This is a genomic window from Sporosarcina highlanderae, from assembly GCF_030433715.1.
GTDB classification, from domain to species: domain Bacteria; phylum Bacillota; class Bacilli; order Bacillales_A; family Planococcaceae; genus Sporosarcina; species Sporosarcina highlanderae.
In genome coordinates this window covers 57,672-115,342 of record NZ_JAROCC010000008.1, presented here as the reverse complement: position 1 = coordinate 115,342, position 57,671 = coordinate 57,672, and the positions used below count along the sequence as shown (strand labels likewise).

Sequence of the window (57,671 nt, the reverse complement as noted above, 5' to 3'; positions counted from 1 at the left end):
TATAAAATTAGATTCTAATAATTTAGAACGCCAGCTTTACCAAGAAATTTGAAGTACAAAACACTATATAGAAGTACTTTTCATTCCACCTTATTAGAAGAAGAAAAGCCGGATATATAGGCATTTCTTCTTTTCTTTTTGATAAAATAATAGAAGACATAGATTTTAACAACGAGGTGATTGCATGTTGCGTATTGGATCGGGTGCTGGATTTTCCGGTGACCGTATAGAGCCGGCAATTGAACTTGCTGAAAAAGGTAAGCTTGATTACTTGGTTTTGGAGTGTTTGGCGGAACGGACGATTGCGCTTGCACAAAAACGAAAAAAAGCGGATGTGATGTTGGGGTATGACCCGTTGCTTGAAAAGCGTATTCGTTCTTTATTGCCGGCTTTATTGAAAAACAATGTGCGGCTTGTGACGAATATGGGGGCAGCTAACCCGATAGGCGGAGCACAAAAAATAATTGAAATAGCGGAAGAGTTAGGGTTGAAGGTGAAAGTGGCAGCTGTAACAGGGGATGATGTGCTGCCTTATGTTTTTGAGAACGCTGATTCGCTTTTATTTAATCCTGAACTCTTTGAAACCGCTTCCATACTCTCTGCAAATGCCTATATGGGTGTGTCGGAAATTGTTCCGGCACTAGAAACGGGCGCGGATGTGATCATTACGGGAAGAGTTGCTGATCCTTCTTTGTTTTTGGCACCGATGATCCATCATTTCGGGTGGTCTGTGGATGATTATGATTTGATGGCGAAAGGGACAGTGATCGGTCATTTACTTGAATGTGCCGGTCAATTGACTGGAGGCTATTTTGCCGATCCTAAGAAGAAAGATGTCAATGGACTTGCTTACCTTGGTTTTCCATTAGCTGAGGTCCAATCCGATGGTTCTGCTTTATTGACAAAAGTTCCGGGAACTGGTGGGACGCTTACGCTGCGCACAGTGAAAGAACAGCTTTTGTATGAAGTGATGGATCCGTCTTCTTATATAACTCCTGATGTTGTTGCGGATTTTACAACTGTTTCCTTGAGAGAGGATAGAGAGGATCGTATTTTATTAACCGGTGGAAGAGGGAAGGAAAGACCAGCGCAGTTGAAAGTAAGTGTTGGTTATGATGCGGGTTTTATAGGTGAAGGAGAGATCACTTATGCTGGGGAAAATGCGTACGGTCGTGCTGAGCTTGCCGGTGCTATCGTAAAAGAACGTATTTCAAGAAACTATGATGAGTTTAAAGTAGATTACATAGGGGCTATTTCAGGACATCGTGGTTCATTTGGACATCAAGTGAATCCATATGAAGTTCGTCTTCGTGTTGCTGGAAAAACGTTTGAGGAAGATAAAGCGCAACGGATTGGTGAAGAAGTTGAAGCTCTTTATACAAATGGGCCTGCTGGGGGTGGTGGAGCACGTAAGTTTGTGAATGAAGTAATCGGAATCGTCTCTACCATGGTGCCAAGAACAGTGATAAATGCTGCTATCAAGGTCATGGAGGTGGGGCAAAATGGCAAGGAAACTGTATGAACTGGCACACAGTCGGGCAGGGGATAAAGGTGATGTTCTAATGCTGTCACTTATTCCTTACGAGGAAGAGATGTATGAAAAGTTACGGGAACAGGTGACGGCAGACAGGGTGAAAAGCCATTTGAATCACATTGTGAAAGGGGATGTGATTCGTTACGAGATGCCGAATATTTCTGCTTTGCAGTTTGTGTGTCAAGGTGCGCTTCTTGGTGGCGTAACGACTTCGCTTGGGATGGACACACATGGAAAGACATTGAGTTATGCATTATTGGAAATGGAAGTAGATTTGTAGGTCAAACTTAAGGGGGATAATGTATGTTGGCATTATTAGGTTTTTTAACGATTTTCGTATTCTTGGCATTGATTTTGACGAAACGGGTGTCGGTCATTGTTTCGCTAATCGTAGTTCCTATTGTGTTTGCTTTGATCGGAGGATTTGGAGCACAAATGGGCGAATTCATGTTAGATGGGGTGAAAGGTGTTGCCCCGACAGGAATCATGCTTGGTTTTGCGATTCTTTATTTTGGAGTAATGAATAATGCGGGACTGTTCGATCCGGTTATATCTCGTGTGTTGCGTGTTGTAAAAGGAGATCCACAAAAGATTGTCGTCGGTACCGCGATTATTGCAATGCTTGCCCATCTTGATGGATCTGGGGCGTCAACATTCCTAATCGCAATTCCTGCTTTGCTACCCCTATATGATAAATTGGGTATGAGTCGAATTGTATTGGCTGGGGTAGTTGCACTTGGTGCCGGAGTCATGAATCTTCTTCCATGGGGTGGACCGACAGCACGTGCTGCAACTGCACTTAAAGTCGATACGAGCGAAATTTTCAATCCGGTCATTCCTGCAATGATTGCAGGAATCGTTTGGGTGCTTTTAGTATCGTTTTGGATTGGAAGGAAGGAAAAGAAACGAATCGGCGTGGCAGATGTCGAGTATGACCTCCAAACGGAATTGTCCGATGAAGAAAGAGCAATGCGAAGACCGAAATTGTTCTGGTTCAATTTACTGTTAACGATTCTGACCATAGTCGCACTCGTTAAAGTTTGGCTGCCACTTCCAATCATCTTCATGATTGCATTTGCGGTTGCGGTTATCGTCAATTATCCGAGACCTGATGATCAGATGGAACAAGTGAAAAGCCAGGCGGTTGGTATGATTACAGTCGTTTCAATTATTTTTGCTGCAGGAGTTTTCACAGGGATTCTTTCAGGTACAGGAATGATTACCGAAATGGCGAATTCCCTTGTTAACGTGATTCCAGATGGGGCTGGCGGCATGATGGGAATTATCGTAGCTGTGACAGGGATGCCGTTAAGTTTGCTCTTTACGCCAGATGCGTACTACTTTGGAGTATTGCCGATTATTAGTGAGACGGCAGCTGCCTATGGAGTGCTTCCGACGCATGTTGGTAGTGCGGCGATTTTAGGACAGATGACAACGGGCTTCCCGTTAAGTCCATTGACGGCATCGACGTTTTTATTGATCGGGCTTGCGGGTGTTGAATTAGCCGATCATCAGAAATTTGTATTTAAGTGGGCATTTGGTACAACGATTGTGATGACGATTGTGGCGATTATTACTGGCGTGATTATTTAGGTACCTGTGCACGAAACAATTCAGATTATGCACTACAATTGCATAAAAATAATTAGGAAGCCAATCAAATTAATACTTGACTGGCTTCCTTTTGTATATTTATTGTGTTCATTGAATTGTCAGTGCATCATGCACAGGTACCTTCAAAGAGGTGCCTTCAAAAAGTGTGGAGGTACATTTGTCATGCTTGCGATAGAGCAATATATGTATTTATTTCTTTTTGTGAAGGGGAATAGGAATCAGTGGTAGGTTGTGAAAACAGTAGTAAGGAATGAATAATTCAAATAGTTAGAACTCTTTATTGATAGTATATGGTCATTTCATTACAATAGAGGAAGAAGATGGTTTTATATAGAAAACCATTCAACACCTCAGAAATTATTCACCCTCCACAGAAGTCGGTCCAGATGATTTACATTTAACTACTCTGGATATGCACATATCATTCCACTCAATAGTTTTTCCCAAACAATTTTCAACGACGATAAACAATAGAAATCATTATAAACAATGATGAGAGAGAGGTTGTCGTTCTATGAATGTGATACTTGTCGATGATCACCCGTTAATAAGGAAGGGGCTTTTTTCAGTTCTTGTTAGCGAAGAGGGCTTGAATATTGTGGGAGAGGCTTCGAATCGTCAGGAAGCTTTGGCCATCATTCGTTCAATGAATCCTGATATTGCCATCGTGGATTTATATTTAGGGGGCGAATGTGGGTTGGACTTGGTAGCCGAGGCGAAATCCTTAGGATTGTCTTGCAAATTTATTGTATTGTCCTCCTCGCCAAGTGAAGAAAATTTCATGTCGGCCAAGAGACTTGGGGTTTCTGGCTTCTTATTGAAAGAGTCTGTGCTTGAAGAATTGGTACATGCCCTGCGAATGATTTGTAACGGCAGAAACTACTATGATCAAAGGATTCTTGAGGTTATTTTGAAATCTCCTAAGTCTTATATAACAAACGGGGAATTCGAGACGCTAACTCCCAAGGAGACTGAAGTGTTGATAGAACTTGGTAAAGGTCTCTCCAATAAAGAAATTTCCCAGGTGTTATGCGTAACTGAGTATACCGTAAAAAAACATGTCAGCCAAGTATTAGCGAAGTTAAATCTAATGGATAGAACCCAAGCAGCTTTATATGCAAATGCAAAAGGGTTAGTTCGATACATTGTGAATTAACAAGAAGTTCCCCTGAAATGTTAGGTCCTGCTTTTAAAGGACCTAACATTTTTTTTTTTGACAAATGCATTCCACTTTTGTCTACCATTGGAAACGAAAGTGGTAGGTCGGATTACAACATTGGATAACAAGATGAGTCTAAAGAATAGTAAAAAAAGTAGACAGAAGAGGGGCGAGAAGAAACAATGGCACTTTTATACTTGTGAATAGATGGAAAAGTGCATCTTTTCTAAACGCATCGAGCGAAGACATTCAAAGTTGGTGTATCGAACGACGTTCAGCTGAAATGAGGAATGCTTCTTGGAAAATAGTAGGGGGTAGGTGATCGTGAGAAAGATAGATATTGCATTTGTAACGTGCTGTCTCCTTTTAGTAAGCACTTCAATTTATGCCCAATCCACAAAAGGTACGTCACTCACGGACTGGTACAGGCATCAAGTCCATTTATTATCCAATCAGATTAGCGAACAACTGATAGGCATGCTTACAACAATGCAGATTTCCGTAGATGCCCAAAGAGGACAGATGCTCAAAGTTATGGAAAGTCAACTTGTAGGCTACGTTCTTAACGCCTCCAATGATGTAAACCGCGATATCAAGAAGTATAAAAACGATTACCTGCAGCGATTGGATGAAACAACAGAGTCGCTACAAGAAGAGGATCTTATTGATTTTGTTCAAGACCTAAAAAAAAGGCAGATGGAGATCGATCGTCGTACATTTGAAATTTTATCGGAACTTCTTTCCAATCATGGTTTCGATGGAACGACTGATGAAGTGAGCCCGGAAAATAATAACAACAATACTGAGGAGGACAATTAAACATGAAGATGACATTTAAGAAGAAAATCGTTGCAGGAACAATATCGGCTGGATTGTTATCTGGAGTGGGTCTTGCGTTTGCGAACACGGATGCCGGGGGAGCGTTGAAATCTTGGTATAGCGGCGTGTTTACTGGTGCGGAAGCCTCCGTTGCTCAGGAAGCAGATCAATATTCTGCAGATGAGTTTTCAAGTTTGGATGAGATGTTCGAAGGTATGCGAGTTGGTGCTGAATTTGATGTTGATTTTACAAAGGATCGTGAACTTGGCAGGGCTACCGCGGCTATCCAGAACGCTAAAAATTCCCATATAAGCTCGTTAGGTGAGGCGCAAACTGAAATCTTAGCAGGGATGGATCTTGCGTTTAATAATGTTTACCAGGAAGGCTGGCTGCAAATCCAGGCCGCCGGGAATGAGGCGACTCAAATTGCATCTGCTGACATGACTGTATTCGCAGGCGATACGGGAGCGGCTGCTGTCGAAGAGTTGACAACAGAATTGAATGCCGTAAAAGCTGAGGCACTAACGGGGCTTGAAGAAGCAATTGAGACAGCTAAAGCCACAATTATGGCAGAAGTGGAAAGTGAAAAGATAATTACTGTCAATAATTTGAAAACGGCAATCGATTTCAAAGTCAACGAAGTATTTGATAGGGTTTCAGTGATTTTGGATGAACTTGTGGCGGCACAGGAAGCCTTGATCGAAGCAAAAGCGTTAGAGCTTGAAAATGAAGCGAAGGCTGCAATGGATGCACTACTATCAGGCATGAATGACTAAATGATAGTTTGTTAGGGCCCGCCCAAAGTGGGTCCTACTATTTCATCTGGAGGGGTGTGCTGTGGATAAAGAACGAAGGAAGTCAAGTCACTCGGAAATCGTTAAATTCCTAATTGGAGCTGTTCTTTTAATCGGAATAATCGGAGGCAGTGTATCAGTCACGTTTGCACATCAAGATATCCAATCATTGTTGATGAACTGGTTTGATACACAAAGGGGGCACGCGCTTGTGGAAATTAAGGAAGCGATTGATTCAGAACAAGAAATTCAAACGGGACGTTTAAAAGAAGAGCTGCATTCGGAAATTCAAGTTGCTAACGAAAGACTTCAGGCTTTCACCTTAATCGAAAAGGAAAAGCGAACAAGCGAATTGCGACGTTATGTTGACGAATTAATATCCACCATCAATATCGATAACTCACAAAAAGAGAACAGTTTAAGAGATGAATTGGAAAGCATCTTCCAAGCAGCGGTCAATGAAATGAACCGAGTGATGAATGATGGAAATCACAGCCAAGCACCAGAACAGGAGCCTGATCTTAGCGATGGGGAGGATCCGGAGGAAGAGCCGGATTCTGAATCGGAGTTAGGTCCAGAACCAAAACAAGAGCTAAAATTAGAACCCAACCCAAATATAGACCCGGATCATGAATTTGGTGAAAAGGAAAGTGATGCCCCATGAATGTAAATGAAATAGCCGCAAATCCAACAAAAGAAGCAACGAATCAGGCAACGAATCAAGCAACGAATCAAGCAACGACTAATCAGAGGAAATCACAGGATAGTGTCCTTAGTTGGGTGAAGTTTATTTTGCTTATCCTTGGACTTTTTCTTTTTTTTCGATATGCAATCGGCATTACCGTCATTAGCGGGAACTCCATGGCTCCAACACTCCACAATAAGGATGTCATTGTGACGAATAATTTATTTTTTACCCCTGAAATAAATGATATTGTTCAGTTTCGAGATGTGCACGGGTTCGATGTCATCAAGAGGATTATCGCCTTGCCGAATGACACTGTTAAAATCGCTAATGGTGTCGTTTATGTAAATGGCGACAAGGTGCATGAAGTATATTCCACCGGCTTTCCGACAGATATGGAATTGGTCAAGGTGGCAGAGAACTCCTATTTTGTAATGGGGGACAACCGGACTCCCGGTGAAAGCTTAGATAGTAGGAACAGTGAATTCGGTTTCCTGCCGAAAGAGCGTATTAAAGGGGAGCTCCTATTCTCGCTTTATCCGTGAGGGTTTAAATAAATCCTGGACTTGTATGGTGAATGAAACAACATGATAGAGCAAAGTTACGCCATTACTACCTCAGAGCTTTGAAAGGAGGGATAAGGTTACACCTTTTACTCGTAAAGAAATGGGTTCTTTATAAAAAAAGGAGGAATGAAATTGAGGAAGAAACGAAGTCGGACTAAAATTTTTAGTATTGTAACGGCGCTCCTTATGGTGTTTTCCATTATCGCGCCGGGCATAGCGACGGCGGAGCAACAGAATAGGCTACATCAATCGTTCAAAGATTCTGCTGTTAATTCCAAAGCAAAGGTCAGTAATTCATTACTGGAAAACTTCAAAGATGAAGAAACGATTACATTCTTAGTTAAATTCAAAGAAAAAGCAGATACAACGAAAGTTGCTCAACAGGCTAGACAGGATGCAAAAAAAGCAAGCCTTTCCGCATCGACAACAGAGTTGATGGTAAGGTCTGCAGTTGTTTCCGAGCTGAAAGCAACTTCACTGGAAGCGCAAGCAGATGTTAAAGAATTCTTGGAAGGTTTACTTGAAACAGGGGAAGTAAAAGACATTACTCCTTACTATATCGTAAATGGTATGGCTGTTACGGCAACGAAGGAAATTGCCGAGAAGATTGCCGGTTTCCCTGAAGTTGAAAAGATTCTTCCGAACGAAACGCGCCAACTCTATACAGCAACGAAGACAGAAAATGCGGGTGCACCATCTTCTAATCTTGCAAACGTAGAGTGGAACGTTGAGCGTGTGAATGCACCACAAGTGTGGGCGATGGGGATCGATGGTTCCGGAACAGTTGTTGCAAGTCTTGACACAGGTGTTCAATGGGATCACCCGGCTTTGAAAGAAAAATATCGTGGTTATGACGCGACGACTGGCCAAGTAAGTCATACTTATAACTTCTTCGATGCTACTCGTGCAGCTCGCGAAGCTTCTTATGATGACCACGGACATGGAACGCATGTCACTGGAACAATGGTCGGTAGCGAGCCGAACGGTTCCAACCAAATCGGTGTTGCTCCAGGTGCGAAGTGGATTGCGGTTAAAGTATTCGATGGGGCTGGCAATACGACAGACGCTATTTTACTTGCTGCGGCACAATGGATTTTAGCACCGCATGATCGAAATGGAAACGTCCGCGTCGATCTTGCTCCTGACGTTGTAAATAACTCATGGGGCGGTGGACGAGGTCTTGACGAGTGGTACCGTGATGTCGTCATTAACTGGCGTAACGCGGAAATTTTCCCTGAGTTCTCTGCAGGAAATACAACATTAACGAATCCGGGTGGACCTGGATCAATTGCAGTACCAGCAAACTATCCTGAATCGTTTGCGACTGGTGCAACAGATGTCAACAACAAAGTAGCGAGCTTCTCATTACGCGGCCCTTCACCATATGGAGAAGTTAAGCCTGATATCATTGCTCCAGGTGTAAACATTCGCTCCTCGGTACCGGGAAGCGGATATGAAGGCGGATGGAATGGAACTTCGATGTCTGGTCCTGCTGTCGCGGCAGTGGCGGCATTACTTCGTCAAGTGAATGCGACAATCACTGTCGATGAAATGGAGCAGATTTTGATTAACACAGCGGTTCCGTTAACAGATAGTCAATATCCAACAGTACCTAACAATGGGTATGGACACGGACTTGTTGACGCATATGCAGCTGTATCGGCAATTGCAAGCGGACTTGGAACACTTAATGGCCAGGTTACACAAGATGGCGAAGACGATGAAGCTCCGGTGTATGAGCACTCCGCACCTGCAGAGACGTACGCAGGGATGGAACTTGATTTAACAATCCAAGTGAGCGACAACATCAGTGTTTCTTCTGTTAACTTCCAATACCTTGATGCGGATGGGGCTTGGCAAACGATGGAAGCTACACGTAAATCCGGAGACTATAAGTCCGGTGTGTACGGTGTAACAGTTTCTGGCGATGTGATAGTTGGGAATGAATTCACTTACAAATTCACAATAAATGACTTCGGTAACAATGAAGTGACTACTGAGGAATATTCAGTGCAAGTAAAACCGGGCATCACAGTTGGTTATTTCGAGAACTTCGAACAAACACCAATCGGTTGGTCATCGTTCGGTGCTAATAATACGTGGGAGTGGGGTGTACCTACATCAGGACCAGGAAATGCCGTTTCTGGTGAAAAGGTATACGCTACTAACCTATTAGGCGATTATAAGAGCAGCATGAACGCAACTCTTGTCATGCCTCCGATAGATTTACCTGAAGGGAATTCGTATTTACAGTTTAAGCAATGGCATAACTTTGAGCAATCCACTTCGACTGGAAGAGCTTGGGATTATGGTCATATTGTGATTTCCACAGACGGTGTAGCATGGACACAACTTCAACAAATCGTAGGAATTTCAAATGGTTGGATTGATGGACAGGTCGACCTATCTGCATATAGCGGGCAACGCGTCTATATCGGATTTAATGCATTTTCCGACGGAAGTGTCGTTAGACCTGGTTGGTATATCGATGATGTGGCGTTGACGGACGTTGCACAAATAGCCAGCATGTCGATCGGCATGACGAAGCCAGCGAAATTGTCAGATGCTGAGCTCGAAATGGAAAAGGAAAAAGATGCAACTGAAACTCCAATGGATCCAAAAGATCTTGTGATTGATTTGACGAAAGAGGAAGTTGCAGCTCCTTCTGTGGAGATGAATAACAACAACCTTTCAGCATTGCCATTGGGTGCGAAAGTGACGGTTCTTGAAAACAACCGTACAGTCAATACAAATCCGGCAGACGGTTCCTATTCAATGACACTTGGCGCAGGAACATACACTGTTAAAGCTGAAGCGTATGGTTTCCAATCGGCAACACAAACAGTCACAGTCCGTGATAATGAAGCAACAACTGCCAACTTCACATTACAGGAAAATCCACAAGGGACAGTAAGTGGTAAAATTACTGACGCTTCAGGGATTCCGGTTGAAGGTGCAGTCGTAATGCTACTTGAAGACGCGAATATCACTCCTGTCGAATCGGCCGCTGACGGCAGCTATTCAATTACAGCGTATTCCGGTGAGTATACAATGAAAATTATCGCAAGAGGATTCCATAGTAAAGAAGAGTCTATTACTATCGGCTCCAACGGAATCGTCAAAAATATTATTATTGATCCGTTCTTCACATATCCTGGCGGAGTAATCGGATATGACGATGGTACCGCAGAGAATGCACGTGCATTCTACGATGCTGGAAACGGTTGGGCTGTCAAGATGTCACTTCCGGAAGGTAAGAATTCCGGTATCGTAACCGAAGGTATTTTCCGTTTCTGGACTGCTGAATGGCCAATTCCAGGCGGAACGAAATTTGCAGTTGAAGTTTGGGATGCAAAAGGTGCGAATGGAGCTCCGGGCAAGAAACTTGCAGGCCCAATCGATGCGAATGCTAAACGGGATGGCAGCTGGACTGTCGTCGACTTGGCAGAACACAACATTGCGGTTGATGGTGACTTCTACATGGTTTACATTCAAACTCAAGTAAACACGGCATCACCTGGATTGGCTACGGATGAGGACAGTCAAAATGCTAAGAGGAGTTATCAGTATGTTAGCGGTGCTTGGTCTCCTTCACCTGAAGCAGAAGGAAACTATATGATCCGTGCACGTGTAAACTATGAAGTCGATGGGCCACAAATCACGACATCAGGAAAAGTAACAAACAATGCAAATGTTGTAGTTGAAGGTAAGGCGTCTCCAACAACAACAATTACATTGAAGAACAATGGCAATGACGTTGAAACTGTCACTATCGGCGAAGATGGCAAATTCTCCTTCCCGATTGTACTTGCTGAAGGGGAAAACGTCTTCACTGCCGTCTCTTCTCTAAATGGTAGAGTGACAGGTGAATCCGCGCCGGTTACGTTTGTATTGGACACAAAGAAACCAGTATTATCCATTACAAGCCCGAAATCCGGTTCGAAAACAAAAGCTGAAACAGTAACTGTTACGGGTAAAGTTTCCGATACGAATCTAAGCACGGTAACTGTCAATGGACAGAAAGCAGCTGTTGCTGACAACGGAACGTATTCGAAACGCATCCTTCTTGACGAAGGCGAAAATCTCATAACTGTAGTAGCAACAGATGCTGCAGGAAATGAAGAGACGAAAACAGCAACGATTTCTGCTAAATTTACAGAACTTGAGATTCGCAACCTGACACCAACACAGGATCTTCATGTGACAGTTGGGCAAACAGTGAAAATCGAGTTCGAAAGCGAAGCAGGATTAGCTGCAACATTCGCCATCCACATGCCGCTTACAAGCCTTGGCGTTAACATGTCCAACGCGATTGAACTTCCAATCAGGGAAGTACGCCCTGGTTTCTATGTAGGCTACTGGACTGTACCATTCGGCGTAATCGCTGACGGTGCAAGAATCGAAGTCAAAGTGAAAGACATTTTTGGCAACGAAACAAGAAAACTTGCAGATGGCAAGTTGTTTATTAGGATTCCTTGAGGAGTTTTTTAGGTACCTGTGCACGAAACAATTCAGATTATGCACTACAATTGTATAAAAATTAAAGAGGAAGCCAACCGCGTCAATGCATGGTTGGCTTCATTTTGTATTTTTATCATTCTTTTTGAATTGTCATAAATGTGTGGTGCACAGGTACCTTTACAATCAGTTCGCAGCGGATTTCAGCTCGCTGAAGATGAAATCCTGTCCGTCTTTAAAGCTGAATACGGTTTTGATTAGACCGACTCCGGGTGCGTAATAATTGATCGTTTTCCCTTCTTTATCACCGGGAATGACGCTTGTAATTTCAATTACTTTATTATATTTTCCTGCTGGAACTTCCATTGTCAAGTTAGTGGCGGTCATCATGCCGACCGATTTGTTAGAGTCGTTCTTGTCCCATTTCGGTTTGTTCGCAAGTTCTACAACTGCTGTTTCAGTATTACCTAACGAATTAATGATGTAGATGAGCTTAACTTCTTCTTTGCTGACGATGTATTCCTGAATGGACTTGGTAGACTCACCGTCTTTTTCCTGGATGTATACTGTTTCCTTTCCTTCCGAATCAGTAGCTAAGTTGATAGTTTCAGTTGTTTCAACTGTTTGTCCTTCCGTGTCGTAGTAGATATACTCTCGAGTCATGCCAACTGGTGGAAAGTATTCGGATACGTCGATTGCTTCGGCCGTTTTAGTGTCTACCGTTTTATTATCCGAGCAGCCACTGAGGACAAGCACGAAAGTAAACAGGGCAGCCATGAACATTAGATGCTTTTTCAAATCAAATCCCCCTTTTTCTATCTTTCATTTTAACATCGTAGCACATGGAAGAACATACTTTTCGGACTAATAGTACAATTGAGTATAAAGGCTGGGAAGTCTATCCATTTGAGAATTCCAGTGGACCCCTGACCCCAACTATATACTGTTTTGATGTAAAAAATTAGTTCTTTTTATAATTTATTCAGTTAATCCGTATATTTGGGGGATTATTCGACATCGTTAGACAATTATAAAACCCCCATTGAAACGATGTGGAATCTGAATTATTATACTGTTTATATAATCATCTATTATGTCTTAATCAATAGTTTTTCTCGTAGTGACTTAGAAATCACATAGGCTAACTACTATTGTTATTCCATAAAACTTAGTAGAAAAATAACATTTATAGGAGGGGCTGAAACCATTTTTCATAACTTTAACACAGGAAACTTCATATCGATATTTTAAGAAATGGGAGGGCATTTAATGAATAGGATTATTTTTAAGCCATTCTTTGCATCTATGTTAGCACTGCTTATGGTGTTCGCGTTTTCCATTAATCCATTGGCGGGTTTTACCTATCCGAAAGCGTTTGCTGAACTAAATGATAATGTGATAGACATGAACTCTTTTGGTAAGAGCAACAATTCCTTTACGGATAAACATGTTATTACACTACTAACAGGGGATGTCGTAACGGTTACGAAGATTGACGGAGGTAAAGGCATAATCAGTGTGGAACCTGCGAAAGATTCCAGTGGCGGAGTGCAAATCGTGACTCTTGGAGACGACACATTTGTGTTTCCGAATGAGGCGATGAGCTACTTATCGGCCGATTTATTGGATAGGGACCTGTTCAATATTACAAAGCTGATTTCAAGTGGTTACGATGATGATAGCCAATCCACTTTACCTGTAATTGTTCAATACGAGCAGAAAAACGAACGGTTGGATGTAAAGTCTATCACTGCTCTATCGGGTTCTGAACAGACAAATGTGTTAGAAAGTATTAGCAGTGTCGCATTGTCTACACATAAGAAGCAAGCTGCTTCATTCTGGGAAGACCTAACTGAATCTACTAGTATTAAAAAAGTCTGGTTGGATGGTCGTGTAGAAGCTCATCTTGCCGATAGTGTTCCTATGATAGGCGCAACTGAAGTTTGGGAAGGTGGTTTAGACGGAACTGGTGTGACAGTGGCTGTTCTTGACACAGGTATAGACGCGGGTCATCCGGATTTAGTTGATCAAATTATTGAAGCCAAATCTTTTGTTCCTGATGAAAACACACTTGACTATGGTGGTCATGGTACGCATGTAGCCTCAACTGTTTTAGGGACAGGAGCTGCATCAGGAGGTAAAAATATAGGTGTCGCACCTAAGGCAAAGTTACTTGTAGGAAAGGTGCTTGCGAATGACGGTTACGGACAGGAATCCTGGGTTATTGAAGGTATGGAATGGGCAGCGGAAAATGCGAAGATTGTAAATATGAGCTTAGGGAGTCCAGTTCCAAGTGATGGAAAAGATCCATTGTCGCAAGCGGTAAATGAACTAAGCAAAAAAACCGGAACTTTATTCGTTATTTCAGCGGGGAATACAGGAGCAGAAGGGATTGGTTCCCCAGGAGCTGCTGATGCTGCGCTCACTGTCGGTTCAGTCGATAAATCGGACAAGCTTTCCTGGTTTTCAAGTAAAGGTCCCCGCTTTATGAACGACGGTTTGAAACCGGATCTTGTTGCACCAGGCTCAAACATTTCGGCCGCACGGTCCCAGTATTCAAATCAAGGCGCTGGGTCTTACATTTCGCTGAATGGGACGTCAATGGCAGCTCCACATGTTGCAGGTGCAGCAGCAATTCTTTTACAGAAAAATCCGGAATGGACTGGAGAACAACTTAAGGCTGCTCTAATGAGTTCGACGAAAAAAATTAATAATATCCTACCTTATGAAGGAGGATCTGGCCGACTTGATGTAGTTGCAGCAACTACACTTCAAGTATATATGAGTGGGTCATTGGACTTCGGTTTCTTCGATTGGCCACATGATGGAGATGGTATCGTTGAAAAAACGGTTACATTGACGAATGTTGGTGAAGAAGAGATAGTGGTGGATCTCCAAACAACATTTACAGATAGTGATGGAAAAGAAGCCCCCGAAGGTTTATTGAACGTCTCAACAAATCAAGTGACAATACCAGCTAATGGTCAAACGGAGATTACGGTAACAGTTGACCCTGAGCTCGCTGAAACGGCACAACGTTATCAAGGTCATCTAAGTGCATTTCTTGATGGTGAAAAAATTGCCCACTCCGCAATGGCAGTAGGTAAAGAAGATGAAAAGTACTCTCTGATCATCAATGCTACCGATCGGGAAGGCAACCCCGCAGAGGCAGTGGTCACTCTTGTCGGACCGGAATATTATCCAGAAGTCTTTACAGTGAATGGAACTATGGAATTACGACTTCCAAAGGGAATGTATTCTGTAATGGCGACGATGGAAGTGGACATGAATACGGACCAAGCTGGAATTGCCGTTTTAGGGAATCCAGAAGTCAACTTAGATGGAACGAAAATCGTTGAACTTGATGCACGTTCAGCGAATGAAATTACTGTAGATATACCGGAAAAATACGAAACCACTTTTAAGAAGATTGAATACTTCAGGAGTTTCGGCGGAAACATGAAGGTGATATCTTCACAAGTCATTCCACCAACAGTAACAAAGACTTACGCACAGGCAACAACTGCTGTTACAAGTGGCGAATTCCAAATGAATACACGTTGGCGCTTAGTCAAGCCGTTTTTGGAAATGACAGTGAATGGTGAACAAGTTGATAACATTGTATTAGGTGGAAGTACATTTTTAAATGGTGAGTACGAATTGCCGGTCGTTTATGCTGGTAATGGAACGGCAAAAGATTACGAGAATCTCGATGTGAAGGGTAAAGCTGTACTCGTTAATCGCACAGATGTGATTACTGGTTCCGAACGTGCAGGTGCGGCACTTGCAGCAGGGGCCAAACTCTTAATCATCGTAAATGATGAGCCGACACTTTTCACTGAATGGGTAGGAACAGAGGATTATAGTGAAAACAATCCGATTGCTGTAACAGCTGTTAGCGGTACAGCAGGGGAAAAGCTTATTAAAGCGGCTCTTAATGGCGACATCCTAGTGAATGTCGAGGGGACAGAAGATTCACCGTATGTATTTGATTTATTTGATAACTACAATAATGAAATACCTGAGAATCTAACCTATGCCCCTGCTAAGGAAGAGTTAGTGAAAATCAATGCAAGGTATTTTTCTGATGAACCTACACCGGGTGGAGAATTCCGTTGGGATATTCCAACTTACGCTGATTACGGAGTCGGAAATCTCTATCAACTATCGGTTCCAACTGCACGAACAGAGTGGGTAACAGCTTCTGACTATACAAGATGGTTCCATAGCGCGGTACTATTAGATGATGAATGGGAAATCCGTCAAGCATCCTTCATTTATAAACCGGGTGAGCGTTTGAATGAAACTTGGTTTGGCCCTGTTGCCCGTCCGAGTTTTGGAGAAGGTTATTGGCCGCCTGAACGACAATGGAATGACCTTGTCATAAATGTACCGAACTGGTCAGATGGAGGTAATGGCAATACTGGGGTATTATTCACAGATGAGTTGCTACAACTTTACGAAGGAGATACGCTTCTTGAAGAAACCGACTGGCAGCTGTTGTATTACAATGATGCAAAGGAAGAAGAGACACAGTATCGGTTGGTGAGTGAAACTTCACGTGATCCAAATAGATGGAAAACGTCAGTAAGCACACGTACTGAGTGGACTTTCTGGACGAAATATTATGGCGATGTTACTACATTACTTCCAATGATTTCTCTGCATTACAATGTGGATATGGATATGAACGGAAACGCGATAGGCGATGAGTTCATCAAGCTTGAATTGACTCCGTCTCAAGTGGATTATGCCGTTTGGAGCAATCAATTCGAAGGCGTTGCTCTTGAAGTATCGTTTGATGAAGGGAAAAACTGGAGTGAAGTCGAGCTGACTCGCACTGGCGATGTATGGACTGCCAATATAGAAAATACTGGCGTTGCGGGGGACTTCGTTTCATTACGTGGAAGCGCATGGGATAATTTAGGTAACCGGATGGATCAGGAAATCATCAAGGCTTTCGGTGTACCTGATACTACAAAGCTTTCTGCTGATAGAACTGATTATTCAATTGAAACGAATACGACTCAACAAATCAAAGTGACAAAAACAATCCAGTCGGAAAATGAGGGGAAACCGACGATTGTTGACGTGACAAAAGAAGCGCGATATTTAGTCGAAGACGAGAGCATCGCTTCCATCAAAGCGGGTCTGATTAGCGCGAAGAAGAAAGGTTCAACGGAAGTTAGAATCTTCCACGAAGGAAGAGAAGTGGTCGTAACTGTAAATGTTAAGGATCCTGTAAGTGTCGATCCTGGTCCAAGTCCTGATCCTGGCCCATCTCCGAATCCAAATCCGGTAGACCCTAAACCTGAAATAGTTCCTGAGTTTACGGATATTACTAATGTATTTGCAAAAGATGAAATAACTAAACTTGCCGCAAAAGGAATCATCCAAGGGAAAACCGAAACTGAATTTGCCCCTAATGCGCAAATTACACGTGCGGAATTTACAGTGCTGCTTGCACGTGCACTGGACCTACCATTGAAATCTTATGCTGGCAAGTTTGCAGATGTAAACAGTAGCAAAAAATGGGCATATGCTGGAATCGAAGCAGCTGCGGATGCAGGTATTGTTAATGGATCTTTGGACGGCAAGTTCAATCCAGATGCTCCGATCAAGCGTGAAGAGATTGCGGCGATGGTTGTAAGAGCGATTGAGTACAAGGAAAAATTGAAGTTAGATAACCTTGAAAACCCTGCTAACTTCACAGATCATGGTTCAATTGGCGCATATGCAGTCGACTCGGTTTATAAAGCTACTGCATTGGGCGTCATCAAAGGAAATAATGGTCAATTCAATCCGAAAAACAATGCAACCCGTGCGGAGGCGGCCGTTATGCTGTACCGCGCATTAGATACACTTAATTTATTAGATTGATATAATTTAATTAAGAGCAGAGCCTACCTTCAAAAGTTGATGGTAGGCTTGCTTTTTTTTTGCAATTCGCGACAGGAATGCATTCATTCTTTAAAAGTCGTAATCTGTGACTAATTCAGTAGCCCGTAGTTATAAGTGAGGATTTTTGTTGAAATGAGCCTAACACAATCTCCAATACTTTACTTTTGTCGCTAAAAATAAGTATTGACCCCAACTTTAATGCCGATTCACATAGTCTTATATATTTCTGCTATTCAAAAACCGTATTTTATGCTGTTTTAACTGGTAAATATAGTGTTTTACTGAATGCAAAACCCCAATTGCGAATGAAGATAGATTGAATTAATCTAAAGTTGTTAAAATGAATTTTTAGAAGAATAGGAGGATTAAGAAATGAAGAATACGATGTTTAGGAAGTATATCGCGACGCTACTTGCTGTTATGTTGATATTTTTCCCAACCATTCAGCCTTTTGCTGATGATATGATTTCTGGGAATCAGCAAGTGGTAGATGGACATATAGTCGATTCCATACCTATGGGGGGTGGCTTAAATCCAAGTACAAGTAAAAAAACAGTAACGCTGATTACTGGTGATGTTGTTACTGTCACTGACATTGGTGGTGGAAAGAGCTTTATTAGTGTGGAACCTGTTAGTCATGTAAATGAAGGTATACAAATTATTAGGTCAGGCAAAGACACATTTGTCTTTCCAAGAGAAGCGATGCCATACATAGCTTCTGATTTGTTGGATAGAGACTTGTTTAATATTACTGCACTGATCGCGGCTGGTTACGATGATGAGAACCAATCCACGTTACCGGTTATTGTACAGTATGACAAAAAACATACTCGTTTTAAGTTTGCCCTGTCTACTACTCTTGAAGGATCTGAACAGGTAACTATTTTAGAGAGTATCGGTGGAGTGGCGTTATCTACAGATAAGAAACAAGCTAAAATGTTCTGGGAAGATGTCACGGAGTTTGCAGCAATAGACCACAAAACGGCTGGTGTCATTAAAAAGATCTGGTTAGATGGTCGAGTTGAAGCAACCCTCGCAGAAAGTGTACCTCAAATTGGTGCACCTGAGGCGTGGGAAAATGAATTTGATGGAACTGGCGTCACGGTCGCTGTACTTGACACAGGTCTCGATGAAACACACCGGGATTTTGAAGGTCAGGTTGATGAGGTAATGAGCTTTGTTCCAGGAGAGGATGCTGTGGATCACAATGGACATGGAACACATGTTGCGTCCACGGTCCTTGGGACGGGTGCCGCCTCTGACGGACGTAATAAAGGTGTAGCACCTAATGCGCGTCTGATTGTTGGGAAGGTTCTTTCAAATGATGGTTATGGTCAAGATTCCTGGGTTATCAAAGGAATGGAATGGGCTGCGAAAAACGCTAAGATTATTAATATGAGTTTGGGCGATTCGAATCCAAGTGATGGAAATGATCCGTTATCTCAAGCAGTAAATGAGTTAAGCGAGCAGACGGGTGCATTGTTCGTTATTTCTGCGGGTAATACGGGTAGTGAAGGTATCGGTTCACCTGGAGCTGCAGATGCTGCGCTAACTGTCGGTAATGTTACGAAGCAAGATAGGCTTGCAGGTTCATCAAGTAGGGGACCGCGTTATATGGAATCAGGATTAAAACCGGATCTTACTGCACCGGGATCGGCAATCGTAGCTGCCCGTGCAAGTCTTTCCGATAAGGGAAGCGGCCTCTATCTGAGCCTTACGGGGACTTCAATGGCGGCACCCCATGTAGCTGGGGCTGCGGCTATTCTTTCACAACGCTATCCGGATTGGACAGGGGAGCAACTGAAGCAGGCACTAATGAGTTCGACGAAAAAGATTGATTCTATTAAGCCTTATCAAGGTGGATCAGGTCGTCTTGATGTTGCTGCTGCTACATTTGGTACAATTTTTGCGAGTGGCTCTTTGGATTTCGGCTTCTTTGATTGGCCGCATGAAGATGATGCTCCTGTAGTTAAGACAGTTACGTATACAAACGTAGGCGATGAGGAAGTTGTATTGGATCTTTCAACAACTTTCACAGATAACTCTAATAAACCGGCACCTGAAGGACTATTAGAACTATCAGCCGATCAAGTGACAGTGCCTGCGAATGGAAGCGTGGAAGTTACATTGACGGTCAATCCAAATCTTGCTGAAATTGCAAATCGTTATCAAGGGCATCTTACGGCTGCTGTTAACGGTGAAAAAGTTGCACATACAGCAATGGCAATGGGCAAGGAAGATGAAAGACAATCTTTAACAATCAATGTTACAAATCCCGACGGAACACCGGGGAATACACTTGTTACACTTGTTGGGAAAAATCATTACCCTACGGCCTTTGCAGTGTTCGGGACAAAGGAGTTAAGACTTCCACCAGATACTTATTCCGTATTGACATTGATGGATATTGATATGAATACGGATCATGCTGGAGTTGCATTTCTTGGTAATCCTGAAGTTGTTTTGGATAAGCCACAAACCGTGGAACTTGACGCTCGGAACGTCAGTGAAATTACGGCAACGGCACCCCAGAAAACTGAGGCAGCTGTTAGAAAGTTGGAGTACTACCGAAACTTTGGCGGGGAAAATATGATGGGAGAGACGTATATTATACCTCCTATGATCGACAAAATATATGCTCAATCCACTGAAGTAATCGAATCCGGAGTCTTTGAGCTTAACATGCGTTGGAGATTGATGAAGCCGTTAATGGACATAAAAGTTGGAGAAGAGCAAGTAGAAAGTTTACTTTTGCCTGGAAGTACTCTGTTTGAAGGTAAGCATGAGCTTGAAGTTGTATATGCAGGAAAAGGTACTGAAATGGATTATAAGGACATAGATGCGGAAGGAAAGGCTGTTTTAGTTGAACGCAGTGACTTGATTTCTGGATCTGAGCGTGCAGATAATGCAATTGAAGCTGGTGCAAAACTACTAATTATAGTGAACGATGGACCAACAAAATTCATTGAGTGGGTAGGAAATGACAACGATGGAAGTGATAATCCAATAGCAGCCGTTTCCGTGAGCGGAACAGCAGGTAAAGCGCTTATCGAAAGTGCTGTTGCTAAGAAGTTGTCGCTAAGTGTTGTAGGGACACTTGAATCACCTTACTTATACGACTTAATCGACAATCATCCAAACGCAGTTCCGAAGGATCTAACCTATGCTCCTTCTGAAGATGAGTTAGTGAAAATCGATGTACAATACTATTCTGACCGGCCGGTAGAAGGATCGGAATGGCGCATAGATATCCCATCATACAATACTGGTGGTGATGCAGTATTCATGCATATGAAAATCCCTACAAAACGTACTGAGTGGGTGACGGCTTCGGAAAGTACTACATGGTTCCATATGGCTTCCATGGTTAATAAGTGGGAAGTTCGCGGAATACCTATGAAATTTGAGCCAGGGCAGAAGATAGTTGAAAAATGGTTTGCACCAATTGTTCGTCCTTATATTGGTGAAGGTTACTGGAAACCATTCCGAATTAATAATAATCTACAGTTTAATATTCCTGCATGGGCCGATGCTGGTAAAGGACATACAGGGCATCTTGACGCTGACAATACACAAACGATGGCACTTTACCAAGGTGATACTAAACTTAGAGAGACGAAAAGTCAGACGCTTAATCATAATGGGGTACTTGAGGAAAATACACAATATCGATTGGTAGTTGATGCTTCCCGCAATCCGGAAGAGTGGAGTACGTCCATACGTACACATACGGAGTGGACGTTCTGGACGAAAAAGCAAGAAGAGTTCATCACTGAACTTCCGATGATTTCCTTGAACTTTGATGTAGAAACGGATTTGAGCGGTAATGCGATTGCAGGAGACAAGATCATGTTGGGTATGAGTGCAGCCCAGGTCAGTACTGCAAAAGGGAATGGGAAAATTGAAGGTGCATCTTTAGAGGTCTCATTTGACGAAGGTAAAAGCTGGGAAGCAGTTGAGCTTACTCAAGAAGGGGACGGCTGGATCGCTGAAATTAGCAATTCACATGAAAGTGGAACATTCGTCTCTATTCGTGCAAGTGCCTGGGATGATTTAGGAAATAAAATCGAACAGGAAATTATTAAAGCTTTCGGAATCTCAGATTCAACCGTTTCACTTATTAGTGATAAAGATAGCTATTCCTTACAAACAGGATCTACCCAACAAATAAAAGTAGAAGAAGTAACAACTCCAAAGGGAGATGGAGAGCCAACAAAAGTAGACGTATCAGATAAAGCTGAGTATTTCGTAAAAGATGAAGAAGTGGCTACTGTCAAAGCGGGCTTGATTAAAGCTATAGCGAAAGGTTCAACAGAAGTTGTAATTTCCTATGGAGGTCAAGAATTGACAGTAAATGTAACAGTTACAGATGCTTATGTTCCGGGTCCAGGTCCGAGTCCGGATCCAACACCAACTCCGAATCCTGATCCAGTGGATCCGAAACCGGAAACACCATTGTTTACGGACATTATAAACACTTTTGCGAAGGATGAAATAAACAAACTTGCGGCAAAGGGCATCATCCAAGGTAAGACGGAAACTGAATTTGCTCCAAATGCGCAAATTACACGTGCAGAATTCACAGTCTTGGTTGTTCGAGCGCTTGGGCTTCCTTTGAAGTCATACGAAGGCAAGTTCGCAGATGTGAACAAAAGTAAGAAATGGGCATATGCAGGAATAGAAGCGGCCGCTGAGGTTGGCATTGTAAACGGAACGAAGGATGGGAAATTCAGTCCAGATGCTCCAATCAAACGTGAGGAAATCGCGGCAATGGTCGTCCGTGCAATCGAATATAAAAACAAGGTAATCACTGAAAACCTTGACAAGCCTGCAAACTTTAAAGATCACAGCTCAATTGGTGCGTATGCAATTGACCTGGTTTATAAAGCAACTGCGCTTGGTGTGATAAAAGGAAATGATGGTCACTTCAATCCGAAAAACAATGCAACACGTGCGGAAGCAGCAGTTATGCTCTACCGGGCATTGGATTCTCTTAAACTTTTAGATTGATAAAGAGTAGGTAAATACCTTAATATCTAAATGAGAAGAGCCAATGACTATTCGAGTCATTGGCTCTTTTTGGAGGTGCGACATATATCTTTTAAAAAGCATTATGGACAAACACAATTAAACAAGCTCACTGTTTTTTCTATGCTTGTCCATCATCGGAGCTGCGTATTTATATGCTTGTTCGATATCTCCCTTCTCCGAGTAAAAATCGAACAGTTTAATTTCATACGTTTCAGCGGCAAGGCCATATCCTGCTTTTTTTAGCGAAGGGTACAGCTCACTCTCAAGATATTGGTAGTATTGCTTGACATCATTTGTAATCTTATAAATATGTAAATGGAAGTAGTGCTTTGACATCGTATCACTTATTTTTTCTGAAAGAGAGATTCCCTCATTAGCAATCCGAAGCAATTCTGCTTCCGTCATCTTCCCAAGTTTTGTAGCGGCATTCAAATACCCTTCAAGCGATATAAGGTATTGGGAATTGTTTGGTTCTATTAACTTTAAAGCTTTGCTGTAATATTCAAAGGCTTTTTCATAATCCCCATAACGAAATTGTTGATATGCATAGTTATGAAGAAGTTGAGTTTTTTGATACTCCAATCCTAAACTGTCAGCCATTTCAATTAATCTTGGATATCCAGACTCTTTTGGGTCAAAGTATTCCTCTTGCTCCACTTGAATCAGCATGAGCATCTCAGTTTCAATTATTCTCGTAAAACTATGTTTTGATGTGAAAAAATCCAGTGCTTTAGTTGCGTAATAATAGGCTAATACCCTTGAATTTGTATGATGATAGGCAATCGCTAAATGGTAGTAGTATTCTGCATTATTGTAATAAGTTAAATCGATTCTTTTAAGAAAAGCGATGGCCTTCGTGTAGTCTTTTTTATATTTTAGGCAGTATTCACCTTTAATATGTAATAACATGTTTTGATCAAAAGATGAAAGATCGATCCAACTATCCATTTCTTTAATTAGGGACCTTGCTTTTGCATCTTCGTCAATCGACATATAATATCTGGCTAACACCAATGTTTTGGAGCGATAGAAATCTGGGATTTGTAATAGAACTATGCTTTCCAACTGCTCTTTAATACTTCTTGCTTTTGCATTAAGTTTTAGAATAATAGACTCGTGCCATTCTTTTAATAACAAATCCAAACTTAAGTAAGTGTCGATCTCCGCAGCCATGTCTATTTGAAGTCTCTCTGCTAACATCTCTATTGTTTCCTTTGAAACTTCTGTAAGCCCCCGTTCAATCTTACTAATATGTGTTTTTGAACAAATCCCGTTTCCTAACTCAGCTTGATTTAAACCTTGCAATTCGCGATGAAATTTGATGATTTTCCCTTCAATCATGGTGATGCCCTCCCTGATTTTCCCTGATTACTGAATAAACAATGGTTTTAAGTCATGCCCTCTAACTTTTATCGCTATCTTACACCACTTCTGACAACTTAGACAATAGTCTTGTATGAATGACATAAAAAGGAAGCCGGTTTTGGCTCCCTTCATCTACCTTAATCCATAAAATCCCATAATCCCTCATAAGCTTTTTGATAAGCATCATTCTTCAGCGTACCCATCCGATACACCATCTCCGTCCCTTGATAAAGAAGGAAACCTTGTAAGTCATATCGTTTTGCAAACTCCAGATACGTTTCGAAGTTTGGCAAACCCGCTCCCATTTGGTGGGGAGAGTAGGTGTCGATTTCTAAAGTAATGCTGCTTCCTTTGATTTGCGCTTCGAGAAAAGCTTTGTGAAGCCTTGCTTTTGGATCGCCAAGGTTTAATCGGAATGTGTTTGGCTGCAAGTAGGCTCCATCGAATCCGTAGTATTTCCAGTTTTGGAAATTAGTCGTTCGGGCATGTGGTGCATAAATGAACCTCTTGTTCAGTTTATGGATTGTGGCTGCGGTATCTGTAACTAATAGTTCGTCGTCTGCATGAATGACGGTTTCATTCACCCAGTAATAGCCAGTTAATGTAAGATTGCTGAATCCCGCCCGTTTCCATTGTTGCTCAATTGTTGAAATGTACCAGTTGACCATTTGTTTGCGAGCAGCGAGTGTGTTGGGCACCACTTTTCCGTTTTGGTCAATCAAGTTCCCATTGCGTTTCGGATAAGGAATTCCGATATAGACTTTAGCTTTTCTGTTAGCCGCCATCGCAGCGCCATTCAATGGCTGTAATGGGCCTGAAGGTGAGAAAAGTTTATCCGAAAACCATTTCCAGTCACTGTAATTCGCCAGGTTTTTAGGGGTTTCCTGGAATTCGCCCTTAGGATATTGCCGGCCCATAACGACAAATGTGTCGAAATAGGTGGAATTCCCTTTGGCAAGATAAGGTGCAAAGAAGTCTTTATCGAATGACTCCTTTTCAGAACCGCTATAAATCAAAACACCGTTTTTTATTCCAGTAGCCTTTAAGTCAGCAGGCTTTTGTCCATATTTCATAAGTGAGTTGCTGACAGGATGCACAGTCGAACCTGCCTGGCTCACTGCATACGCAACGGCAGCCGCATCATCTGTGAAAGATTTTAAAGTACGCCCATCCTTTTTCACGATATATTCATGTGGTTTATCATAAACACGCTTTAGGAATGTCGAGAACTGTGCGCGATTAACAGCGACATTCGGCTTAAATGTACCATCGGAATATCCTGTAGTGATGTCGTTAGCCGCAATCCCGTCGATGAATTTGTAGTACGGATTGCTCTTTGCAACATCCTTAAAGGAAGAAGATCCTTTTCCATTGTAGCCGTATGCAATGGCGAGTGCCTTTGCCATCTCATCGCGAGTTAGCGGCTTGTCCGGATTGAAACGGTTTGCCGTAACCGTGAAAAACCCTTTATTCGCCGCTATCATCATCTCCGTATAGCCACCCATCGTGGGCTTCAAATCAGCGGGTTTTACTTGTGGCTGCTGGATAGCTGGAAGCTGCATAGCCCGTACAAGCATGACCGCCGCGTCCTTTCTTGATAAAACAGCCAAAGGTTTGAAGGAACCATCCGCAAATCCTCGTATCACCCGCTTATCCGTTAAAAAGCGTATTTCATCATGCGCCCAGTGATCCGTGGGCACATCCTGAAAACCTTGCGCAGCCGCCGTATTTGTCATTATGAAGAAGCTAAGAAAAAATGCTACTCCCCATTTAAGTAATTTCATTGTAAATCCCTTTCCTGTTACTCTATTTTTATAATAAAGCTGGTGCTCCACATGATGAAAAGTTTTGGACTGCTTGTGGTTAGCCTCTTTTATTCTTATACATCGCCTCATCGGCCTTTTGAATTAACCCTTGGAAACTCTGTTCGTCATCTGGATAGAATGCAAAGCCGATGGATGCCCTGATGGTTGGAAAATGCTCGAATTCTTCCTCTAACGTTTGGTTGAGATTGTTAATATATTCCACCCTAAATCGATCTTTACAATTTGGTACAAGGATTAAAAATTCGTCGCCGCCCCATCTCGCGACCAAATCGTTGTTATTAACAGATTTGTTAAGCCGTGATGCGATTTCCGTCAACAGTTCGTCGCCCTTATGGTGCCCGTATGTATCATTAACAACTTTAAAATCATTGAGATCCAGTAAAATAACACCTAACTTTTGACCCTTTTTATCGCATGTTTTAGCTATTTTTTGAAAGGAACGTTCGATCGTCCGGCGATTGAATGTATTCGTTAATGGATCCTTTTCAGAAAAGTATTTTACCCGATCAAATTGTTTCCCACCCCACCAGGCCACTGTCAAAAAGAACGCCGTTAAAATAAAAAAATCCAATGTAAAGGGAATCCCTAAATACTGATGGTAATAAAAATAACGAATTACATTAAACAGACCGACTACCCCAATTGCGATTATCCTGCCACTGAATTTCAAGAAATTCACCTGTTTTCATCTATTTATAAGGTGTAATATACCATAAAAAAGAGGCTGTGTAGGAGAATATATGTGGTTTTGAGTGGGACAAGTTCTTATTAGTGGGCGTGGCTATTAAATCCGTTTCCCTTTTCATTCAAAATTCTACTATTTCCGACACTATTTGATGGTATACTATATTAATAGAAAACTCATCGCAGATAAACAGCATGAAAAAGGCGGAACTAAGAAATATATCAATTGGGATGGTGGTGAACGGGAGAGTATAGTGGGATTTTATCAAATTAAACACGAAAGAGGCGTAGAGATGAAAAATAGAGGGCTTCAAAAGCTGACACTTGTTATGACGATTATGATGTTAGTGCTTTTCACGAATCATGTGGCGAAAGCGAATTCACCAATTGTACTTCCTACAGGGGTTCAGGAATCCGGTAAGATCTATCCAGGGTCAGCCGAAACAGTATATATGGTACCTGTATCTGAGCCTGGAAGACTGACGATTCATGTCCATTCGTATATTAATACGACTTCCATTACATTGAAAGATTGGAATGGAGATACTGTCTACCAAGAGAAGGCCTATGATGGGAAAATGACTGAGGCTTCGAAATGGAGTAAATCCGTGGATTTGGAGTCGGGTGTCTACCATTTAACTATTAAAGATGGCTCTTTTATTAGTAAAGAGACAGGCACTTTTTTAGTAAGTAGTGAGTTCAGTGCCGCGAATAACAAGGAAACTGAAAAAAATAACGCAATTGAACTTGCAAGTGAATTAAAACTTGACGCTAATCCTCTTCGTGGGTTGATCAGCTGGAACGATACCGCCGATTTTTTCAAATTTGAATTGAAGTCTTCTGGGAATTTGAAGCTGAATTTCGATTCTTATTTAGATGAAGTGAATTTTACGTTATTGGATGGCAATGGTAAGAAGCTGTTCAGTGAGCAGGTTGAGGGCGGGAAAATTGGTAGTCCTGTAAAATTGACGGAAATGGTCAATTTGGAAAAAGGAACTTACTATATTGGGATTGAACAGGTCCGTTATAGCGACAGCACTGGAGTTTATACGCTTCAGGCATTGTTTGGATCGGTGGATAATAATGAGATTGAGCCGAATGACAGCTTTGGAACGGCACAGTCACTTTTATTGAACGGTCAGACAATCAAAGGGTTGATAAGCACAAATGATCATGTGGATTATTTCAAATTTACAACTACGAAACCAAGTAATGTAGCGGTCGATTTATCTGTGCATTTTAAATCTGTTAACTTTGAATTAATTGATGTGAATGGAAATGTTATTGAATCCTCTACTGTGCAAGGCGGAGTAGAAAACAACCCGAAGAAAATGAACAAGAATGTTGAGTTGGCGTCAGGTACATATTTCATTAAAATCGAGAAGGATCCGGATTCGAAAGATGTAGGTTCCTATGTACTTAAAGTCCAAGACGCAACGCCAACTACGGTTTTCTTAGATGTTGCAGATCGATATAAAACGGCAGTTAATTATCTTGTTGCAAATAAAATCACACAAGGATTTTCTAAAACGGAATTTGGCGTTTATGCGAAAATTAAGCGAGTAGACGCAGCAGTAATGATTGTCAAGGCGTTAAAATTAGAATCGACGACTGGAAAAGATGCAGGATTTCAGGATGTGCCGGCTCGTGCTGCGAATGCAGTCAATGTACTTGTCGAGAGAGGCATCATGGAAGGTGAGTCGAAAACGAAATTCGGCTCCGATGCGGAATTGACTCGTGGAGAAATGGCCCTGATCCTTTCCAAAGCCTACAAACTTGATGGAACAGGTACAACTATTGCATTTAAAGATGTCTCGGAGAAACACAGCGCGGCTGTTAGAGCACTTGTGAAGTATAATATTACTCAGGGAATAAGTGATACACAATTCGGGACAAGCAACTCCATCACACGTGGAGATATGGCGATTTTCATACACAGAGTAGAGCAATTGAAGTGAAAAAGATGACCCCTTGCCGGCTGGCGAGGGGTTTTGTCTGGGAAAGAATAAATATATATTGTAATCCAACCCTCTTCATTTGATGAAGAAATCTATGAATGATAAACTTAGGAAGAATTGATAGACTCTTAAAATTATTGGGAAATCGCACAAGGGGGATTGTTCATGTCTGATGAAGAGAAGGTATTGTTGGATTTTCTAAAGGTTAATTCCGCATATGAAGCAAAGGTTATTCCGGGTACAGGGACTTTTACATTTTTATCTAAATTAACCGGGATTCCGCAGGTATGGAAGTTAGATTCTAATGGGGAGCCGGAGCAATTCATCAAAACGGATGACCGTGTATTAAGTGTGCATCATTCGCCGACCGGTAACTGGACGGTAGTCGGCGTGGACAGCAAGGGGAATGAAAAACAGCAGCTTTATATTGTGGGAGCGACTGGTGAGAATCCCGAGGTGTTAGTTGAATCAAAGGATCATTTCCATTACGTAGGTGGTTGGTCGAAGGATGGTCGCTATCTATCTTATTCAAGCAACCGTCGTCACCCGGCGTTTTTTGATGTCTTCATTATCGACGTGGAAACGCGGGAGGTGGAACAGGTTTTCACGAATGATGCGAATTGTGTTCCGCTTGGTTGGCTGGATAATGAATCCTTCTTTGTCAGCATGATGGAGACGAATATTGATCGGATCATTTATCTTGTGAATATCCGGACGAAGGAGACTGTACGCCTTGGGAAAGAAGATGAGCTTGCACGAATGCATTCGCCAAGGGTAGGAAAGCGCGAGGGATTTGTCCTTGCTGATACGAATGAAGATACGCTACATTTATGCAGGTTTTCGATGGAGGATCCCGGACATCTCGATAAACTGTTACATTGGGAGAAATGGGATATGGAGGAAATTGCACTTTCGCCGGATGGTGACTTGCTATCCTTTACTCTAAATGAAGGCGGCATCACAAGGTTGGGGGTTTATGCCACGAACTCGCGCACGTATGAACTGATTGATTCGCTTCCTGATGGGGTTATCGGTTCAATGTCTTGGCTTTCGAATGATTCCTTTTTATTCACAATGAAAACCCCGATGAACCCGGGGGATATTTGGAAATATACATTGGCTACGAAAAAGGTGGAGCGACTCACGTTCATCGGGCAATCGGAAACTGTAGGCGGTTATTGGAGAGTGCCTGAACTTCATTCCTTTAAATCCTTTGATGGTTTGGAAGTTCCTTATTTCTTTTATAACCAGGATACAGACAAATCGAAGCCAGCCGTGATTTACGTGCATGGCGGTCCTGAAGCGCAGTCGAGGGCGGAGTATAATCCTGTTTTGCAATATCTTGTTTACAAAGGTTTTGCGGTTGCGGTTCCGAATATCCGAGGGAGCAATGGATATGGGAGGGCATATTTGAAGTTGGATGACGCGGACAAGCGGTTGGACGCGGTTGCGGACTTGGCGAGTTTGGCTGGAGCCTTGGTCGAGTCCCACCAAGTATTGCCTGACAAAATTGGTATTATGGGGCGGAGTTACGGCGGATTCATGGTACTGTCGGCGTTGACGCAGTATCCTGATCTGTGGGCAGCGGGGGTAGATATCGTTGGTATGTCCAATTTAAGGACTTTCCTCATGAATACCGGGGAATGGAGACGGTATTTGCGTGAGTGTGAATATGGATCGTTAGCGAAACATAGTGATTTCTTCGAAGAAACTGCGCCAATGAATCTCACGCATCAAATCACTGCGCCGTTGTTAGTGTTCCATGGCAGGAATGATTCTCGCGTCCCGGTTAGCGAAGCGGAGCAGATTGTCGCGGATTTGAAGAAAATGGATCGTGAAGTAGAGATGGTCATCTTCGAAGATGAAGGCCACCAGACAGAGAAGATTGAAAACCATATTACGATGCACACGAAGACAGTCGAGTTTTTTGAAAAGCACCTTTATGCTGGGCTGAGAGTCTAAAAAACTTTCTTGAAAAGCCAACCAAATCTGGTTGGTTTTTTTCTCTAATTCTGTCCTGCTTAATTACCGAGTATATAATAGTAGAAACACATTAGGAAATGAGGATATTTACTTGATTAAAAGACGCATGCAGCCTTTATTAGTGCTACTTACCCTCCTATTTGTCATGATGCCGTTTACTCAGGTATCCGCTGCGGAGCCGTTGGATAAGATTCGACAGCTTATCCAGCAATATTATGTGGATAAAGTGCCTGAGCATATTCTGTTAAAAGAGACTGGAAAAGAGATTGTAGAGGGTCTTGACCCACATTCGGTCTATATGACGAAACAAGAATATGAGGCTTTTATTAACGGAATTGAAAAACGGATTGTTGGGATAGGCGTTGTTTTGGAGGAAAGTGATAAGGGTGTGAAGGTGATTTCGGTTATTAAGGATGGACCGGCGTTCCAGTCTGGTTTGCTGTCTGGCGACGTGATCACTGAGGTGGATGGTGTATCGTTGAGAGGGAAGTCTATCCAAGCAGCAATTCCTTTGATAGGTGGAGAGGAAAATACGAAAGTCACTTTGACGATTGTACGGGAAGATAGTATTTTAATTACGAAGGTGATTGCACGGGCAGAAATCCATTTGCCGACGGTTGAGGCGGAAATGCTTGGAGGGAATATCGGGTATATTCGGCTCAATAGTTTCGCAACAAATTCTGCAAAGGAGATGGCCGAAGCGGTCAAAACTCTTGGGAGTGCGGACGGTTTCATACTTGATATTCGGAATAATGGTGGGGGCTATCTTACAGCTGCGCAGGAAATCGCAGGATTTTTCCCGGGTGTAAAGCAGGCGTTCCAAATACGTGAGAAAAATAAAACACCGGCCATCTATCCTTCGGTCAATCAAGAAATGAAAATCAAAGGCCCTGTTTCATTGCTGATCAATGAATACAGCGCTAGTGCATCGGAAATGCTTGCGGTTAATTTGAAAGAACAAAAAGCTGCAAAAATTTATGGACAAACTTCTTATGGAAAGGGCACGGCGCAATCAATGTTCGCTTTTCAGGACGGAAGCGTTTTGAAATTGACTACTGCCCGATTCTATTCACCAAAGGGGATTGCGGTCGATAAAGTTGGTGTAACGCCAAACGTGGTGACTGCTACCAATGAAGAAGTGAAAGCATCACATTATGATCAGCTTCTATTGAAGTTTGCTGGCTACTCGCCATTTCCAACAATGGAAAATGTGAAAACGACAAAGACATTCACGATTCGTATGAGCAAGGATATGGATTGGAGCCAATTGGGCAAGCGTGCAATACAATTGATTGAGTTAGGTGGAGAAGAGGCTGAGGTCAGCATCGCTGTGAAGGATGGTAGATCTGTGGAAGTTACTCCTATTTCACCGCTGATTTCTGGTAAAGAATATCTATTAGTCGTACATCCACAATGGAAGGATAAGTCCGAGGTTATGATGAGGAAAGGGATTTATTTGAAGGTGGTTGTCGAATAATGTTTTTATAAAGTGGGAAGTCGACCAGATTAGGCTTGGTTGACTTCCCGTTTTTATTATCCGTTAGGTACTAAAGGATATACACGCTCAGTCTCTCATGTAAACAAAAAAAGAATGCCGCGCACGGGCGGCATTCTCTTCAGTCCATCTTACTCCTCCACAAACTGTACATTCTTCAACTTGTAGATACCATCCGTACCGATGGCGAAACCTTTGATTTTGTTGCTGACGCCTGTGAGATACTCAGTGTGGATCAAGTATGCCATTGGTGCGTCTTCGATTAGGTGTTCTTGAATCTTATTGTAGATCTTGATACGCTCATCCGGATCGGATTCGCGGCGGCCTTGTTCAAGAAGACTGTCGACTTCTTTGTTTTCATAGAATGAACGGTTTCCTGGGTTCCCCTTTTGTGAGGAGTGGAATAGTGCGTACATTCCATAGTCCGCATCGCCAGTCGGGTTGGACCACCCTAAGATGAACATGTCGTGCTCCCCATTCGCAGTCTTTTCAAGATAAGCACCGAATTCCATCACTTCGATGTCCACTTCAACATTCACTTTTTTTAGTTCGTTTTGAACGAGAACTGCGATTTGTTGACGTTGTGGATTGTCATTTGTCCAGATTGAAGATTTGAAGCCATTTTCATAGCCTGCCTCTTTCAAAAGCTTTTTCGCCTCTTCAACATTGTATTCAATTGGTTTCGCTTTGTCATTGAAACCAAAGATCCCAGGTGCAAGAGGTCCTTTTGCAAGTACGCCGAATCCGTCGTATACCCCTTCACTGATATCTTCTTTATTGATCAACATGGAAATTGCTTTACGAACCTTTGGATCATTGAATGGCTCTTTTTCTGTATTAAAGCCAAGGTAAGCAAGGCTGGATGAAGCTTTTTGGTTTACTCTTGCATAGCTGTCAGAGTTGATGCCAGCAACTTCGTTCGGCTGAATTGGGTCAGCGATGTGAACGTGGCCCGTTTGAAGATCAGCATTCCTTACAGCACTTTCAGGGATTACCTTAAATGTAACTGTGTCTACATGAGCTTTGTCGCCCCAATAATCATCGTTTCGAGCAAGTTTGATTTCGTCGCCCGGTGTCCAGCTAACGAATTTGAAGTAACCTGTTCCAACTGGATTGAGTGAAATTACAGAGCCTGCCTTCACATCGCCTGTCATTGCTGCATAGTCAGCCTTGATAGACTTCGGGCTTACCATTGCACCACCGTTATGTGAAAGGTGGGCTAACAAAGGAGCAAACGGATACTCGGTTTTAATCTGAACTGTATGCTCATCTTTTACGATTACATCAGTGATCATTTCAAATAGGAAAAAACGTGGTGAGGCAACTTCTTTGTCACGAATACGGTCAAGATTCGCCTTGACAGCTTCCGCGTTGAAAGGTTCGCCATCATGGAACTTGACGCCTTCACGTAGTTTAAACTCATAAGTGGTATCATCGATAGCTTCCCAGCTTTCTGCAAGCCCCGGGACAATACTGTTGTCATCATCGCGGTTAACAAGTGTTTCATAGATATTCGCTTGAACTACTGAAGACGGCACGTCGTTGGAACCAGCTGGATCCAAAGAAGATGCATCGGATAGAACTGCCAATACCAAATCTCCGCCTTCGACCCCTTTGCCTTTCCCTTTGTCAATATCATCTCCCGGTTCCCAAGATGAGCTTCCGCCTCCAGAACAGGCAGCAAGAATCATTGACAAGGCCAGAGCAAGTACAAGCAGCCACTTCACTTTGCCATTTTTCTTCATATTTGTTCCCCCCGTATGTTATTCCCTATTACACACCTATTAGAGTAATAGAATATGCAACAGTTAGTAGCAATATAGCACATAACCAAAAAACAAACAATCAATTTCAGAATAATTGGCATTATCCAATATTAAAATAAAATATTCGAATTTAATCTCTAAATATGTTTTCCGATGAAATACTCATACATTGCAATGCCATATTCACTTAATTAATGTTTAAATTACATTATTGTAAATTAAACAAAAACAATAGTAAAAAGCATTCCTCAAATGCTATATTCATGATATGCTACTGTAAATATACCAATTTTCAATAAATTAATAGGGGAAGGTGTTCAAACATGGTTCAACATACTCCTGTTGCAGGAATCGGGCAGAAGCGGTCAAGCCCAAGGGTTGAGGCATACAAAGCCTTTTGGCGTAGGCTCAGCAAAAATAAAGCAGCAGTTGTGGGCGGAGTTCTCATACTATTTTTTGTTTTGACCGGATTTATCGGGCCACTATTGACGACTCTTGATCCTTACGAGCCACAAATTTCGAATAAACTTAAGCCGCCTTCTGCTGAACATTGGTTTGGTACGGATAACTATGGAAGGGATATCTTTACCCGTATCATCCATGGCATGTCCATTACGATGAAAGTCGGATTTTTCTCCGTTGCACTTGGAGGAATTGTCGGTGTCTTCTTTGGCATCATTTCCGGCTATTATGGAGGAAAACTTGATACGGTCATCATGCGAATTATGGATGTCCTGCTTGCATTCCCGGGAATTCTTCTCGCGTTAGCGATTGTTTCCGTTTTAGGAGGAAGTGTGCAAAACATGATCATTGCGGTCGGGGTCTTCTCAGTCCCTGCTTTTGCAAGGATTGTACGCGGATCTACGTTATCGGTACGGAAACTGGAATATATCGATGCAGTAAAAGCGCTTGGAGCAAGTGATGCGCGAATTATTTTCAAGCATATTTTACCGAACGTCATGTCGCCTATCATTGTTCAGTTGACTTTACGGATAGCGACAGCTGTTTTGACAGCGAGCGGTCTTGCGTTTTTAGGGTTGGGTGCAAAGCCGCCAACACCTGAATGGGGGGCTATGCTCAGTGAAGGGCGGGCCTACATGCAGCAAGCGCCGCATCTTGTTTTATTCCCAGGGGTAGCCATTGTTATCGTCGTATTGGCATTTAATATCTTCGGGGATGGGTTGCGCGATGCGCTCGACCCGAAGATGAGAAAATGAAGGAGGAGGCAAATAGATGACAAAGTTTGTGATAAGGCGCCTACTCCAGACGATACCGGTCTTGCTTGGCGTTTCGATTCTAGTATTCTCTTTGATGTACTTAATACCAGGGGATCCGGCACAAATCATGGCTGGAGAAGGTGCGTCTCCTCAAACGGTGGAGCAGATCCGTGAGAAATTGGGTTTGAATGAACCTGCTCCCGTTCAATATCTCAAGTACATGAAAAATGTTGTCCAAGGCGATCTTGGAAACTCAGTCCGAAGCAACAGGCCAGTAATGGATGAAATAAAGGCTCGGTTCTGGACGACTGTGCAACTATCCTTTTATGCGACCATTCTTGCAGTTTTCCTTGGTTTGATAGCAGGAATTATATCTGCGGTACGGCATTATACATGGTCTGATATTTCCATTATGATAGTTGCCCTTTTTGGATTGTCGATGCCGAATTTCTGGTTCGGTCTTATGTTGATCCAATGGTTTGCAATCGGTCCCGACTGGTTGCCGGATTTTCTTAAAATGAGAGCATCCGGATGGGGGGACGACTGGAGGCAGCTAATATTGCCTGTTATCACACTTGGAACGGGCGGAGCCGCAATCATTGCGCGTATGACGCGGGCATCGATGCTTGAAGTCATCGGACAAGACTATATTCGCACGGCACGGGCAAAAGGGATGGGCGAGCGTGTTGTTGTCTATCGGCATGCTTTGAAGAATGCTTTGATCCCTGTCATTACTGTCGTCGGACTTGAATTCGGGGGCTTCCTTGGAGGTGCCGTTCTGACAGAATCGATTTTTGCCATTAACGGAATGGGGCGGCTTACGATCGACGCCATTCGAACACGGGATTTCCCGATTGTCCAAGGAACCGTCCTAATCATTTCATTCCTGTTTGTCTTCGTAAACTTGCTCGTCGATATATCCTACCGCTTACTAAATAAGCGGATTGACTTGAATTGATCCATGTTTGAAAGAGAGGTGTCCGGAATGGAAACGGTTTTGTTGGAAGTGCGCGATCTTCGCACATCCTTTTTTACAGATGACGGTGAAGTGAAGGCTGTTGACGGTGTCAGTTTCGCGCTGCCGTTAGGGAAGACACTTGGGATTGTCGGTGAATCCGGCTCGGGAAAGAGTATAACGGCATTATCAATTTTAAAGTTGATTGCTGATAATGGAAAAATAATTGGCGGTGAAATTCATTACAAAGGGAATGATCTGCTAACTTATTCGGATAAACAGATGCGGGATATTCGTGGAAATGCTATTTCAATGATTTTCCAGGAACCGATGACTTCATTGAATCCTGTCTTCACTGTTGGCCAGCAAATTAGTGAGTCAATAATGAAGCATCAGAACTTGTCAAAAAAAGCTGCGCTTGTCAAATCGGTCGAACTGCTGAAGCTTGTTGGAATCCCATCCCCGGATAAACGGATAAAACAGTATCCGTATGAGTTATCCGGAGGAATGCGTCAGCGAGTCATGATTGCGATGGCTTTGGCATGTAATCCGGAAATTCTTATTGCAGACGAACCGACAACTGCACTGGATGTGACGATACAAGCCCAGATTCTTAGGCTTATCCGAGAATTGCAAATGCGGCTGGGCATGTCGGTAATAATGATCACACATGACCTCGGTGTCGTTGCAGAAACATGCGATTATGTAGCGGTCATGTATGCCGGGCAAGTCGTCGAGTATTCGGATGTCGTTACGCTGTTCCAAAAGCCGAAACATCCTTACACAATTGGATTAATGAATTCATTGCCACGACATGATGTCGAAGTTGAAAAATTAGAGTCGATTAAAGGCAATGTACCGAATCCTAAGGAAATGCCTACTGGATGCAGGTTTGCACCAAGATGTCCGGCTGCAACAGACCTTTGTCGCAGGGAGATGCCTGCGCTGATGAAGGATGTAGAAGGAAATGACGTACGTTGCTGGATTTATAGTGAAAAATGGGAAGGCGAATCGGAGGTGATTGTCTATGGCGAAAAAAGAATTGCTGAAAGTCGAGGGACTGAAACAATACTTTCCGATTAAAGGTGGAATGATGGGCCGGACAGTTAACCATGTAAAAGCGGTAGATGATATCAGCTTCACAATTTACGAAGGCGAGACGGTCAGTATTGTAGGGGAATCAGGCTGTGGAAAATCAACAACGGGTCGTGCTATCCTTCGATTGGAAGAGCCGACGGAAGGTTCGATCACTTTTGATGGTCATGAACTGACGACTTTGTCGAAACGTGAAATGAGGAAGCTGCGGAAAGACTTGCAAATCATCTTCCAAGACCCATATGCATCCATCAACCCGCGCCAAACGGTAGCTAATCTCCTAAATGAAGCGATGACAATCCAGAAGGTGGTCCCTGCGAAGGACCGGCGAAAAAGGATCATTGAGTTGCTTGAAACAGTCGGATTGAATGAATACCAGGCAGATCGTTATCCACATGAGTTTTCTGGTGGGCAACGGCAACGGATCGGCATTGCACGGGCATTATCGGTCAAACCGAAACTGATTATATGTGACGAGGCAGTCTCTGCTTTGGACGTCTCCATTCAGGCACAGGTGCTGAACTTGTTAAAGGAACTCCAGGAAGATTTTAATTTGACGTATTTATTCATTTCACATGATTTAGGAGTTGTCCGCCATATTTCCGATCGGGTCATTGTCATGTATTTAGGGAAAATTGTGGAAATCGGCGATAAATACTCGATATTCGAGAACCCAAAACATCCATATTCGAAAGCATTATTATCTGCGATTCCCATCCCGGACCCGACGCGGGTGAAAAAGCATATCGTTCTAACAGGCGATGTTCCTTCACCCATCGATCCACCTGCAGGCTGTCGATTCCACACTCGTTGCCCATTTGCACAGGATATATGTAAAGTTGAAGAACCCAAGTTATTCACACATGATTCAATGATTGACGGCCACCAAGCCGCCTGTCATTTTGTCGAGGAAATCGAAAATGGCGATTTGCAGGCAAAAGGGTTTGAAGAGGCGGTTTTTTAAGAGGTCTAAAAATGAATAACAAAATGTGCTCACTTTATAAAGGTGATATTTCGTTCAAAATTGAACGGGATATCACCTTTTTCCATTGGTTTCTCTGATTTTCGAACCGACTGTCGGGATTATTGCAAATCAAACCCTTTACAGTTCAAATCGTCGTCACTTTTTTGTGAACGATATGTGACGGTTGGGAAAAAGTCTATTAAATTACAAGGATGTAAGATAGTATTGTGAGGAAATGATAACTGTTCTCATTGGAAGAGGTGAGGGGTTGGCTAATCGAAATCTAGTTAAGGGTTGGGCGGTTATTTTACTGCTTGCTTTCTTTTTTATAGCAAATGGTACGGGAACTTTGGCTGCATCTTTAACGGATGGTATTTATACAGTTGAATATGAGTTGTTGCAAGCTGATAGTGATTCCGTTTCCATCGCGAATGATTATTTTGTTAAACCTGCGTTGCTAAAAGTGAAGGACGGAGACGCGTACATGCAGTTAACCGTGAATCATAGCAACTGGGTGAAAGAGTTAAAGGCGCAGGATGGCGATAACTTTGTAGAAGTGAACGTTGTCGGCTGGGATGATGAAACGGATTTACGCGTCGTCCAATTTAAGGTGGATGGTGATCTTGTAGAGCCATTTCCGCTAAAGATGCGTGTTGCAATTGAAGAGATGGAGCCGGCTTACGATCATGCCTACACAGTCCGAGTTGCCGTCAAACTTGATTCCGCCGAAGTGACAGATACGGGTTGGTTAGGAGAAGCCGAGTCCGAAGGTACAACAGGAAATACTTTTATTTACATAGCGATCGCAGTGGTTGCTGTTGTAGCATTCCGATTGATGCGATCGAAAAAAACGAACTGATACTTAAAGGAGAGTTAATTAATGAAGAAGAATTTGATGATGCTTTTAACAGCTATTCTTGTTTTATTTACAGCGGTTCCTGCACTTCCATCAGCAGCTGCTGAAGTGAACGCGCAAGAACAGCAAACATATGAACTACCATTTAAAGTGCTTCAAGCAGATAGTGATGAAGAATCGGCTGCAGCTAAATTTGTAAAAAGCCCTGCGCAAATCAAAGTTGAAAATGGTAAGAGAATCGTTTATATGACATTGTTAGATAGTCAGTACTGGCAAACTATGAAAATCCAAGATGGCAAAGATTTTGTTGCTGTTGAAGTTGTAAGTGAAGATGAAGAAGCAAAAACAAGACTTGTTAAGTTTGAACTTAAAGATGTTAAGAGCGTATTAAGCGCGAAAGCTCATATTATCGTTACTGGCATTCCAGGATTAGGCGTCTATGATAAGACACATGACATCCGTTTCCAATTTGACGGAAGTGCTGTTCCTGCTGAGAAAGAAGAAAAGCCGAATGAAGATGCAACTGAAAAACCAAGTGTAACTGTAAAAGATGGAAACTATACAATCGACTTCAAGGTATTGCATGAAAAAGAAGACAAAGATTCTTCAATGGTAAGACATATGGAAACTACTGCAGCATTAGCTGTAAAAGACGGTAAAAACATTGTTACTCTTAAATTAACAAACAATGAACAAGTTACAGGATTCCAAGTGGAACAAAACGGTGAATTCGTAGATGCGAAAGTCGTAGCCGTGAAAGTAGAAGAAAACATCCGCACTGTTTCCTTCGAAGTGGCGGATCTTAGTCAAATTAAGAATGCGAAAGTGACTGTTCATGTTGCTTCAGCAAATTATACAGGCCATCATGTTGTACGTCTTGCATTTGTTACAGATAGCATCAAATTAGTGGCGCCTGAGAAAGCCCCTGTTTCATTCAAAGATATCAATAATTCTTTTGCAAAAGAATATATCGTTGCACTTGCTGAGCAAGAAATCCTTAAAGGGAAAACTTCCGAGACATTTGCTCCGGACGATAAAATCACAAGAGCACAATTCGCAATGGTCATTGCTCGTGCATTGAAACTTCCAACACAAGAAGCGACTGGAACTTTCACTGATGTAACAAAAGATATGAAGACGATTGTTCAAGAAATTGAAGCTGCGAACCGTGCAGGCATCGTATTAGGTAAAAACGATGGCAAATTCAGTCCAAATGAAGAGATCACACGTGAACAGATGGCGGCAATGATCATCCGCGCAATCGAATATAAAAATGCATCCGCTTTGAAGGACGTTAAAACTGATGTAGGTTTTGCTGACGCAGGTCGCATCAATGACTATGCGAAAACATCAGTAACCCTAGCCGCTGGTCTTGGAATCATTGACGGAAGCACTGTAGACGGCAAGAAAGTTTTCCAACCTAAAGATAGCGCGACTCGTGCACATGCATCTAAAATGGTTTACAAAATGCTTGAAGTAATTAAATAAATTCACATTCAATTGCCGGCGTCGCACACATGCGACAGCCGGCGTTGTCTGTATCTAAAGGAGTCTAAGATGAAAACCAAAACACTTTTTTCGATGGTAATTGTGATGTTGCTTGCGTTCCTCATTCCTGTTATGGGGCAAATTCATGCGGCTAACGCGAAATACGCTGATGGTGATTATACCGTTCCGTTCTCCGTCTTAAAGGCAACGTCGAATGAGGAATCTGCTACTGTTGAATATATGGTGAGCCCTGCGAAAGTGAAAATGCAGAATGACAAGGCAACTGTAACGGTGACATTGAATAATAGTTCATGGTGGCAATCTTTCCAGGTGCAGGGAAGAGACGTGCAAGTCGTAAGCGAAGCGAATGATAGACGGGTCGTCAAATTTGACGTTGCAGATATATCACAGCCTGTGAATGCAAAGATTCATATAATCGTTACCGGGATTCCAGGGTTTGATTATGATAATAAATACGATATCCGCCTCGTTTTCAACACATCATCCTTTCCACCAGCACCAGTCCAAACCCCTGTAACACCGCCGGCTAAGGAAACGAAACCGGTGACGAAACCGGTGACGAAACCTGCAGCGAAGCCGGAAGTGAAACCTGAGGTGAAACAGGTGCAAAAGCCTGCTGGACAGAAGACAGAAAAGCCGGCTGAGAAAACGGACGTTACCAAGAATGAAGTGGCTGTAAATAAATCTGAAACGGCAAGCAAGTCAGCTGATACCGAAAAAGACGAGAAAACGGTGAGCACTTCAACGGAGAAAGGCGTTTCGGATGAAACCGAAGATGTCTCAAACGACGAAGAGGATGAACTTATTGCTTCTGAAGAAGAAAAGGAAGAAGCAGCAGATGAAGAAATTGAAACCGAAATAGAAGAAGCTGCACAAGAAGAGGCAGTTGCAGTTGAGGTCTCGGATGAAAAGGATAGTTCAAACACAACCTTGTTCATCGCATTGGCTGTAGGATTCGCGGTTGTTGCAGGCGGCATTGCATATGTTGCTATGAAGAAACGCGCTCGTAAATAAGTGCGCACAAGGAGTTGTTCAGGAATGAAAAAGGCTATTGGCTTAATGGGCTTGATGATCCTTGTCGTGTTAGGCGGCTGTTCTTCAGGGAATGACAAGGCGGTCTTACAAGCAACGGATGTACCGGACGGCGATCGAATTGTTGCAACTACCGTCGCATTGACGGAAATTATGGATGCCCTTGATATCGATTTAGTTGGCGTGCCTTCGAGCTATAAAGATCTGCCTAAGCGATATGCCGATGCGAAAGAAGTCGGCAATCCGATGAGCCCTGATATGGAAACGTTGCTTTCCTTAAAACCGACGGAAATCTATTCAGTGACAACGTTGAAATATGATTTGCAAGAGATGTTTGAAGAGCGCGGGATCAATATGACGTATGCCAATTTGGAAAGTATCGACGCGATGCATCAAGAAATCTTGCGCATTGGCGAGAAATATGACCGTATGCAGCAGGCGGAAGCAATCGTAGCGGAGTTTGAGGAGAAGGTGGCTAAAATTGAGGCGGCGGCTGAGGGGAAAGAGAAGCCGACTGTATTAATTCTACTTGGAATTCCTGGAAGCTATTTGGTTGCAACAGAGCACTCATATATTGGAGACCTTGTGAAGCGCGCTGGTGGCGTGAATGTGATTACCGGGGAGGATGTTGAGTTTTTATCCTCCAATACGGAATACTTGCAGCAGGCGAATCCAGACATCATTTTGAGGGCTGCACACGGAATGCCGGAACAGGTAGTGGAAATGTTCGATAAGGAATTCCGCACAAATGATGTTTGGAAGCATTTCAATGCTGTGAAGAATGGACGCATTTATGATTTAGAGGAGAAACTATTCGGTACGACAGGCAATTTGGCTGCAGCTGAGGCGCTTGATGAATTGCAGAAAATGCTCTTCCCGGAATGAAGAAGGCAGGTTGAAATATGTCTTGGTTTACTAAAAGAAGGCTCAGTTTTATAGTCATTATCGCGTTGCTTGCCGTCGTTTTTGTGAAATCGGCATTGACAGGAAGCATTACTGTGACGCCGTTTGAATTGATTCAAGGGTTGTTGACGGGAACGAATGATGACGTCGCAATCATTAAAGATCTGCGATTTCCAAGGATACTGATCGCGGTGTTTGCGGGGGCTGCCTTGTCAGTGGCTGGTGTGCTGTTGCAGGCTGTCATGCGTAATCCGTTAGCTGACCCGGGCATCATCGGGGTATCTGCGGGCGCAAGCTTCATGTCCATTTTGTTGATTGCAGTTTTTCCCACGTTATTCTTTTTTGTACCGTTATTTGCGTTTTTAGGCGGTGCGTTAGCATTTTTGCTGGTGTACTCATTATCTTGGAAGTCGGGGCTTGATCCGCTACGAATGATTTTAATCGGGATAGCGGTCAACGCGCTGTTCACAGGATTGAGCCAGGCGATAGGATTTAGTGGCGGCGGGCTTACGCAGTCGATGAGCCAGGTGACGACCTCGACATTGACGATGAAGAAGTGGAGCGATGTCGATGTGATAGTGCTCTACGGAAGTGCCGGCATTATCCTATCCTTTTTCGTCTATAAATGGTGCAATTACTTGGCGCTTGAAGATAAGACCTCGAAGAGTTTAGGAGTCAATGTAAATCTCGCAAGGTTCGTTATTGCATTGATCGCCGTCTTGTTGGCATCTGTCGCGACTGCCGTTGCGGGTATGTTTGCGTTCGTCGGACTACTCGTTCCGCATATCGGAAGGACGTTAGTCGGCAATGACCATAAAGTACTCATTCCGTTTTCCGCGTTGGCAGGAGCGCTCTTGATCCTGCTTGCAGACACGCTTGGCCGTGTATTGATCGCGCCTAATGAAATCCCGGCATCCATCATCGTCGCAGTTATCGGTGGACCATTCCTCATATTCCTGTTGAGAAAGAGTGATCGCATTTATGGATATTAACGGTGTCACGTTTTCCTACGATAAAAAGCTGAATACATTGCACGGCGTCGATGGCACCATCGAACCCGGGAAAATAACGACAATCATCGGTCCAAACGGATGCGGGAAATCCACATTACTTGGTGTCCTGTCGAATCACCATCGCCCGCAAAAAGGGGAAGTTGTATTGGATGGTAAATCATTGACCGAGTTCAAGCCAAAAGAACTTGCGAAAAGGCTCGCCGTCGTCCATCAGCAAAACAATGCGCCGTCTGATATGACCGTGGAAAAGCTGACGGCATACGGGCGTATTCCATATAAAAACCTCTTCTCCTCATCGACGAAAGAGGACGAGGAAGCGGTTGAATGGGCGCTTGCAAGCACCAACCTGCTTGATAAACGGAAGACGCCGATTGACCAGTTATCCGGTGGCCAGATGCAACGTGTTTGGATTGCGATGGCGCTGACCCAGAAGACGCCGTATTTGTTTTTGGATGAGCCGACTACGTATCTCGATATATATTATCAATACGAATTGTTAGAGCTCATCCGTTCGTTGAATAAACAGCACGGCATCACGATTGTTATGGTATTGCACGATATTAACCAGGCAATTCAATATAGCGATACGATCATTGCGATGAAGGACGGGAAGATTGCTGTTAGCGGTGCGCCGGCGGAGATAATTACAGCTGATGCGATTAATGAGATTTATGGTGTCCAGGTGATTGTTAAGCATGATGAACAGGCTGGGATGTATATTGTGCCGGTGGGGATCTAAGTTATCTGAAAGAGGAGGTGAACCGTGTTAGGTTCGCTTCCTTTTTTTGTGGGCGTGGAGGTTCGCATCACAACGTAGAATGGCCGTATCACAACGTAAAGCGCTCGTATCACAACACAGACGCTTCGTACCACAACGTAATCGCCCCGTATCACAACGCTACCGTGTCGCATCACAACATATATCTTCCTACACATATTGAAATCAAATAAAAAAGGAACACCGAATCCAGGCGCTCCTTTTAGTTCATTAGTTTTGGATGTTGTAAGTTTTGAAAACCTTTGGTAATTGATCACCGACTGGCGTACTGCCTGCATTTGCTGAAGCATTGGATTGAATAGATAGTCCCAATACGATTGCAAGTAAAAGAATAGATAGCATTTTCTTCATTATATATCCTCCCATTTCTCTATTTTTCTATAAATATTACCGTATTTATTAGCTTCACGGTAATAAATAGATGACAGTTTATATTTCCTATTGTAATAGTACCAGTCTGCCAAAGCAATGGAATACTTATGAATTAACTTGAACTCTTGAATTTCCTTAAAGTACTGAATTGCGTCCAATGCTATTTCTTCGGATAGTCCCTCTTCACTATGAAGGGATTTGTAAAAATTAAAGTGATGAAAATAAAAACCTAGTCTTTCATCATCAGATTGCCTGATTATATTAAGGCCCTCATCAGCCCATTTCCTAACAGACTCTTTATCATTTAGCTTAGAGTATTCCATTACTAAGCAGTAAATCGAAATTAAGTTATCAGTATCACGTTCAACAACTCTTTTGTTTAAACTTTTTTCAAAGTATTGAATAGCATCTTCGCTATTCCCCATTATACCATTAAGTGTGCCTATATTATGATAGATAATCCCTTTTTGACTATCAAGATGAAATTCTTCACAAATTTGCATGGCTTTTGAGTATGCTTCTAAAGCCTCTTCGAACTGTTCATTTTGTTTTCTAGTGACACCGATGATAATATAGCACTCCAAAACCCTATTCATCTGCAATGTTTCCATGAAATAATCAAGAGCTTTTCGGATATAATCAATTGCTAAAAATATATTTGCCTCTGCGGTATACAGAATTGCGATTACATAATAGATCTCTGCTTTTTCCCAATCCCCAAGTGGAATCTTATCCAAATCCTCTACAATTTCTTCAAAATATGAAATTGCCTTCTTTCGTATTCCCGAATTATAGTAATACAATGCCTGATTGAGTAGAAATAAATACTTTTGATAAACATCAAAACTATCAACTGAACTACTTAAAGCTTCAATCTCCCTACTCAGTTCATCGAAGTTTTTACCCAAGATCAACCGAAACCTTAAGGTAATTAATAAATATGTATAGTATAGGGAATCGTTTTCGAATAATGGGCTGTTCTGTTCCAGGTATTCAAGTTTTCCAGCTGTGAGTTCGACACTCCTTGAAGTAATCACCAATTTATATGTTGATAAAAGCAACTCTTTGAACTCTTTTTCAGCCTGTAAATCTTTTTTCTGCATTTTCCCTGGATCTAACCCTAAACGTTCAAATAATAGCTCTGCAATGTCTTCACTCGGTTCAATTAAATTCCGTTCAATTTTAGATAGGTAAGAAGGCGTGCAAATGCCTTTTGCAAGGACTATTTGTTTCATATCTTGACGTACACGTTCAGCACGAATCAAATGACCTATTTTCATATGCCGACCCCTCTCTTTATTATCATAGTACATTAATAGTATAAACCAAATCAAATTAATTTGAGAAATATTTATTGAAATCGGCAAAAAAATAGGCTTTTCTAAAAAGAATGTCCCAACAGGAAAAACTTCAATCTGCATTCCAATCATGATATGTTTAATACAGGAAGAATTAAGGGTATGCTAACGAGGACTTTTTACTTACAGCAATTGTGGAAATTTGTTTGTTGCTTATGTGAATAGGTCTAATATACGATTCAAAAATTTGAGACGATAAAAAAGGAGTGTGAAGGGTTATGTTAATGCCCATAGAAAACGAGAATACAGCAGAATTCCTAGACATCGAACTCATGGAAATGAAAATGGAACTGCTACAATTTGTGAAGAACATGCAATCTAAAGGATTTCTGAAAACAGTTGACTACCACGAGTTATCTGACACATTGGATATGTAATGAATGAAAGGTGAAACGGGAATTTGCAAAAGCATCCCGTTTCACCTTTTATGTTTTCATAGGAAATAATAACTTATAAAGAGGATTTTCCCCTTCAAACGCGAAATAATGTACTGAGGGGGAGAAAAGATGGAGCAAAAAAAGATTGAACTTCCAAACGATTTGTTCGATGGAATGATGTATTTGACACAAGTCATTAGCCCTGCAAGGGACCATGTCGCAATTGTTATTATGGGGGAGAATATGGATGAGGACGCATATGATCCGGATGAATTTTCCGTCATTCGCCTTTATCTATTTATTGACGATGGACGGGCGTTTAGTCCAGTGCAGGAGATTGAAGCGTTTTCTTTTAAAGGCTTGGAAGATGCGTATGGCTTTCTTAAAGCATTACCCGAAATGTCTGCTATGGATTTAATGTTACGTATGAATGGATTGACGGATATGATTGCCCCGCAAGTACAATAAAATAGCGGTTCACAAGAAAATCTCATAAATCCCGATTAGGATCAAAAGAAGTCCGCCGATGCGTTCGGCGTGTTTTCCGAAAAAGGTTTTGCCGATTTTATGGCCAAGCCGAATACCGATAGAAATGGATATGAATGAGAAGAAACCGACTGAAATAGCTGTGGATAAAGGAGGGGCACCTGTTATCCCTGCACTGAACCCGATTGAGATACAGTTGAGCGCTAAAATGAATCCAAGGATGATCGATTCTTTCCAATTGATAGTTGCAAATTTTTTAGCGTCTTCGCTACAGTCGGGGGATTTGAGACTAACCCATAATCCTAACGCAACTAAAAGTATGCCTCCAATAAGGTTGGAGAATGACAGCGCCATATAGTTTGATAGGATATTCCCGGCTATTATTGAAAGATATGCAGCACCCATTGAAATTATTGAGATTATCAAGTTATAAACGAAAGGAATCCGGTTGGAACGCAATCCGTATGCCATGCTAATTCCCAAATTGTCTATATTTGCAGCTATGCCGATAGCAATAATAGTGATCAAAAACAAAATAATCCCCCCCGCACTCTAATCTTTCTATTCATTATCTATATGGTTTGAGTGGTAGGAAGGGTGGGCAAAATTATGATTAAGCGCGAAAAAGCTGTTTCGAAGTCAACCATTCGACCTCAAAACAGCTTTTTATTCCCTTGTCTTTTTAACTCCGATAACCATCAGCCCAATCGCGCTTGTGATATTGAATAAAACCGCGATGACTAAGAAGGTCCACTTAAGTCCATCAGGAAGGGGGAGGGTGAGTGATAGGACTAGTGATGTACTGCCGATGACTAACAGGAGTAATAAGATTCGTATTTTATTCGTCATTCGGTGGCTCCTCTTTTTTATTACTTAATTTATCCTTTATTTTACCATAGATTAGGTACCACTTTCACTTTCACTTAATCCTATTCTCAGTTTCCTTTTCAAAGAAATGAGCTTTCTTCATATCAACGTACAACTTCACCACTTGGTTCGGCAGTACTGTCGCCTCCGCATGCAACCTTGCAATGAACGTTTGCTCACCAATTGATGTATAAACCATCAACTCCGGACCCGTTAACTCCGATGCATCTACCGTTACCTCAACAACCGATTCCGAATCATGAGATGGCATGTCAGACTTTAGGTGAATATGCTCAGGTCGGACTCCAAGGATGACGTCTTTTCCATCCAAATTCCGTTTTGTAAGCATGCTTAACTTATTTTGAGGAATTTTAAGTGATGCGTTGCCGACAACAAAGTGACCATTTTTAAGCGTACCTTCAAAGAAGTTCATCGCAGGAAAACCTATAAATCCACCAACAAACACATTGTCGGGATTCTCGTATACTTCCTTCGGGCTGCCGATTTGTTGGATGAAACCGTCCTTCATGACAACCAACCGGGTCGCCATCGTCATCGCTTCCGTTTGGTCATGCGTAACGTAGACCGTCGTAGTATTTAGGCGCTGGTGCAACTTAGTGATTTCAGCACGCATTTGCACCCGCAATTTTGCATCTAAGTTAGATAAAGGCTCATCCATCAAAAATAGTTCAGCGTCCCGGACAATTGCTCTTCCAAGGGCTACCCGCTGCTGTTGCCCTCCAGATAAATCTTTTGGCTTTTTGTTAAGGTGGTCCTCAAGCCCAAGAATAGTTGCTGCGTTATTCACTAGTTTTTTTATTTCATCTTTCGGCAACTTTCTAAGTTTCAATCCGAAAGCCATATTTTCGTAGACGCTTTTATGTTGGTAAAGTGCATAGTTTTGGAACACCATGGCGATATCACGATCTTTTGGGGGAACGTTATTCATCACTTTCCCCTTAATGCGCAATTCGCCTTCAGAAATTTCCTCGAGGCCAGCAATCATACGTAAAGTAGTTGACTTTCCGCACCCTGACGGACCAACTAAAACTATGAATTCTTTATCTAACACTTGCAAGTTGAAATTGGAAACGGCGATTGAACCATCCCCATAAATTTTATAAACCTTGTCTAATTCTAACTTTGTGGCCATTAGCGTCATACCTCCCTATCAACTACGACATAAGCATACCATCATGATAAAACTCAGCATAATAAAAAACACGCTATTAGTTACTAGCGTGTCGTCCATTTTGGCTGTTTTGCTAATGATGATTAAAAATACTTCTGATTAAATTCCTTTATTCCGGGAAGTATGTAATTTAAATTATTAGTTGATTGAGTGAATCTATGTATACGCATTCGTTTGCGGTCCATGAATTCCTTGGAAGCGGAAACCGTTATTGATATTCCATTTTTGAAAAGTACTTTGGTTCTATTTTTCTCTAAGGCTTGTGAAGTGAATGAATCACTTAGAATCCAAACACACTCACGAGTATTTGAGGCTGCTGTTTGGATAAATGCTCTGTTTGCCGTCACATTGTTAGCTGGATAAAATCCTCCCAGTAATGGGGAATTCCTTTTCTGTGAATGACCAAGAAGCTCCAGAGGGGTTTGCTCGGAAAGAAAAATGCCTTCTGTTGTGATAATCTCCGAAACGGAACTATTCGAGTTTGCCCATCTCAGTGCAAGCGCATCTTCGTCAAGAGTCACACTTTTACAGTACATAAACGAATCCTCCTTTTTACATAAGTCAAGTGTATTATATCACGGTAATTTTCCCAACTGTAGTAAAATTTCATTAATTATATAGGGAATTACTATCATTACGCTATAACGTGCATTTTTTGACTGAAAGTTAATTAAAAAGTTTATCCGTAAATATTGTGAAACAATAGGTAGGACTAAGTAAACGCTTTCATCTGATTTATACAGCATTTTCAAGTGCGATTTTCTTGCTGATTTTTGACGCTTTTAACGTACATTCACTCACCGACTTTGCTGGAAAGCCCTACTTGTATTATTACTCTTGCGAAAAATAAAAGTTTCCCTATTCTTTATCAGCATCCGACAGCATAAACTGTCGATGCAGGGGAGTTCACCTAACTTGCTGACGATTTTCATTGGTGATTGGCATATTTTATCAAAAAAATTCAATTTTCTAAAAGGAATAAACATCGTATAGTAAATGAAAAGATTGCCTTCCAAGGAGGAATGTATATGGCTAAGAAGATAGTAGCGATTGTATTGGCAATTTCCGTTGTTGCATTCAGTTTTGCGATTTTCGCAGCAGTTAAACCAGCAGTGGAACTACTTGCATCATTTGAAAAGCAATATGTGCAACATAAAAGTGATGTTAAACTTGTAATTTTGGAGGAGAATGAAGGGAAACTGATTGGACAAGCGGGGAAGTGAGATAATGATAAAAACGGCAAACCATAAATGCCTGCCGTTCAGGAAATTAATTAAACTTCTACTTCCACACCAATACCCAATTCAATTGCCTTACGATAGACTCCCTGTGCGACAGCTAAGTCGAAATAAGAGGCACCTACGGACTTGAAGAAGGTGATTTCCTCACTGTCTTCTCTGCCGCTTGCTTTACCTACAACAAGGTCCATCAACTCACCGTGTAACTCGTCATAGGACCAGTCAGGTTGTTCATTGGCATAGATTAATTCGCCCGCTTCTTCTTTGACACCAATTTCATCATCAGTAACGATCTTACTGCAACGTTTGATGAAAGTATGATCCATCTCCCTCATATGTGGTAGATAGGATCCGACGCCGTTGACATGTGTACCAGGCTTCACGTCATTTCCATTAAACACAGGCGTATTCGAGCGGGTACTGCAACTAATAATATCCGCCTGACGCACTGCAACAGAAACGTCCTCTACAATCTCAATATGGATGTTTTCATCAATACCGAAACTTAACAATCTCTCTTTGAATCGTTCGGCTTTGGAGATTGTTGGATTGACGAGCAATATTTTTTCGATTCCGCGAACCTCCAATACACCAAGGACCTGTTCGAATGCCATGCCGCCTGTTCCGATAACGGTAAGTACTTTCGCGTCTTCTCTTGCAAGGCGGTCAGTAGCAAGTCCACTTAATGCACCCGTCCGAAGCCTTGTTAAATAGGAGGCATTCATTAACGCAAGATGTTCTCCGTTTTTCGCATCGGTTACAAGGATGACCCCTTGCGTTGTCGGTTTGCCTACTGCTGGATTTTCAGGAAAGATTGAAACGGTTTTTATAGTAGAAAGTTCATTTGTTAAATCCGAGCTTGGCATATAGAGTATCGTTGCGTTGCGTTGTGGAAAACCAATGATCGTCCGATGTGGATTTAAGATTTTTTCTTCCACCTTCGCTCGTAAAATATGCTCAACATCACGCATGGCTTCTTTCATTCCATAAGTAGTTTGAATTTCTTTTTCATTGATAATTAAAATCGAAATCTCCTCCTTGGAATTTATTTACCTTTATTGATCAAGCGCTTCATTCTTCCGGTCTTTCACAGCCCAGATGGCTAAGAGGGAAACGACCGCCGTGAAAATAATGTAAAGCGCGACAGGAATATATGAATTGTTGAAATTTGCTAGTAAAGCAGTGGCAACAAGTGGCGCAGTACCTCCAGCTACAGCTGCTCCAATCTGATAGCCAAGTGAAATCCCCGTGTAACGGACCTCAGCAGAAAAGATTTCCGAGAACATTGTTCCAAGAACTGCAGTAATCGGTGCCCAGATAATGCCTAATCCGATAACGGTAGCGATTACAAGAAGGGCAACGGATCCCTGTTGAATCATCCAGAAGTATGGGAATGCGAACAGGATCATAGCGACCGTTCCCCAGACGTAAAGTGGTTTACGGCCAACTTTGTCAGATAGCTTACCCATGATTGGTATTAAAATCGTTGTAACAATTGTAGCAACCATGACGGCATTCAACGTTGCGGTCCTTGAAAAATCAAGATAAGTGGTTGCATAGGAGACGACGAATGTACTGAAAATATAAAACGGAGCTGTTTCAACAACTTTTGCTCCAATGGCAATAAGCACTTCACGCCAATGTGTCTTCAGAGTTGTGACAAGTGGAACTTTAGGAATTTCTCCGCGTTCTTTAACTTCCTTGAATGAAGGCGTCTCATCAATTCCTTTACGAATCCATAATCCAAAAACAACAAGCAATGCACTTAGGATGAATGGTACACGCCATCCCCATGTCATAAATGAATCTTCAGGGAGCATCGTCATGATTGACAATGCCAACGTTCCAAGCATCATCCCGATTGTAATCCCCATTTGCGGAACGGATCCAAAGAAACCACGCTTTTCTGGTGGCGCATATTCAACTGCTAATAAGAGCGCGCCGCCCCATTCTCCACCAATTCCTAACCCTTGAACGAGTCGAAGTGTGATCAAAAGAATTGGGGCCCAAATACCGATCGCTTGGTATGTTGGCAATAGCCCCATTCCAAATGTCGCAATCCCCATTAGACTTAGTGTTAAAACAAGAGTTTTCTTCCTTCCTATGCGGTCACCGATATGACTGAAAATAATTCCGCCGAACGGTCGGATGAAAAAGGCAAGAGCAAATGACGCATAAGCCAATAGTAAGCCGATTGTCGGGTCTTCATTTACAAAAAACACTTGGTTGAACACAAGCGCTGCAACCGTCCCATATAGGAAGTAGTCAAACCATTCTATGGAACTACCAACGAGACTGGCAATCAATACTCTGTTTAACTTTTTTTTCTCCATAATCTAATCCCCTTTGGTATAATTGAAGTAGCACTTCAAGCAATAAGAATAGGAATGAAAGCGCTTAACTTAATTAAATTGAAGTACCACTTCAATCTTAATAACACTATCATAGTTATACACTAATATTCTGTCAACAGTAATTTTTAGGAGAATGAGAAAAATGGCACTTAATCACTTAGGAGAAAAGATTAAAAGAATCAGATTAGAGCGAGGCATGACGCTAAAGATATTGGCGGAAAAAACAGGTTTCTCCATTAGTTTCCTTTCCCAATTGGAACGGGGAAAATCTTCTGCAACCTTGGAATCCTTGAAAAAAATATCAATTGCTTTCGGTGTAAATCCAAGTTATCTTTTCGAGGAAGAAAGGGTAGGTGAAGACCAATCCTTCATTTTTGAACAGCGAATGGACGCCCATCAAATTTACTACAAGGATTTGGGGGCGATGGTATCACCCCGTGATTTTGCCCCGTTGTATGTAGTCTTGAAACCGGGTCAAATAGAAGGGAATCTTATAACACATAAAGGCCAGGAATTTCTCTATGTCATCGAGGGAATCCTCACAGTCCGTCTTGAAGATAATATTTACGAATTAAACCCAACTGAATCAATCATGCTTGATTCAACGCGGCCACATTATTGGTACAACTATACTAATCAAGAGGTCAGACTGCTTTGTGTTTCCTCGGAAGTGAAGGGCGAATAAAAGAAAAGAAGCCTTGAATTTTGCACTCAAGGCTTCTATTTTTTATCTTCGCGATGATATTCCGCCACCTGCACCACCCGGACTTTTCCAGTATGCAACTCGTGATAAATACCACGGCTATCAGTGAATGAAATGTATTGATCCCGTTCTTTTTGAACAAGCTTTTCTGCACTCTCCATGGAATCCGTGTGAATAAAACGTCTAATATAATGTTCTTCATCATAGAAATACGTTATTTTAAACTCTTGCATAGTATGGTCTCCTTCTATTACATGTTTCTACATTATTTCTTGGGAAATGAGAAACTGGCGTTTTATATACCATTCCCTCTTCAAATCAAATTCATGCGGGATTTAAAAGGATGAATTTTGACAGAAACCGACTTTTTAACGTAATTAATCAGTCGAATTATCATGAAAAAACCGGGAGAAAAGAATTTCTCCCGGTTAAAATACTTCTTATTTTTCGCATGCAAAGTCATCTTTATCACGGTCCATTTTCGATTGATACGCTGGATGGCCCTTTGGAACACCGTTCGGATATTTCTTGCGAAGTTCCGTACAGTTTTGGAAGAACTCCGAGGTACCGGAAGAAGTGCCGGAAGTTGTGTTAGGCGATGTAGTAGGTTTAGACGTTGCCGGTTTTGACGTAGCGGCTCCCGATGCTGCGGGCGTTTGATTTGTCGAACTTGCTGCATCGCTATTGAACCCAGAATCCGTCGCGTAGTTTTCAACTGACCAGATGCCAAGCCCTTTTTTCTTCGCTACTGCCTGTGCTTCCTCGAAAGGTGACAGGTGACGCGTGTTCGGCGGATACACATAAGCAACCCGGGCCAGGCCTTCTGACAGCAATGTCTCTTGAACACTTTTTCCGTCAACATAAACGTAGGCAAGCAATCTGTCATATTTATCATAGCGCTCACCGACATCAAATTCGATTGAAAGTGCGCCGCTATTCACCAATTGTCGATTTCGCTCTTTAGCTTCCTCGCCAAACGGCTGCTTGCCAAGCCTTGGATGACTTGTTTCAGGTGTGTCGATCAATAAATAACGAACATTGATCTCTTTTCCTTCATAAAGGATCTTAATTGTATCACCGTCGATTGTTTTAACCAATTTGACGGGGATATGTGCTGTCGTACCTGAAGTGTCAGTCTTCTTCGCAGGGGCTGGTTTTGCAATGGAATCGACTTTTCCAACCGCTGTGCTATTTTTAGAAGCATCCGATTCTTTCGCTACATCTTTTGAAGTATCTTCCTCTGATGCCTTTTCCTTCGGTGTTACCTCACTATTTTTCTCAACTGTTTTAGTTGGTGCTTTTCCATTAGAAGTATCATTATCGTAAGTTTCCGCACATCCATAAAGAACAAAGAGTAATCCAACAATAACCGTTAACCAAAATTTCAAATTTAATGCCTCCACTAATTCAGAAAATCTATTTTAATTCTATGCCCAAATGGGACTTAGAATCATCAATTAGTATATCGGAAAAATAAATAGATTGCGAGGGGATTAAATGGAATTGTGAAGAGTCTTTCCTCGGAAAGCTACAAAGTCTCCCCTCAACCAGAAAAATCCTCATCCCCATCCAACGATTTCTAATTAATCCGAACGAATTTTTGTTGTATGATAGAACGTATGGTTTTAATTCGGAGAGGGATCAAAAAGGAAAGGAGGTTGTCCTGTTGGAAAAGAATGAAGTATTGAAGTGTCGACTTGATATGACGCACAGGGCGCGGAAAGAGATTGGAAATTGGGCGATTGATGAGAATGAACTATTTTCCATGCAGGATAATTTTGCGGTATACATCGAAAAACTTCCCGCAAAACAGGACAACATGACATTCTCCTTCTACTTCGACCCGGAAGCAAATGCACAGTTAGGCAACCACCTGAAAGAGCGGGTGGCGGTGATGGAATGTGTCTATAAAAACGAAGGCTTTCTTGCGACAAGTTTTCGAGTGAAAGGCCGTAAAGAGCCCGTTCGAACGAATCGCCGGCTTGGTGTCCGCCTGAAATTTATGGTCAACCAGCGTACGGGTAGTTCGATGCCAATCGACTTGTATACAAGCCTTCGGGAGTTGCCTGTTGCGCAGGAACGTTCGGAATATGTTGAAAAACGGATCAAGAGCTGGGAAGGATACTTACGGATCGAGGAGAAAAATGCGGACGTCGCCGATATAACTGCCCATTTTTCGCATGCGCATGTCAATGAATCCTTCAGCCAACTCACGATCACTTGCAGTGGGCTGGACGCGAAAGATTGGGGAGCAATCACAGGTTTCAGCGCGAAGCTGAAAGGCTCGGGCGATGATTTAGGGAATGTTGTCATTGTAAATCGCGGAAAACGCACGGTGAAAATTGAATTGAGCCGGAAATATCAAGCGATTGCAAGACGAGGCTCTTTATTGCCAAAAGATGCACGGGAAATTGTATTCAGTAATTTTGCGGAGTTAAGTCAGATCCGCCGGCTGCGTAAAGGGTTTAAGGACTTGCAGGATGGATTTGCGGCTAACCCGAATTTGGAAAAAATCTTATTCGAAGAACGGCCAGTCGTGCAAATTACAAATAAGCGGATGGAGTTGGAATTCCATCATCCGCTGAATGAGTTTCAACAGGAAGCGGTTATCGGAGCAATGTCAGCGAATGATTTATATGTCATTCAAGGTCCTCCCGGAACGGGGAAGACAACGGTCATATCGGAACTTTGCCATCAATTGATGAAGGCAGGGCAACGGACGCTTGTCGCTTCACAGTCGAATTTAGCTGTCGATAATGCGTTAGGGCGACTGCTGTCTGATCCGGGAATACGGATTTTACGGTATGGACGAACCGAGAGCATTGAGGAAGAAGGAAAGCGGTTCATCGAGGAAAATGTTGCCCTTCATTGGCGGGATGAGACGTTGGCTGCCGTGAATGAGCAGCGGGAGAAGCGTGCGGATCGTGAAAAGCAGATTCAACTTGAATTGGAAGAGAATCAAAAAGAGATAGATCGCCTGCAGGCGGAATTGGAAATTGTGGAACAGCAGATTGCGAATAAGCTTGCAGCTGAAGCTGAAAGCCGGGAATTGTCTAATCAGCTTGAACCCTTGCGGCAGAAGGAAAAGGAGATTATCGGTAATCGGATTGCGGTAGAGGAGCAACAAGCTGAGCTTTCCCGTTTGAAAGAAAAGCTCTCCTCTGAGATTAAAACTTGTGAAGAGGCATTTGAAGACGCGAAAATTAATCTCGAATCACATGAGGAAATGGCGAATACAGTACGCGAATTGGCGCGACAGCAGAAAATGCTACGATATTTCCAAACCGTAGATGCAATTGATTACGCAGAAATGGCTGTCCGTAGGTTGAAAGAGGGGTCGGGGGTTAATGAAGCAAGACGCGAGCCGTTAACTCGATTCCTTGAACAATTGCCTTCCGTTAAGAGACTGCAGGAACTTGAGAAGCTTTTCGTTGCTCACCAGCTTGAACCCACACTTCCCACAAAACTTGAAATCAATGCATTGCAACGTTTGCGTGTGGAAATTATAAAGGGGACGTACCCATATGCGCTTCTTGAATGGAATGAAGTGGCGGATCGTCTTTCAAACGGGATTGAGTATGCCGAGAAAATGCTGAAAAAGTATTTTTATCCTGTTGAAGAAGTCAGAAGTAATTATAATGACAAATACAAAACGCCTGAAGAAATGCATGAAATGCTTGATAAAATCAGCCGCTTCTTCGTTTTGCCAGCTACCAAAAAGACATTGGCGATGCCTGCGAATCCACAAAAAGCGGCGCTCTTACATCGACTTGCCGATAATCTATCTTATTTATATGGAAAAGCGGAGGAAGTTAAAAGGCATGCAGTGAATATAAAGGCGTCTTCCGATCGTGAAGCGGCGGGGCGATTCGCAACGTTGAAATCAGAAATCATGGATGAAATGATGGCTGAATTAAGCGAAATGAAGAATGATGAGGAGAAGGCAAGTCGGGAAATCATTGAACATGAAGTGCAACTTAACGGATTGAAAGAGGAAATTTTGGCACTAACCAATTTTGTGGACGAGCATATCATTCGCCATGATATTGAACAAACAATCGCTGAACTTGAAATGGTACTTGCTGATTTTGAGAAGCGGAAGGATTTATTCCTAAGAGCCGAACAAGCATTGAAGGAAATAAACGAAAAATCCGAGAAAACTGCTGATCAATTGTCGAATGTAAAGGAGACCTTTGCGGGTTTAATAGATGAAGAGTCTGAATTGCTGAATGAAATCCAAGAGCACGAATCTCGAATTCAGGATTTACAGGAGATCATTCAATCTGATCCCGAAAGTCGAAAACAAGAAATTAGTGAAGAAACCGAAGCGAAACAAACCATAACCGCCGGTTTACATAAAGAGCTTGGGCAATTGCCGATTGCGGGAGCCTTACAAGATGAATGGAGTGAATTGCTCGTCGGTGCAAGTGATTTTGACTTGGATGAAATCCGGAAACTGTATGTGAAGCATGCAAACGTCATTGGGACGACTTGTGTCGCTTCCGCACGACGTGATTTCATGGAGGATTATCCGAATTTCGACGTCGTTATCATAGATGAAGTATCGAAAGCGACGCCTCCGGAGCTTCTATTGCCAATGCTGAAAGGGAAGAAAATTGTTCTTGTCGGGGATCACCATCAGCTGCCGCCACTCGTCGGTCGGGAGACGATGGATGAATTCATTGAGGAAATTAAGGATGTTGAAGAGAAGAGTCAATTGCGCGGGATGCTGAAAGAATCGCTGTTTGAGCGATTGTTCAGGAG

At 42.4% G+C, this 57,671-nt stretch carries 44 protein-coding genes (1 of these 44 only partly in view); 29 read left to right on the top strand and 15 right to left on the bottom strand.

Annotated elements, in window-relative coordinates; translation table 11 throughout:
• Nucleotides 1-184: 184 nt before the first annotated feature.
• From P5G49_RS11425 to P5G49_RS11385, 9 genes are all read left to right on the top strand, one after another.
• Nucleotides 185-1,522 (top strand): acyclic terpene utilization AtuA family protein, encoded by a 1,338-nt coding sequence (locus tag P5G49_RS11425; RefSeq protein ID WP_301243907.1) that lies wholly within the window; start codon nucleotides 185-187, stop codon nucleotides 1,520-1,522.
• The gene (locus tag P5G49_RS11420) at nucleotides 1,503-1,814 is read left to right on the top strand and encodes an AtuA-related protein (RefSeq protein ID WP_301243905.1); all 312 of its coding nucleotides are present in this window, start codon (nucleotides 1,503-1,505) and stop codon (nucleotides 1,812-1,814) included. Before P5G49_RS11425 ends, P5G49_RS11420 begins: the two co-directional genes overlap by 20 nt.
• A 23-nt stretch (nucleotides 1,815-1,837) precedes the next feature.
• Nucleotides 1,838-3,127, top strand: coding sequence for a CitMHS family transporter (locus P5G49_RS11415; protein WP_301243903.1), 1,290 nt, complete (start codon nucleotides 1,838-1,840; stop codon nucleotides 3,125-3,127).
• Between the two features lie 535 nt (nucleotides 3,128-3,662).
• The gene (locus P5G49_RS11410; protein WP_301243901.1) at nucleotides 3,663-4,304 is read left to right on the top strand and encodes a response regulator; all 642 of its coding nucleotides are present in this window, start codon (nucleotides 3,663-3,665) and stop codon (nucleotides 4,302-4,304) included.
• Nucleotides 4,305-4,631: 327 nt separating this feature from the next.
• Nucleotides 4,632-5,126 carry a hypothetical protein gene (locus tag P5G49_RS11405; RefSeq protein ID WP_301243899.1) on the top strand — a complete coding sequence of 165 codons (495 nt, stop codon included), beginning with the start codon at nucleotides 4,632-4,634 and terminating at the stop codon, nucleotides 5,124-5,126.
• A gap of 2 nt (nucleotides 5,127-5,128) precedes the next feature.
• The gene (locus tag P5G49_RS11400) at nucleotides 5,129-5,902 is read left to right on the top strand and encodes a hypothetical protein (RefSeq protein WP_301243897.1); all 774 of its coding nucleotides are present in this window, start codon (nucleotides 5,129-5,131) and stop codon (nucleotides 5,900-5,902) included.
• A gap of 61 nt (nucleotides 5,903-5,963) precedes the next feature.
• Nucleotides 5,964-6,584 carry a hypothetical protein gene (locus P5G49_RS11395; protein ID WP_301243895.1) on the top strand — a complete coding sequence of 207 codons (621 nt, stop codon included), beginning with the start codon at nucleotides 5,964-5,966 and terminating at the stop codon, nucleotides 6,582-6,584.
• Entirely contained in the window at nucleotides 6,581-7,150 is a 570-nt protein-coding gene (gene lepB, locus P5G49_RS11390) for a signal peptidase I (RefSeq protein WP_301243894.1), read from the top strand. The genes P5G49_RS11395 and lepB overlap by 4 nt, the downstream gene beginning before the upstream one ends.
• A 147-nt stretch (nucleotides 7,151-7,297) precedes the next feature.
• Nucleotides 7,298-11,650 carry a S8 family serine peptidase gene (locus tag P5G49_RS11385; RefSeq protein WP_301243892.1) on the top strand — a complete coding sequence of 1,451 codons (4,353 nt, stop codon included), beginning with the start codon at nucleotides 7,298-7,300 and terminating at the stop codon, nucleotides 11,648-11,650.
• A 165-nt stretch (nucleotides 11,651-11,815) separates the two neighbouring features.
• On the opposite strand, the gene P5G49_RS11380 is transcribed toward P5G49_RS11385, so the two are convergent.
• A complete protein-coding gene (locus P5G49_RS11380; RefSeq protein WP_301243890.1) occupies nucleotides 11,816-12,427 on the bottom strand; it encodes a YgdI/YgdR family lipoprotein in 612 nt (203 codons plus the stop codon).
• A 471-nt stretch (nucleotides 12,428-12,898) separates the two neighbouring features.
• Between P5G49_RS11380 and P5G49_RS11375 the strand changes: the two genes are divergently transcribed.
• Entirely contained in the window at nucleotides 12,899-17,509 is a 4,611-nt protein-coding gene (locus P5G49_RS11375) for a S8 family serine peptidase (protein ID WP_301243888.1), read from the top strand.
• A gap of 393 nt (nucleotides 17,510-17,902) precedes the next feature.
• Nucleotides 17,903-22,540: a S8 family serine peptidase gene (locus tag P5G49_RS11370; protein ID WP_301243886.1), complete on the top strand. Its 4,638-nt coding sequence runs from the start codon at nucleotides 17,903-17,905 to the stop codon at nucleotides 22,538-22,540.
• 117 nt (nucleotides 22,541-22,657) lie between these two features.
• Here P5G49_RS11370 and P5G49_RS11365 read toward each other — a convergent pair whose 3' ends face one another.
• The 3 genes from P5G49_RS11365 to P5G49_RS11355 form a co-directional block, all read right to left on the bottom strand.
• Nucleotides 22,658-23,902, bottom strand: a complete 1,245-nt coding sequence (locus P5G49_RS11365) for a helix-turn-helix domain-containing protein (RefSeq protein WP_301243885.1) — start codon at nucleotides 23,900-23,902, stop codon at nucleotides 22,658-22,660.
• 161 nt (nucleotides 23,903-24,063) lie between these two features.
• Nucleotides 24,064-25,710, bottom strand: coding sequence for a DUF4855 domain-containing protein (locus P5G49_RS11360; protein ID WP_301243884.1), 1,647 nt, complete (start codon nucleotides 25,708-25,710; stop codon nucleotides 24,064-24,066).
• Between the two features lie 79 nt (nucleotides 25,711-25,789).
• Nucleotides 25,790-26,431: a GGDEF domain-containing protein gene (locus tag P5G49_RS11355; RefSeq protein ID WP_301243883.1), complete on the bottom strand. Its 642-nt coding sequence runs from the start codon at nucleotides 26,429-26,431 to the stop codon at nucleotides 25,790-25,792.
• A gap of 298 nt (nucleotides 26,432-26,729) precedes the next feature.
• On the opposite strand from P5G49_RS11355, the gene P5G49_RS11350 reads away from it, so the two are divergent.
• The 3 genes from P5G49_RS11350 to P5G49_RS11340 all read left to right on the top strand — a co-directional run bounded on the left by P5G49_RS11350 (nucleotide 26,730) and on the right by P5G49_RS11340 (nucleotide 31,854).
• Nucleotides 26,730-28,394, top strand: coding sequence for an S-layer homology domain-containing protein (locus P5G49_RS11350; RefSeq protein ID WP_301243881.1), 1,665 nt, complete (start codon nucleotides 26,730-26,732; stop codon nucleotides 28,392-28,394).
• 165 nt (nucleotides 28,395-28,559) lie between these two features.
• A complete protein-coding gene (locus tag P5G49_RS11345) occupies nucleotides 28,560-30,356 on the top strand; it encodes a S9 family peptidase (RefSeq protein ID WP_301243879.1) in 1,797 nt (598 codons plus the stop codon).
• Between the two features lie 112 nt (nucleotides 30,357-30,468).
• A complete protein-coding gene (locus tag P5G49_RS11340; protein ID WP_301243877.1) occupies nucleotides 30,469-31,854 on the top strand; it encodes a S41 family peptidase in 1,386 nt (461 codons plus the stop codon).
• 149 nt (nucleotides 31,855-32,003) lie between these two features.
• Here P5G49_RS11340 and P5G49_RS11335 read toward each other — a convergent pair whose 3' ends face one another.
• Nucleotides 32,004-33,617: a glutathione ABC transporter substrate-binding protein gene (locus tag P5G49_RS11335; protein WP_301243875.1), complete on the bottom strand. Its 1,614-nt coding sequence runs from the start codon at nucleotides 33,615-33,617 to the stop codon at nucleotides 32,004-32,006.
• Between the two features lie 344 nt (nucleotides 33,618-33,961).
• Here P5G49_RS11335 and nikC point away from each other — a divergent pair, with 344 nt between their 5' ends.
• The 10 genes from nikC (at nucleotide 33,962) to P5G49_RS11285 (ending at nucleotide 43,921) form a co-directional block, all read left to right on the top strand.
• Nucleotides 33,962-34,855, top strand: coding sequence for a nickel transporter permease (nikC, locus tag P5G49_RS11330; protein WP_301243873.1), 894 nt, complete (start codon nucleotides 33,962-33,964; stop codon nucleotides 34,853-34,855).
• Between the two features lie 16 nt (nucleotides 34,856-34,871).
• Entirely contained in the window at nucleotides 34,872-35,813 is a 942-nt protein-coding gene (locus P5G49_RS11325; RefSeq protein ID WP_301243871.1) for an ABC transporter permease, read from the top strand.
• Nucleotides 35,814-35,840: 27 nt separating this feature from the next.
• Nucleotides 35,841-36,893, top strand: a complete 1,053-nt coding sequence (locus P5G49_RS11320) for an ABC transporter ATP-binding protein (protein WP_301243869.1) — start codon at nucleotides 35,841-35,843, stop codon at nucleotides 36,891-36,893.
• Nucleotides 36,838-37,869 carry an ABC transporter ATP-binding protein gene (locus P5G49_RS11315; protein WP_301243867.1) on the top strand — a complete coding sequence of 344 codons (1,032 nt, stop codon included), beginning with the start codon at nucleotides 36,838-36,840 and terminating at the stop codon, nucleotides 37,867-37,869. The genes P5G49_RS11320 and P5G49_RS11315 overlap by 56 nt, the downstream gene beginning before the upstream one ends.
• A gap of 268 nt (nucleotides 37,870-38,137) precedes the next feature.
• The gene (locus tag P5G49_RS11310; RefSeq protein ID WP_301243865.1) at nucleotides 38,138-38,728 is read left to right on the top strand and encodes an NEAT domain-containing protein; all 591 of its coding nucleotides are present in this window, start codon (nucleotides 38,138-38,140) and stop codon (nucleotides 38,726-38,728) included.
• A 21-nt stretch (nucleotides 38,729-38,749) separates the two neighbouring features.
• Nucleotides 38,750-40,213 carry an NEAT domain-containing protein gene (locus tag P5G49_RS11305; RefSeq protein ID WP_301243863.1) on the top strand — a complete coding sequence of 488 codons (1,464 nt, stop codon included), beginning with the start codon at nucleotides 38,750-38,752 and terminating at the stop codon, nucleotides 40,211-40,213.
• Between the two features lie 69 nt (nucleotides 40,214-40,282).
• Entirely contained in the window at nucleotides 40,283-41,248 is a 966-nt protein-coding gene (locus P5G49_RS11300) for an NEAT domain-containing protein (protein ID WP_301243861.1), read from the top strand.
• 24 nt (nucleotides 41,249-41,272) lie between these two features.
• Nucleotides 41,273-42,151, top strand: coding sequence for a heme ABC transporter substrate-binding protein IsdE (isdE, locus tag P5G49_RS11295; RefSeq protein WP_301243860.1), 879 nt, complete (start codon nucleotides 41,273-41,275; stop codon nucleotides 42,149-42,151).
• Between the two features lie 17 nt (nucleotides 42,152-42,168).
• The gene (locus tag P5G49_RS11290; RefSeq protein WP_301243858.1) at nucleotides 42,169-43,161 is read left to right on the top strand and encodes a FecCD family ABC transporter permease; all 993 of its coding nucleotides are present in this window, start codon (nucleotides 42,169-42,171) and stop codon (nucleotides 43,159-43,161) included.
• A complete protein-coding gene (locus P5G49_RS11285; protein ID WP_301243856.1) occupies nucleotides 43,151-43,921 on the top strand; it encodes an ABC transporter ATP-binding protein in 771 nt (256 codons plus the stop codon). Before P5G49_RS11290 ends, P5G49_RS11285 begins: the two co-directional genes overlap by 11 nt.
• 249 nt (nucleotides 43,922-44,170) lie before the next feature.
• Here P5G49_RS11285 and P5G49_RS11280 read toward each other — a convergent pair whose 3' ends face one another.
• Nucleotides 44,171-44,311, bottom strand: a complete 141-nt coding sequence (locus P5G49_RS11280) for a hypothetical protein (RefSeq protein WP_301243855.1) — start codon at nucleotides 44,309-44,311, stop codon at nucleotides 44,171-44,173.
• Complete coding sequence (locus P5G49_RS11275; RefSeq protein WP_301243854.1) at nucleotides 44,311-45,612, bottom strand: helix-turn-helix domain-containing protein; 1,302 nt, start codon at nucleotides 45,610-45,612, stop codon at nucleotides 44,311-44,313. The genes P5G49_RS11280 and P5G49_RS11275 overlap by 1 nt, the downstream gene beginning before the upstream one ends.
• Before the next feature lie 296 nt (nucleotides 45,613-45,908).
• On the opposite strand from P5G49_RS11275, the gene P5G49_RS11270 reads away from it, so the two are divergent.
• Nucleotides 45,909-46,067, top strand: coding sequence for a hypothetical protein (locus tag P5G49_RS11270; protein ID WP_301243852.1), 159 nt, complete (start codon nucleotides 45,909-45,911; stop codon nucleotides 46,065-46,067).
• A 129-nt stretch (nucleotides 46,068-46,196) separates the two neighbouring features.
• Entirely contained in the window at nucleotides 46,197-46,535 is a 339-nt protein-coding gene (locus tag P5G49_RS11265; protein WP_301243850.1) for a hypothetical protein, read from the top strand.
• A gap of 9 nt (nucleotides 46,536-46,544) precedes the next feature.
• Here P5G49_RS11265 and P5G49_RS11260 read toward each other — a convergent pair whose 3' ends face one another.
• From P5G49_RS11260 to P5G49_RS11245, 4 genes are all read right to left on the bottom strand, one after another.
• Nucleotides 46,545-47,087, bottom strand: coding sequence for a manganese efflux pump MntP (locus P5G49_RS11260; RefSeq protein ID WP_301243848.1), 543 nt, complete (start codon nucleotides 47,085-47,087; stop codon nucleotides 46,545-46,547).
• 132 nt (nucleotides 47,088-47,219) lie between these two features.
• Entirely contained in the window at nucleotides 47,220-47,402 is a 183-nt protein-coding gene (locus tag P5G49_RS11255; protein ID WP_301243845.1) for a hypothetical protein, read from the bottom strand.
• A 70-nt stretch (nucleotides 47,403-47,472) separates the two neighbouring features.
• Nucleotides 47,473-48,573, bottom strand: coding sequence for an ABC transporter ATP-binding protein (locus tag P5G49_RS11250; protein ID WP_301243844.1), 1,101 nt, complete (start codon nucleotides 48,571-48,573; stop codon nucleotides 47,473-47,475).
• Between the two features lie 122 nt (nucleotides 48,574-48,695).
• Complete coding sequence (locus P5G49_RS11245) at nucleotides 48,696-49,148, bottom strand: competence protein ComK (RefSeq protein WP_301243843.1); 453 nt, start codon at nucleotides 49,146-49,148, stop codon at nucleotides 48,696-48,698.
• Between the two features lie 492 nt (nucleotides 49,149-49,640).
• On the opposite strand from P5G49_RS11245, the gene P5G49_RS11240 reads away from it, so the two are divergent.
• Nucleotides 49,641-49,835 (top strand): hypothetical protein, encoded by a 195-nt coding sequence (locus P5G49_RS11240; RefSeq protein WP_301243841.1) that lies wholly within the window; start codon nucleotides 49,641-49,643, stop codon nucleotides 49,833-49,835.
• Between the two features lie 50 nt (nucleotides 49,836-49,885).
• Here P5G49_RS11240 and P5G49_RS11235 read toward each other — a convergent pair whose 3' ends face one another.
• Both P5G49_RS11235 and P5G49_RS11230 read right to left on the bottom strand, forming a co-directional pair.
• The gene (locus P5G49_RS11235) at nucleotides 49,886-50,875 is read right to left on the bottom strand and encodes an ornithine cyclodeaminase family protein (RefSeq protein ID WP_301244005.1); all 990 of its coding nucleotides are present in this window, start codon (nucleotides 50,873-50,875) and stop codon (nucleotides 49,886-49,888) included.
• A 30-nt stretch (nucleotides 50,876-50,905) separates the two neighbouring features.
• Nucleotides 50,906-52,183 (bottom strand): MFS transporter, encoded by a 1,278-nt coding sequence (locus P5G49_RS11230; protein WP_301243840.1) that lies wholly within the window; start codon nucleotides 52,181-52,183, stop codon nucleotides 50,906-50,908.
• A 163-nt stretch (nucleotides 52,184-52,346) separates the two neighbouring features.
• On the opposite strand from P5G49_RS11230, the gene P5G49_RS11225 reads away from it, so the two are divergent.
• On the top strand, nucleotides 52,347-52,889 hold the full coding sequence (locus tag P5G49_RS11225) for a helix-turn-helix domain-containing protein (RefSeq protein ID WP_301243839.1): 543 nt from the start codon (nucleotides 52,347-52,349) through the stop codon (nucleotides 52,887-52,889).
• A 35-nt stretch (nucleotides 52,890-52,924) separates the two neighbouring features.
• On the opposite strand, the gene P5G49_RS11220 is transcribed toward P5G49_RS11225, so the two are convergent.
• Together P5G49_RS11220 and P5G49_RS11215 are read right to left on the bottom strand one after the other, a co-directional pair.
• Complete coding sequence (locus P5G49_RS11220; RefSeq protein ID WP_301243837.1) at nucleotides 52,925-53,140, bottom strand: hypothetical protein; 216 nt, start codon at nucleotides 53,138-53,140, stop codon at nucleotides 52,925-52,927.
• A gap of 207 nt (nucleotides 53,141-53,347) precedes the next feature.
• On the bottom strand, nucleotides 53,348-54,295 hold the full coding sequence (locus P5G49_RS11215) for a thermonuclease family protein (RefSeq protein ID WP_301243835.1): 948 nt from the start codon (nucleotides 54,293-54,295) through the stop codon (nucleotides 53,348-53,350).
• Between the two features lie 278 nt (nucleotides 54,296-54,573).
• Here P5G49_RS11215 and P5G49_RS11210 point away from each other — a divergent pair, with 278 nt between their 5' ends.
• On the top strand, nucleotides 54,574-57,671 hold the 5' portion of the coding sequence (locus tag P5G49_RS11210; RefSeq protein ID WP_301243833.1) for an AAA domain-containing protein. 736 nt of this gene lie beyond the right edge of the window; the window shows 3,098 of its 3,834 coding nt (coding positions 1-3,098); it begins with the start codon at nucleotides 54,574-54,576; the stop codon falls past the right edge of the window.

What these genes read in the sequence shown, in the direction of transcription:
- P5G49_RS11425 (WP_301243907.1), top strand. Translation starts at nt 185, where the DNA reads ATGTTGCGTATTGGATCGGGTGCTGGATTTTCCGGTGACCGTATAGAG.
- P5G49_RS11420 (WP_301243905.1), top strand. Translation starts at nt 1,503, where the DNA reads ATGGCAAGGAAACTGTATGAACTGGCACACAGTCGGGCAGGGGATAAA.
- P5G49_RS11415 (WP_301243903.1), top strand. Translation starts at nt 1,838, where the DNA reads ATGTTGGCATTATTAGGTTTTTTAACGATTTTCGTATTCTTGGCATTG.
- P5G49_RS11410 (WP_301243901.1), top strand. Translation starts at nt 3,663, where the DNA reads ATGAATGTGATACTTGTCGATGATCACCCGTTAATAAGGAAGGGGCTT.
- P5G49_RS11400 (WP_301243897.1), top strand. Translation starts at nt 5,129, where the DNA reads ATGAAGATGACATTTAAGAAGAAAATCGTTGCAGGAACAATATCGGCT.
- lepB (WP_301243894.1), top strand. Translation starts at nt 6,581, where the DNA reads ATGAATGTAAATGAAATAGCCGCAAATCCAACAAAAGAAGCAACGAAT.
- P5G49_RS11385 (WP_301243892.1), top strand. Translation starts at nt 7,298, where the DNA reads ATGAAATTGAGGAAGAAACGAAGTCGGACTAAAATTTTTAGTATTGTA.
- P5G49_RS11375 (WP_301243888.1), top strand. Translation starts at nt 12,899, where the DNA reads ATGAATAGGATTATTTTTAAGCCATTCTTTGCATCTATGTTAGCACTG.
- P5G49_RS11370 (WP_301243886.1), top strand. Translation starts at nt 17,903, where the DNA reads ATGAAGAATACGATGTTTAGGAAGTATATCGCGACGCTACTTGCTGTT.
- P5G49_RS11365 (WP_301243885.1), bottom strand. Translation starts at nt 23,902, where the DNA reads ATGATTGAAGGGAAAATCATCAAATTTCATCGCGAATTGCAAGGTTTA.
- P5G49_RS11360 (WP_301243884.1), bottom strand. Translation starts at nt 25,710, where the DNA reads ATGAAATTACTTAAATGGGGAGTAGCATTTTTTCTTAGCTTCTTCATA.
- P5G49_RS11350 (WP_301243881.1), top strand. Translation starts at nt 26,730, where the DNA reads ATGAAAAATAGAGGGCTTCAAAAGCTGACACTTGTTATGACGATTATG.
- P5G49_RS11345 (WP_301243879.1), top strand. Translation starts at nt 28,560, where the DNA reads ATGTCTGATGAAGAGAAGGTATTGTTGGATTTTCTAAAGGTTAATTCC.
- P5G49_RS11335 (WP_301243875.1), bottom strand. Translation starts at nt 33,617, where the DNA reads ATGAAGAAAAATGGCAAAGTGAAGTGGCTGCTTGTACTTGCTCTGGCC.
- nikC (WP_301243873.1), top strand. Translation starts at nt 33,962, where the DNA reads ATGGTTCAACATACTCCTGTTGCAGGAATCGGGCAGAAGCGGTCAAGC.
- P5G49_RS11325 (WP_301243871.1), top strand. Translation starts at nt 34,872, where the DNA reads ATGACAAAGTTTGTGATAAGGCGCCTACTCCAGACGATACCGGTCTTG.
- P5G49_RS11320 (WP_301243869.1), top strand. Translation starts at nt 35,841, where the DNA reads ATGGAAACGGTTTTGTTGGAAGTGCGCGATCTTCGCACATCCTTTTTT.
- P5G49_RS11315 (WP_301243867.1), top strand. Translation starts at nt 36,838, where the DNA reads ATGGCGAAAAAAGAATTGCTGAAAGTCGAGGGACTGAAACAATACTTT.
- P5G49_RS11305 (WP_301243863.1), top strand. Translation starts at nt 38,750, where the DNA reads ATGAAGAAGAATTTGATGATGCTTTTAACAGCTATTCTTGTTTTATTT.
- P5G49_RS11300 (WP_301243861.1), top strand. Translation starts at nt 40,283, where the DNA reads ATGAAAACCAAAACACTTTTTTCGATGGTAATTGTGATGTTGCTTGCG.
- isdE (WP_301243860.1), top strand. Translation starts at nt 41,273, where the DNA reads ATGAAAAAGGCTATTGGCTTAATGGGCTTGATGATCCTTGTCGTGTTA.
- P5G49_RS11290 (WP_301243858.1), top strand. Translation starts at nt 42,169, where the DNA reads ATGTCTTGGTTTACTAAAAGAAGGCTCAGTTTTATAGTCATTATCGCG.
- P5G49_RS11285 (WP_301243856.1), top strand. Translation starts at nt 43,151, where the DNA reads ATGGATATTAACGGTGTCACGTTTTCCTACGATAAAAAGCTGAATACA.
- P5G49_RS11280 (WP_301243855.1), bottom strand. Translation starts at nt 44,311, where the DNA reads ATGAAGAAAATGCTATCTATTCTTTTACTTGCAATCGTATTGGGACTA.
- P5G49_RS11275 (WP_301243854.1), bottom strand. Translation starts at nt 45,612, where the DNA reads ATGAAAATAGGTCATTTGATTCGTGCTGAACGTGTACGTCAAGATATG.
- P5G49_RS11270 (WP_301243852.1), top strand. Translation starts at nt 45,909, where the DNA reads ATGTTAATGCCCATAGAAAACGAGAATACAGCAGAATTCCTAGACATC.
- P5G49_RS11265 (WP_301243850.1), top strand. Translation starts at nt 46,197, where the DNA reads ATGGAGCAAAAAAAGATTGAACTTCCAAACGATTTGTTCGATGGAATG.
- P5G49_RS11255 (WP_301243845.1), bottom strand. Translation starts at nt 47,402, where the DNA reads ATGACGAATAAAATACGAATCTTATTACTCCTGTTAGTCATCGGCAGT.
- P5G49_RS11250 (WP_301243844.1), bottom strand. Translation starts at nt 48,573, where the DNA reads ATGGCCACAAAGTTAGAATTAGACAAGGTTTATAAAATTTATGGGGAT.
- P5G49_RS11245 (WP_301243843.1), bottom strand. Translation starts at nt 49,148, where the DNA reads ATGTACTGTAAAAGTGTGACTCTTGACGAAGATGCGCTTGCACTGAGA.
- P5G49_RS11240 (WP_301243841.1), top strand. Translation starts at nt 49,641, where the DNA reads ATGGCTAAGAAGATAGTAGCGATTGTATTGGCAATTTCCGTTGTTGCA.
- P5G49_RS11230 (WP_301243840.1), bottom strand. Translation starts at nt 52,183, where the DNA reads ATGGAGAAAAAAAAGTTAAACAGAGTATTGATTGCCAGTCTCGTTGGT.
- P5G49_RS11225 (WP_301243839.1), top strand. Translation starts at nt 52,347, where the DNA reads ATGGCACTTAATCACTTAGGAGAAAAGATTAAAAGAATCAGATTAGAG.
- P5G49_RS11220 (WP_301243837.1), bottom strand. Translation starts at nt 53,140, where the DNA reads ATGCAAGAGTTTAAAATAACGTATTTCTATGATGAAGAACATTATATT.